Source organism: Mesorhizobium sp. WSM4817 (assembly GCF_055811135.1).
Genome location: NZ_JBVVQQ010000007.1, coordinates 1 through 55,648 on the forward strand (window position 1 = coordinate 1; position 55,648 = coordinate 55,648).

57 protein-coding genes and 1 tRNA gene (1 of these 58 cut by a window edge) are annotated in these 55,648 nt (G+C 62.6%); 29 read left to right on the plus strand and 29 right to left on the minus strand.

Translation table 11 applies throughout. The features are described from left to right. The first annotated feature begins 324 nt into the window (after positions 1-324). Positions 325-1,407, plus strand: a complete 1,083-nt coding sequence (locus AC0L2K_RS11990; protein WP_473531434.1) for a hypothetical protein — start codon at positions 325-327, stop codon at positions 1,405-1,407. A gap of 258 nt (positions 1,408-1,665) precedes the next feature. Here the strand turns inward: AC0L2K_RS11990 and AC0L2K_RS11995 are convergent. Continuing rightward, positions 1,666-1,742, minus strand: a tRNA-Pro gene (locus tag AC0L2K_RS11995). 203 nt (positions 1,743-1,945) lie between these two features. Between AC0L2K_RS11995 and AC0L2K_RS12000 the strand changes: the two genes are divergently transcribed. Then, positions 1,946-3,466, plus strand: coding sequence for a phosphomannomutase/phosphoglucomutase (locus AC0L2K_RS12000; RefSeq protein WP_128168021.1), 1,521 nt, complete (start codon positions 1,946-1,948; stop codon positions 3,464-3,466). A 270-nt stretch (positions 3,467-3,736) separates the two neighbouring features. Here the strand turns inward: AC0L2K_RS12000 and betB are convergent, their stop codons facing one another. The 5 genes from betB to betI form a co-directional block, all read right to left on the minus strand. Then, positions 3,737-5,200: a betaine-aldehyde dehydrogenase gene (gene betB / locus AC0L2K_RS12005; protein WP_473531435.1), complete on the minus strand. Its 1,464-nt coding sequence runs from the start codon at positions 5,198-5,200 to the stop codon at positions 3,737-3,739. A gap of 162 nt (positions 5,201-5,362) precedes the next feature. Next, complete coding sequence (betA, locus tag AC0L2K_RS12010) at positions 5,363-7,015, minus strand: choline dehydrogenase (protein WP_473531436.1); 1,653 nt, start codon at positions 7,013-7,015, stop codon at positions 5,363-5,365. A 3-nt stretch (positions 7,016-7,018) separates the two neighbouring features. Next, positions 7,019-8,026 carry a threonine/serine dehydratase gene (locus AC0L2K_RS12015; RefSeq protein ID WP_473531437.1) on the minus strand — a complete coding sequence of 336 codons (1,008 nt, stop codon included), beginning with the start codon at positions 8,024-8,026 and terminating at the stop codon, positions 7,019-7,021. Then, positions 8,023-9,552 carry a choline-sulfatase gene (betC, locus tag AC0L2K_RS12020; protein ID WP_287173937.1) on the minus strand — a complete coding sequence of 510 codons (1,530 nt, stop codon included), beginning with the start codon at positions 9,550-9,552 and terminating at the stop codon, positions 8,023-8,025. Before betC ends, AC0L2K_RS12015 begins: the two co-directional genes overlap by 4 nt. Then, positions 9,549-10,139, minus strand: coding sequence for a choline-binding transcriptional repressor BetI (betI, locus tag AC0L2K_RS12025; RefSeq protein ID WP_287289196.1), 591 nt, complete (start codon positions 10,137-10,139; stop codon positions 9,549-9,551). The genes betC and betI overlap by 4 nt, the downstream gene beginning before the upstream one ends. Before the next feature lie 225 nt (positions 10,140-10,364). Here betI and AC0L2K_RS12030 point away from each other — a divergent pair, with 225 nt between their 5' ends. From AC0L2K_RS12030 to greA, 3 genes are all read left to right on the plus strand, one after another. Next, entirely contained in the window at positions 10,365-11,531 is a 1,167-nt protein-coding gene (locus tag AC0L2K_RS12030) for an acetyl-CoA acetyltransferase (protein ID WP_473531438.1), read from the plus strand. A 126-nt stretch (positions 11,532-11,657) separates the two neighbouring features. Beyond that, positions 11,658-12,662, plus strand: coding sequence for an asparaginase (locus AC0L2K_RS12035; protein ID WP_473531439.1), 1,005 nt, complete (start codon positions 11,658-11,660; stop codon positions 12,660-12,662). A gap of 167 nt (positions 12,663-12,829) precedes the next feature. Next, positions 12,830-13,303: a transcription elongation factor GreA gene (gene greA / locus AC0L2K_RS12040; protein ID WP_287244318.1), complete on the plus strand. Its 474-nt coding sequence runs from the start codon at positions 12,830-12,832 to the stop codon at positions 13,301-13,303. Positions 13,304-13,422: 119 nt separating this feature from the next. Here the strand turns inward: greA and AC0L2K_RS12045 are convergent, their stop codons facing one another. From AC0L2K_RS12045 to AC0L2K_RS12060, 4 genes are all read right to left on the minus strand, one after another. Beyond that, on the minus strand, positions 13,423-13,812 hold the full coding sequence (locus AC0L2K_RS12045; protein ID WP_287239333.1) for a type II toxin-antitoxin system death-on-curing family toxin: 390 nt from the start codon (positions 13,810-13,812) through the stop codon (positions 13,423-13,425). After that, the gene (locus AC0L2K_RS12050) at positions 13,809-14,030 is read right to left on the minus strand and encodes an AbrB/MazE/SpoVT family DNA-binding domain-containing protein (protein WP_128168029.1); all 222 of its coding nucleotides are present in this window, start codon (positions 14,028-14,030) and stop codon (positions 13,809-13,811) included. Before AC0L2K_RS12050 ends, AC0L2K_RS12045 begins: the two co-directional genes overlap by 4 nt. Positions 14,031-14,101: 71 nt before the next feature. Continuing rightward, entirely contained in the window at positions 14,102-16,225 is a 2,124-nt protein-coding gene (gene scpA / locus AC0L2K_RS12055) for a methylmalonyl-CoA mutase (RefSeq protein WP_473531440.1), read from the minus strand. Further along, positions 16,222-17,661, minus strand: coding sequence for a methylmalonyl-CoA mutase subunit beta (locus AC0L2K_RS12060; RefSeq protein WP_473531441.1), 1,440 nt, complete (start codon positions 17,659-17,661; stop codon positions 16,222-16,224). The genes scpA and AC0L2K_RS12060 overlap by 4 nt, the downstream gene beginning before the upstream one ends. 257 nt (positions 17,662-17,918) lie before the next feature. On the opposite strand from AC0L2K_RS12060, the gene AC0L2K_RS12065 reads away from it, so the two are divergent. Beyond that, a complete protein-coding gene (locus AC0L2K_RS12065; protein ID WP_473531442.1) occupies positions 17,919-19,466 on the plus strand; it encodes a helicase HerA-like C-terminal domain-containing protein in 1,548 nt (515 codons plus the stop codon). Positions 19,467-19,586: 120 nt separating this feature from the next. On the opposite strand, the gene AC0L2K_RS12070 is transcribed toward AC0L2K_RS12065, so the two are convergent. Beyond that, positions 19,587-20,411: a L,D-transpeptidase gene (locus tag AC0L2K_RS12070; protein ID WP_287140533.1), complete on the minus strand. Its 825-nt coding sequence runs from the start codon at positions 20,409-20,411 to the stop codon at positions 19,587-19,589. On the opposite strand from AC0L2K_RS12070, the gene AC0L2K_RS12075 reads away from it, so the two are divergent. After that, complete coding sequence (locus AC0L2K_RS12075; protein WP_473531443.1) at positions 20,404-20,664, plus strand: hypothetical protein; 261 nt, start codon at positions 20,404-20,406, stop codon at positions 20,662-20,664. The genes AC0L2K_RS12070 and AC0L2K_RS12075 overlap by 8 nt on opposite strands. Before the next feature lie 9 nt (positions 20,665-20,673). Here the strand turns inward: AC0L2K_RS12075 and AC0L2K_RS12080 are convergent, their stop codons facing one another. Continuing rightward, complete coding sequence (locus tag AC0L2K_RS12080; RefSeq protein WP_023800845.1) at positions 20,674-21,336, minus strand: haloacid dehalogenase type II; 663 nt, start codon at positions 21,334-21,336, stop codon at positions 20,674-20,676. Between the two features lie 157 nt (positions 21,337-21,493). Here AC0L2K_RS12080 and AC0L2K_RS12085 point away from each other — a divergent pair, with 157 nt between their 5' ends. From AC0L2K_RS12085 to AC0L2K_RS12100, 4 genes are all read left to right on the plus strand, one after another. Beyond that, positions 21,494-22,372, plus strand: a complete 879-nt coding sequence (locus AC0L2K_RS12085; RefSeq protein ID WP_128168036.1) for a branched-chain amino acid aminotransferase — start codon at positions 21,494-21,496, stop codon at positions 22,370-22,372. A 107-nt stretch (positions 22,373-22,479) separates the two neighbouring features. Continuing rightward, on the plus strand, positions 22,480-23,076 hold the full coding sequence (locus tag AC0L2K_RS12090) for a superoxide dismutase (RefSeq protein WP_128168037.1): 597 nt from the start codon (positions 22,480-22,482) through the stop codon (positions 23,074-23,076). Positions 23,077-23,274: 198 nt separating this feature from the next. Then, positions 23,275-23,718, plus strand: a complete 444-nt coding sequence (locus tag AC0L2K_RS12095; RefSeq protein ID WP_091590353.1) for a c-type cytochrome — start codon at positions 23,275-23,277, stop codon at positions 23,716-23,718. A gap of 9 nt (positions 23,719-23,727) precedes the next feature. Then, entirely contained in the window at positions 23,728-24,675 is a 948-nt protein-coding gene (locus AC0L2K_RS12100) for a cytochrome c (protein WP_128172656.1), read from the plus strand. A gap of 6 nt (positions 24,676-24,681) precedes the next feature. Here AC0L2K_RS12100 and AC0L2K_RS12105 read toward each other — a convergent pair whose 3' ends face one another. From AC0L2K_RS12105 to AC0L2K_RS12115, 3 genes are all read right to left on the minus strand, one after another. Continuing rightward, positions 24,682-25,194, minus strand: a complete 513-nt coding sequence (locus AC0L2K_RS12105; protein WP_473531444.1) for an LON peptidase substrate-binding domain-containing protein — start codon at positions 25,192-25,194, stop codon at positions 24,682-24,684. Positions 25,195-25,398: 204 nt separating this feature from the next. Then, positions 25,399-25,788 (minus strand): SET domain-containing protein, encoded by a 390-nt coding sequence (locus AC0L2K_RS12110; RefSeq protein ID WP_027152788.1) that lies wholly within the window; start codon positions 25,786-25,788, stop codon positions 25,399-25,401. Positions 25,789-25,947: 159 nt separating this feature from the next. Further along, complete coding sequence (locus tag AC0L2K_RS12115) at positions 25,948-28,098, minus strand: S9 family peptidase (RefSeq protein ID WP_128172658.1); 2,151 nt, start codon at positions 28,096-28,098, stop codon at positions 25,948-25,950. 118 nt (positions 28,099-28,216) lie between these two features. Here AC0L2K_RS12115 and AC0L2K_RS12120 point away from each other — a divergent pair, with 118 nt between their 5' ends. Together AC0L2K_RS12120 and AC0L2K_RS12125 are read left to right on the plus strand one after the other, a co-directional pair. Then, positions 28,217-28,585, plus strand: a complete 369-nt coding sequence (locus AC0L2K_RS12120; RefSeq protein WP_023800838.1) for an SH3 domain-containing protein — start codon at positions 28,217-28,219, stop codon at positions 28,583-28,585. Between the two features lie 427 nt (positions 28,586-29,012). Further along, positions 29,013-29,438, plus strand: coding sequence for a Ros/MucR family transcriptional regulator (locus AC0L2K_RS12125; RefSeq protein WP_023800837.1), 426 nt, complete (start codon positions 29,013-29,015; stop codon positions 29,436-29,438). Between the two features lie 145 nt (positions 29,439-29,583). Here AC0L2K_RS12125 and AC0L2K_RS12130 read toward each other — a convergent pair whose 3' ends face one another. Continuing rightward, entirely contained in the window at positions 29,584-30,012 is a 429-nt protein-coding gene (locus AC0L2K_RS12130; protein WP_023800835.1) for a SufE family protein, read from the minus strand. Between the two features lie 128 nt (positions 30,013-30,140). Next, a complete protein-coding gene (locus AC0L2K_RS12135) occupies positions 30,141-30,491 on the minus strand; it encodes a DUF5330 domain-containing protein (RefSeq protein ID WP_473531445.1) in 351 nt (116 codons plus the stop codon). A 533-nt stretch (positions 30,492-31,024) separates the two neighbouring features. Here AC0L2K_RS12135 and AC0L2K_RS12140 point away from each other — a divergent pair. From AC0L2K_RS12140 to AC0L2K_RS12150, 3 genes are all read left to right on the plus strand, one after another. Continuing rightward, positions 31,025-32,764: a PAS domain-containing sensor histidine kinase gene (locus AC0L2K_RS12140; protein ID WP_473531446.1), complete on the plus strand. Its 1,740-nt coding sequence runs from the start codon at positions 31,025-31,027 to the stop codon at positions 32,762-32,764. Continuing rightward, a complete protein-coding gene (locus AC0L2K_RS12145) occupies positions 32,739-33,503 on the plus strand; it encodes a peptidoglycan-binding domain-containing protein (RefSeq protein ID WP_473531447.1) in 765 nt (254 codons plus the stop codon). The genes AC0L2K_RS12140 and AC0L2K_RS12145 overlap by 26 nt, the downstream gene beginning before the upstream one ends. A 79-nt stretch (positions 33,504-33,582) precedes the next feature. Beyond that, a complete protein-coding gene (locus tag AC0L2K_RS12150; RefSeq protein WP_128172662.1) occupies positions 33,583-33,930 on the plus strand; it encodes a DUF1491 family protein in 348 nt (115 codons plus the stop codon). Between the two features lie 168 nt (positions 33,931-34,098). Here AC0L2K_RS12150 and AC0L2K_RS12155 read toward each other — a convergent pair whose 3' ends face one another. From AC0L2K_RS12155 to AC0L2K_RS12175, 5 genes are all read right to left on the minus strand, one after another. After that, positions 34,099-35,109, minus strand: coding sequence for a hypothetical protein (locus AC0L2K_RS12155; RefSeq protein ID WP_473531448.1), 1,011 nt, complete (start codon positions 35,107-35,109; stop codon positions 34,099-34,101). A 552-nt stretch (positions 35,110-35,661) separates the two neighbouring features. Then, positions 35,662-36,210, minus strand: coding sequence for a DUF1254 domain-containing protein (locus AC0L2K_RS12160; protein WP_473531449.1), 549 nt, complete (start codon positions 36,208-36,210; stop codon positions 35,662-35,664). Beyond that, complete coding sequence (locus tag AC0L2K_RS12165) at positions 36,203-36,787, minus strand: DUF1214 domain-containing protein (protein ID WP_473531450.1); 585 nt, start codon at positions 36,785-36,787, stop codon at positions 36,203-36,205. The genes AC0L2K_RS12160 and AC0L2K_RS12165 overlap by 8 nt, the downstream gene beginning before the upstream one ends. 115 nt (positions 36,788-36,902) lie before the next feature. Further along, a complete protein-coding gene (locus tag AC0L2K_RS12170) occupies positions 36,903-39,062 on the minus strand; it encodes a transglycosylase domain-containing protein (RefSeq protein ID WP_027152779.1) in 2,160 nt (719 codons plus the stop codon). 158 nt (positions 39,063-39,220) lie between these two features. Next, positions 39,221-39,859: a TetR/AcrR family transcriptional regulator gene (locus AC0L2K_RS12175; RefSeq protein WP_473531451.1), complete on the minus strand. Its 639-nt coding sequence runs from the start codon at positions 39,857-39,859 to the stop codon at positions 39,221-39,223. A 171-nt stretch (positions 39,860-40,030) separates the two neighbouring features. On the opposite strand from AC0L2K_RS12175, the gene AC0L2K_RS12180 reads away from it, so the two are divergent. Beyond that, entirely contained in the window at positions 40,031-41,584 is a 1,554-nt protein-coding gene (locus AC0L2K_RS12180; protein ID WP_473531452.1) for a trimethylamine methyltransferase family protein, read from the plus strand. Between the two features lie 20 nt (positions 41,585-41,604). Here the strand turns inward: AC0L2K_RS12180 and AC0L2K_RS12185 are convergent, their stop codons facing one another. The 4 genes from AC0L2K_RS12185 to AC0L2K_RS12200 all read right to left on the minus strand — a co-directional run bounded on the left by AC0L2K_RS12185 (position 41,605) and on the right by AC0L2K_RS12200 (position 44,452). Next, positions 41,605-41,769 carry a hypothetical protein gene (locus tag AC0L2K_RS12185; protein WP_167366301.1) on the minus strand — a complete coding sequence of 55 codons (165 nt, stop codon included), beginning with the start codon at positions 41,767-41,769 and terminating at the stop codon, positions 41,605-41,607. 100 nt (positions 41,770-41,869) lie between these two features. Then, complete coding sequence (locus AC0L2K_RS12190) at positions 41,870-42,259, minus strand: hypothetical protein (RefSeq protein WP_128184590.1); 390 nt, start codon at positions 42,257-42,259, stop codon at positions 41,870-41,872. Positions 42,260-42,345: 86 nt separating this feature from the next. Then, complete coding sequence (groL, locus tag AC0L2K_RS12195; protein WP_473531453.1) at positions 42,346-43,965, minus strand: chaperonin GroEL; 1,620 nt, start codon at positions 43,963-43,965, stop codon at positions 42,346-42,348. 100 nt (positions 43,966-44,065) lie between these two features. Next, positions 44,066-44,452 carry a co-chaperone GroES gene (locus tag AC0L2K_RS12200; RefSeq protein ID WP_473531454.1) on the minus strand — a complete coding sequence of 129 codons (387 nt, stop codon included), beginning with the start codon at positions 44,450-44,452 and terminating at the stop codon, positions 44,066-44,068. A gap of 246 nt (positions 44,453-44,698) precedes the next feature. Here AC0L2K_RS12200 and AC0L2K_RS12205 point away from each other — a divergent pair, with 246 nt between their 5' ends. Together AC0L2K_RS12205 and AC0L2K_RS12210 are read left to right on the plus strand one after the other, a co-directional pair. Beyond that, positions 44,699-44,971, plus strand: a complete 273-nt coding sequence (locus AC0L2K_RS12205) for a hypothetical protein (RefSeq protein WP_027152776.1) — start codon at positions 44,699-44,701, stop codon at positions 44,969-44,971. Continuing rightward, the gene (locus AC0L2K_RS12210) at positions 44,968-45,234 is read left to right on the plus strand and encodes a DUF1488 family protein (protein WP_091590381.1); all 267 of its coding nucleotides are present in this window, start codon (positions 44,968-44,970) and stop codon (positions 45,232-45,234) included. Before AC0L2K_RS12205 ends, AC0L2K_RS12210 begins: the two co-directional genes overlap by 4 nt. Positions 45,235-45,317: 83 nt before the next feature. On the opposite strand, the gene AC0L2K_RS12215 is transcribed toward AC0L2K_RS12210, so the two are convergent. Together AC0L2K_RS12215 and AC0L2K_RS12220 are read right to left on the minus strand one after the other, a co-directional pair. Then, entirely contained in the window at positions 45,318-45,509 is a 192-nt protein-coding gene (locus AC0L2K_RS12215) for a hypothetical protein (protein ID WP_473531455.1), read from the minus strand. Between the two features lie 46 nt (positions 45,510-45,555). Then, complete coding sequence (locus AC0L2K_RS12220) at positions 45,556-45,825, minus strand: hypothetical protein (RefSeq protein ID WP_245268524.1); 270 nt, start codon at positions 45,823-45,825, stop codon at positions 45,556-45,558. A gap of 145 nt (positions 45,826-45,970) precedes the next feature. Here AC0L2K_RS12220 and AC0L2K_RS12225 point away from each other — a divergent pair, with 145 nt between their 5' ends. The 9 genes from AC0L2K_RS12225 to AC0L2K_RS12265 all read left to right on the plus strand — a co-directional run bounded on the left by AC0L2K_RS12225 (position 45,971) and on the right by AC0L2K_RS12265 (position 54,112). Then, a complete protein-coding gene (locus AC0L2K_RS12225; RefSeq protein WP_091590384.1) occupies positions 45,971-46,381 on the plus strand; it encodes a DUF3168 domain-containing protein in 411 nt (136 codons plus the stop codon). A 168-nt stretch (positions 46,382-46,549) separates the two neighbouring features. Next, complete coding sequence (locus AC0L2K_RS12230) at positions 46,550-46,849, plus strand: hypothetical protein (protein ID WP_023800821.1); 300 nt, start codon at positions 46,550-46,552, stop codon at positions 46,847-46,849. Between the two features lie 105 nt (positions 46,850-46,954). Further along, positions 46,955-47,620, plus strand: coding sequence for a response regulator transcription factor (locus tag AC0L2K_RS12235; protein WP_473531456.1), 666 nt, complete (start codon positions 46,955-46,957; stop codon positions 47,618-47,620). Then, positions 47,604-49,055, plus strand: coding sequence for an ATP-binding protein (locus AC0L2K_RS12240; protein ID WP_473531457.1), 1,452 nt, complete (start codon positions 47,604-47,606; stop codon positions 49,053-49,055). Before AC0L2K_RS12235 ends, AC0L2K_RS12240 begins: the two co-directional genes overlap by 17 nt. Before the next feature lie 179 nt (positions 49,056-49,234). Continuing rightward, positions 49,235-49,675: a hypothetical protein gene (locus AC0L2K_RS12245; RefSeq protein WP_091590387.1), complete on the plus strand. Its 441-nt coding sequence runs from the start codon at positions 49,235-49,237 to the stop codon at positions 49,673-49,675. Positions 49,676-49,973: 298 nt separating this feature from the next. Beyond that, entirely contained in the window at positions 49,974-51,107 is a 1,134-nt protein-coding gene (gene ccmI, locus AC0L2K_RS12250; protein ID WP_473531458.1) for a c-type cytochrome biogenesis protein CcmI, read from the plus strand. A gap of 3 nt (positions 51,108-51,110) precedes the next feature. Further along, positions 51,111-51,551, plus strand: a complete 441-nt coding sequence (ccmE, locus tag AC0L2K_RS12255) for a cytochrome c maturation protein CcmE (RefSeq protein ID WP_023800816.1) — start codon at positions 51,111-51,113, stop codon at positions 51,549-51,551. A gap of 105 nt (positions 51,552-51,656) precedes the next feature. Then, positions 51,657-53,648 carry a heme lyase CcmF/NrfE family subunit gene (locus AC0L2K_RS12260; protein WP_128172671.1) on the plus strand — a complete coding sequence of 664 codons (1,992 nt, stop codon included), beginning with the start codon at positions 51,657-51,659 and terminating at the stop codon, positions 53,646-53,648. Further along, positions 53,645-54,112, plus strand: coding sequence for a cytochrome c-type biogenesis protein (locus AC0L2K_RS12265; protein WP_473516799.1), 468 nt, complete (start codon positions 53,645-53,647; stop codon positions 54,110-54,112). The genes AC0L2K_RS12260 and AC0L2K_RS12265 overlap by 4 nt, the downstream gene beginning before the upstream one ends. A gap of 71 nt (positions 54,113-54,183) precedes the next feature. Here the strand turns inward: AC0L2K_RS12265 and AC0L2K_RS12270 are convergent, their stop codons facing one another. Continuing rightward, a complete protein-coding gene (locus tag AC0L2K_RS12270; protein WP_091590846.1) occupies positions 54,184-54,453 on the minus strand; it encodes a CopG family ribbon-helix-helix protein in 270 nt (89 codons plus the stop codon). 185 nt (positions 54,454-54,638) lie between these two features. Here AC0L2K_RS12270 and AC0L2K_RS12275 point away from each other — a divergent pair, with 185 nt between their 5' ends. Continuing rightward, a protein-coding gene (locus AC0L2K_RS12275; RefSeq protein WP_473531459.1) for a Do family serine endopeptidase crosses the window boundary here: on the plus strand, positions 54,639-55,648 show its 5' portion. The gene runs 520 nt beyond the window's last position; only the first 1,010 of its 1,530 coding nucleotides appear in the window; its start codon is at positions 54,639-54,641; its stop codon lies off the right edge, out of view.

Consider the following 55,648-nt stretch of genomic DNA (forward strand, 5'->3'; position numbering starts at 1 on the left):
GCTCGGATATGATCCCTCCCATCGGCAGAGCCATTAGAAGCTACGACACGTACGGGCGAAATGACAGCTTTGGGTCAGGTCACGACGATGCCCACACCAACTTGAATGTCCGCTGTTGAATATTCGCAGCCCGAAGCTGCCAGTCCGCTGTCGGCCAAAAATGACCATGAACGCCGAGGTTTGGTGGAAAACGGAACGTCCGCTGTCGGCCACCCTCCAGCAAATTTCCACCACATCCCAGAACTAACGATCGCTTCATCGGGATTGGCTGATAGCTTCGGCACGTCTTGGCATGCATGACTGCGGGAGGATGCCCCCTTGAGAATGAGATATCTGCTAGCAGCCTCACTCGTTGTGGCGATCGTCCTGACGCTCAGATGGGAATGGCTGGAGCCCCATCACTTCGAGGATGACGTCATGCGAGCCGCGCTGGCGGAGGAAGTTCGCCGGGACGACACCCGCTGCCCGCTCAGCAGCAAAGCTGTTGAGCAGGCTCGGCCATGGGTTCTTGCAGCCTGCGCGGCAGGCGGGCTCGGCTGGCATGAGGCAGCGGCGAAATATGGCGACGATGCAGCCAGAGTGCTCCTCGTCTATGGCGAGGATGCGGATTTCGTGGAGGTTTTCGACCGTCTCGGCCATCCGGTCGTGCCGGTGATTGCTTACTTCGTGAAGAATGGATCGTCGCAGTACTTGTTGCAGGAAACCATCGGTCAGGGCCTCTCGAGCCTGTGGGACGACCGGCAGGTGGGATTCGGCCTCGCCCAGATTTCGCCGGAGCAATATGGGCTTATTGCCATTCGCGAGCTCAAGGATCGCGGGCATGAGATGCTGTCGGAGTTCGAGATCGTTGACGGAACAGCAGTCCGCAGACAGCTCACCCGCACGCTGCTTGGTGCGAAGAACATAGTCCTGGGCGGCGTTTCCGACCTGGAAGGGGTGATCACCCGCGGCGAGCGGCTTCCGACCTGGGACGAGATGGGTTGGGCGGCCTTCGATGCGGCAATCGTCGTCGGGGGCATGGGCGCCGCAGCCAAGGCATTGCGGGTTGCGAGGGCACCGGTGGCCGCAGCTGGTCGCGGAACTGTGCGGATCTCACATCTGAGGGCTGCAGGCAAAGGTGCGTTCCAATCGCTTTCCGCCGTCGGTACCGCAGCCGGTGTCGCCGCCGTCGTCGCACTTCCCTATGTGGCGATCACGCGACCTCACCTTCTGACAAACGCGGCCGGTTGGATAGCCGAACAAGCAGGTCTCCCGGCCTGGCTCGGCGCCTTTGCGGCCTACCTTATACTCTGTCTTGTCCTGGCTTCTCTGCTGAGGATGGTTCTGGCGCCGCTGGCCTGGACGCTGCGAACGCTGGGCAAGATCGTTGGACGATTCGCCGGTGCCGGCGGTGTCCGATCCGCCTAAGTCCCGGGCACAGCGCCAATGGTGCGCGAAGCAGACATAGTTTAGATGGCGCGGCCTCAGATTCTGCAAAATCGCGAGTGGGTATGTGCCGGAACAGCCGACCTGGGGTTGGCGGGTGAAATGGCAGCAATAGCGTGTCGCAGTTAAATAGTTATGCGTCTGCCAGCTCCATCGAGCGGCCTAGATGCTTTTCCATCTTTTCAGTGGGGATATCTGTGGGGCAGGCAGAATTCGGGATGCCTAACCCATTGTTTTTTCTGGTCGGAGTGGCAGGATTTGAACCTGCGACCCCATCGTCCCGAACGATGTGCGCTACCAGGCTGCGCTACACTCCGTGACCAGACCGCGGGCTTATAGCCGCCGTACTTCGTTCCTGCAAGCACCAATGGCAGCGCTTCTGTCGCATTTCTTGCCGTTTCGCTCTAACGTCATACAGGTTTCAGTTCCCTGCGGGATAAACACCGCTTAACGGCTCGTGTTATAGGCATGGCCACCTGCGTTGAAACCACTCTGAATCCAGCCGCTTGGAGTTGCTGTCTTGTCCCTGAAGATCGTTAGTGAAGCCCTTCCCAACACCTTCGAGTTTGAAACCTCGGCGCTGATCAAGGCGTCCGGCTTTCGTGAGTATGATGCGCGCTGGTGGTTCGGCCATCCGGGCTCTGCCGAGCCGCCGGAGCTCAACCTGATCGGTGTCCAGGCGCTTGGCATGGGGCTCGGCACGCTGATCCGGCGCCTGGGCGCCGGACCAGATATCGTGACCGGGCATGATTTCCGCTCCTATTCGCTGGCGATCAAGCTGGCGCTGGTTTCCGGGCTGATGGCGGCCGGCGCGCGGGTTAGGGATATCGGGTTGGCGCTATCGCCGATGGCTTATTTCGCCCAGTTCGCGCTCGACACGCCGTCTGTCGCCATGGTCACCGCCTCGCACAACGAGAACGGCTGGAGCGGCGTCAAGATGGGGGCGGCGCGTCCGCTGACTTTCGGTCCGGAGGAAATGAGCGCATTGAAGGCGATCGTGCTTGCCGGCGACTTCGACCTGGTCGGCGGCGGCTCCTATGACTTCGTTGCGGATTTCCGCAAGATCTATCTCGACGACCTGACCCGCGACAAGCGCATAGCGAGAAAGCTCAAGGTGGTCGCCGCCTGCGGCAACGGCACTGCCGGCGCTTTTGCACCTGAAGCGCTGGAACGGATCGGCTGCGAGGTGATCCCGCTCGATGTCGAGCTCGATCATAGGTTTCCGAACTACAACCCCAATCCCGAAGACATGAAGATGCTGCACGCGATCCGCGACAAGGTGCTGGAGACAGGAGCAGATGTCGGGCTTGGCTTCGACGGCGATGGCGACCGCTGCGGCGTGGTCGACAATGAAGGCAACGAGATCTTCGCCGACAAGGTCGGCGTCATGCTCGCGCGCGACATTGCGCGCCTGCATCCAGGCTCGACCTTCGTCGTCGACGTCAAGTCGACCGGATTGTTCAATACCGACGCCGCGCTGCGCGCCGATGGCGCCGTCACCGATTATTGGAAGACCGGCCACTCCTATATAAAGCGGCGCGTGGCCGAGCTTGGCGCCATCGCCGGTTTCGAGAAATCCGGTCATTTCTTCTTCAACCCGCCGATCGGGCGCGGCTATGATGATGGTCTGATCACAGCCATCGCCATCTGCGAGATGCTGGATCGCAGCCCGACAAGCAGCATGGCCGATCTCTATCGCGACCTGCCGCTGACTTTCGGCACGCCGACCATGTCGCCGCACTGCGCCGACGAGCTGAAATATGGCGTGGTCGAGCGGGTCGTTTCCGACTTTCAAGCCATGAAGCATGACGGCGCCATCTTCGCCGGCCAGAAGATCGCCGAGCTGATCACCGTCAATGGCGTTCGCGTCGTTGCCGAGGACGGCACCTGGGGCCTGGTGCGGGCGTCGTCGAACAAGCCGGAGCTTGTCGTCGTGGTGGAGAGCCCGGTGTCGTCCGAACGGCGCCGGCAGATGTTCGAAGCCGTCGATGCGGTGCTGCGCCGCAGCCCTGAGGTCGGCGCCTACAACCAGACCTTCTAAGAGACTGTTTGGAAATTCTACTCTGGCGGCCATCTGATGGCGTTTTCTGCGCTTCCGGCGCTCACGGACCAGCGCATGACCCGGAAACCGATTTCGGTTTCCGGAAAGGATCATGCGCCAACCAAAGTGTTAGAGCGTCCTTTGCGCGTCAAATGGACGCGCGGCACTCTAATGTCCGCTGCGCGCCGGTTCTCGAAACCACCACCATATGACTCGCCAGAGCGAATTTCGAACAGTCTCTAAGGTCTCCGGACGGCGGCGCGGTGAGCCTCAATAGGGGCTCGCAACGTCGCCGGTCTCGACATAGACCGACTTCAACTGCGAATAGAGTGCCAACGCGGCAAGCGAGTTTTCTCGCCCGATTCCTGACTGCTTGAAGCCGCCGAAGGGAATTTCGACCGGCGTCAGGTTGTAGGCGTTGATCCAGCAGGTGCCGGCCTGCAGCTCGGCGATGACGCGGTGGGCGCGCGGCAGGTCGCGCGTGAACACGCCGGCGGCAAGGCCGAATTCGGTATCGTTGGCGCGGTCGATCACCTCGTCCTCACCGTCGAATTTCAGCACGCTCATGACAGGCCCGAAAATCTCCTCGCGCGCGATGCGCATCGTGTCGGTGACGCCGGTGAAGACCGTCGGCTCGACGAAGAAGCCGCCTTGGAAACCTTGCAGCGAAGGTACATTGCCGCCGCAGGCGAGCACAGCGCCATCTTGCTTGCCGGCCTCGATATAGCCGATGACCTTTTCATGCTGCGCCTTGGAGACCAGCGGCCCCATCTGCGTTTCCTGGTCAAGCGGATCGCCGATACGGATTTTCTTGGTCCGCTCGACCAGCCGTTCGACGAAACGGTCGTGGATGCCCTTCTGCACGAACACCCGCGTGCCGTTGGAGCAGATCTGGCCGGCCGAATAGAAATTGCCGAGCATGGCGCCGCCGATGGCATTTTCGAGATCGGCATCGTCGAAGACGATCAGCGGCGACTTGCCGCCAAGCTCCATGGTGGCATGCTTCATCTTCGAGCCGGCGAGCGACAGCACCTTGCGGCCGGTCGGCACCGAGCCGGTCACCGAAACCTTGGCGACGACATCGTGGCCGACGAGGCCGGCGCCGACATCGCCATAGCCCTGCACGACGTTGAACAGCCCATCGGGCAGGCCGGCCTCGGTGTAGATTTCGGCGAGCGCCAGCGCCGACAGCGGCGTGTTCTCCGACGGCTTGAACACCATGGCGTTGCCCATGGCGAGTGCCGGCGCCGATTTCCAGCCGGCGATCTGGATCGGGTAGTTCCAGGCGCCGATGCCGACGCAGACGCCCAGCGCCTCGCGCCTTGTATAGGCAAAGGCGCCGCCGAGATCAACGGACTCGCCATTATAGGCAGCGACCGCGCCGCCGAAATATTCGAGGCAGTCGGCTGCCGATGGCGCGTCCGCCACCAGCGTCTCCTGGATCGCCTTGCCGGTATCCAGCGTCTCGATGCGCGCCAGGTCGGCGTTGCGCACGCGCAATATGTCGGCGGCGCGGCGCAGGATGCGCCCGCGCTCGACCGGCTTCAGCCGCGCCCAGGCCGGTTGTGCTGCACGCGCTGCTTCGATCGCCAGTTCCAGCACGTTCGGCGTCGCCGAACGCAGCATCGCGATGGTCTCGCCGGTTGCCGGATAGATGACCGCCAGCGGCGCACCTTGCTCATCGTCGATGTAGCGTCCGTTGACATAGTGCGATGCCTTTGGCTGGGCGCGCATGGGACCTTCTCCAAATTGTCTTTCGATGCGACCGGCGGGCAGACACCGCCGGATCATCGCTTATCGCATCGGCCCGAAAATCGGAATCGATTTTCGGAAAGCACGATGCGAGGACTAAAAAAGCGATAGAGCGCTTGTGCGTCCGAATGGACGAACGTCGTTCTATCGATCCGACACCTGCCAGCGCGGATTGATCCATGGTTCCTGGTTGGACGGCGCCAGCGGCGTGCGGCCGAGAATGTGGTCGGCGGCCTTTTCGCCGGTCATGATTGACGGCGCGTTGAGATTGCCGTTGGTGACGCGCGGGAAGATCGAAGAATCGGCGATCCGCAGCCCGTCGACGCCGATGACACGGCATTGCGGATCGACGACGCTCATCGGATCATCCTTGCGGCCCATCTTGCAAGTGCCGCAAGGGTGGTAGGCGCTTTCGGCGTGATCGCGGATGAAGGCATCGAGATCGTCGTCCGACTGCACGTGCGAGCCCGGCGAGATCTCCTTGCCGCGATAGGCATCGAAGGCCGACTGGCCGAAGATCTCGCGCGTCAGCCGGATGCAGTGGCGGAACTCGATCCAGTCGTCCGGATGCGACATGTAGTTGAAACGGATCACCGGCTTCGAGCCGGGATCGGGCGAGCGCAGCGTGACGGAACCGCGCGACTTTGATCGCATCGGCCCGACATGCGCCTGGAAACCATGCGCTTTCGCCGCCGCCTTGCCGTCATAGCGGACCGCCGCCGGGATGAAATGATACTGGATGTCGGGATAGTCGACGCCGGCGCGCGAGCGCACGAAGGCGGCCGCCTCGAAATGGTTGGTTGCGCCGAGGCCCGATTTGAAGAACAGCCATTGCGCGCCGATCAGCGCCTTGGAGAACGGGTTCAGCACCGAATTCAGCGTGATCGGCTGCGTCGATTCCTGCTGGATGTAGAGTTCCATATGGTCCTGCAGGTTGCGGCCGACGCCGGGCCGTTCGGCGACCACCGGAATGCCGTATTCCCTCAGATGTTGGGCCGGGCCGATGCCGGACAGCATCAGGATCTTGGGCGAATTGATCGAGGAGGCGGCAACGATCACTTCACGCCGCGCCTTGATCACCTGAATCCGTCTGCGCACTTCGATCTCGACACCGGTGGCGCGTTGATTCTCGATGATCACCCGTCGGGCGAAGCCCTTGACCAGGCTTACATTTTTCCGCCTCAGCGCCGGCCTGAGATAGGCACTCGCCGCCGACCAGCGGCGGCCGCCGCGAATGGTCTGCTCCATCGGACCAAAGCCTTCCTGCTTCGCGCCGTTGTAGTCGTCGGTCAGCTCGAAGCCGGCCTGACGGCCTGCCTCGACGAAGGCGCCGTAGAGTGGATTCGTCCTTGAGCCGCGCTGCACGGTCAGCGGGCCGCCGTGGCCGCGCCAGCCATTCTCGCCGCCGTTGGCGTCCTCCATGCGCTTGAAGTAGGGGAGCACGTCGGCAAACCCCCAGCCAGCCGCGCCCTGTTCGGCCCAATGGTCGAAATCGCGGGCGTGACCGCGTACATAGACCATGCCGTTGATCGAGGACGAGCCGCCGATGACCTTGCCGCGCGGCGTCGCCAGCACACGGCCGCCGAGATGCGGCTCCGGCTCGCTGGCAAAACCCCAGTCGTAGAGGCTCATATTGAGCGGGATCGACAGCGCCGACGGCATCTGGATCAGCGGCCCGATGTCGCTGCCGCCAAATTCGATGACGATCACCGAATATTTGCCATCCTCCGACAGCCGGTAGGCCATGGCCGAGCCGGCCGAGCCGGCGCCGATGATGACGAAATCCGCCTCAAGCATGGTTCATATGCGCCCATCGTTCATATGCGTCATGAAATCGGCGAGCGAGACATTGCCGCCGGTTGCCACCACGAGCACGCTCTTGCCGCTCACATCCACCTTGCCGCCGAGCAGCGCCGCCAGCGATGCAGCGCCCGAAGGTTCCAGCACCAGCTTCAACCGTTCGAAGGCGACGCGCATCGCGCCGCGCACCGATTGATCGTCGACGGTGATGCCGCGAACGCCCGCGGTCCTGACCGCCGCGAACGGCGCGTCGCCGGGCCTGCGCGCCATCAGCCCGTCGCATATCGATTTCGGCCCGATCGGCATGGTTTCGATGACGCCATGCGCCAGCGACGCGCCCATTCCGTCGAAACCTTCCGGCTCGACGCCAATGATCTCGGTCGCCGCCGACAGATAGTGGAAAGCCAGCGAAACGCCGCCGATCAGCCCGCCGCCGCCGACCGCGCAGAACAGCAGATCGGCGCTGGCATTCCTGGCATCGAGTTGCTCGAGTGCCTCCAGCCCGGCACCAGCCTGGCCGGCGACGATCTCGGGGTCATCGAACGGATGCAGCAGCGCCAGCCCCTCGGTCTCGGCGATCTCTCGCGCCGTGGCGGCCGCAACCTCCTCACGCGCGCGCTCGCCATGGTCGGTCAGCACCACGCGCGCGCCATAGCCGGTCGTTGCGTCGCGCTTGGCGGCCGGCGCGTCGATCGGCATGACGATCGTCACTGGAATGCCCAGCGCCTGGCCGGCGGCGGCCAGCCCTTGCGCAAAATTGCCCGAGGAATAGGCGACGACGCCCTTCCTGGCTTCATCGGGCGAAAGCCGCTTCAGCCGCCAATAGGCGCCGCGCACCTTGAAGGAACCCGCCCATTGCAGCGACTCCGGCTTGACGAAGACGCGCAAGGCGCCGGTCTCTCTGGCCAAGGCCGCCGATTCCAGCAGCGGCGTGATCTGCGTCGCCTTGGCGGTGACGGCATAGGCCTGTTTGAGGTGATCGAGGGAGGGGACCTGGGTTGTCATCATTCGCCTCGTGGAAAGCGCTTCTGCTCTTCGAGCAGGTCGAGGTTCATGTGGTTGCGCATGTAACGTTCCGAGGCCTTCTGCAGCGGCTGGAATTCCCAGGGGTAATGCGTGCCGTTGCGCAGCGCCGGATAGACCACCCAGCGGCGCGCCTGGCTGGCGCGTACGGCGGCATCGAAGGCAGCCATGTCCCAGCGCGCCCGGACCTTATCGGTGAAAGAAGCCACCAAAGCCGCGTGCGCCGGGTCGGCGGCGAGGTTGGTCAATTCCCGCGGATCCGATTCAAGATCAAACAGTTGCGGCGGATCGATCTCGCAATGGATGAATTTGTAACGGCCCTCGCGGATCGCCACCATCGGTGCGTTGGAGCCTTCGGCCGCATATTCCATCAGCACAGGTTCAGTGCGCGTCTTGCCGTCGAGCAGCGGCAGCAGCGACTGGCCGTCGGTCCATGGCGCAATCCCGCTCATGTCGATGCCGGCGAGGTCGCAAAGCGTCGGCACGACGTCGAGATTGGAGACCGGTGCGTCGATCAGGATGGCCGAAATGTCTTTTCCGGCGATCATCAGCGGCACCCGCGCCGAGCCCTCGAAGAAGCACATCTTGAACCACAGGCCGCGCTCGCCGAGCATGTCGCCGTGATCGGAGCAGAACAGGATGATCGTGTCGTCGAGCATCCGCGTGCGCTCGAGCACCGACAGCAGTTCGCCGACCTTGTCGTCGAGATAGGAGATGCTGGCGAAATAGCCGCGCCGCGCGCGGCGGATCTGCTCGCCGGTGATGTCGAAACTGTCATAGTCGCTGGCGCGGTAAAGCCGCTGCGAATGCGGATCCTGTTCGTCATAGGGGATGAAGCCGACTTCCGGCTCGAGCGCCGGGCAATCCTCGTAGAGATCCCAATAGCGCCGGCGCGCGACATAGGGGTCGTGCGGATGGGTGAAGGAGACGGTCAGGCACCACGGCCGGCGCGCGGCATCGTCCGAGACGCGGGCGAAATCATAAAGCTTCTGCACCGCGTGAAAAGCGACTTCGTCGTCATATTCCATCTGGTTGGTGATCTCGGCGACGCCGGCGCCGGCCACCGAGCCGAGATTGTGATACCACCAGTCGATCCGCTCGCCGGGCTTGCGATAATCCGGCGTCCAACCGAAATCGGCCGGATAGATGTCGGTGGTCAGCCGCTCCTCGAAACCATGCAACTGATCCGGCCCGACGAAATGCATCTTGCCGGACAGGCAGGCGTGGTAGCCGGCGGCACGCAGATGATGCGCATAGGTCGGGATCGACGAGGCGAATTCGGCGGCATTGTCATAGACCTCGGTGCGCGACGGCAACTGGCCGCTCATGAACGCCGCACGGCCCGGCGCGCAGAGCGGCGAGGCGGTGTAATTGTTCTTGAAGCGCGCCGAACGAGCCGCCAGCGCCTTCAGATGCGGCGCATGCAGGAAGTCCGCCGGCCCATCCGGGAACAATGTGCCGTTGAGCTGATCGACCATGACGATCAGAAAATTGGGTCGCTTCGACGTCACTGCGCGCTCCGCCGGCCGAGTTTCGTTTCGAGATAGTCCTCGATCAGCGCGATCGCGGTCGCGGCATTGGGCACGCCGTCCTTCAGCGCGCGCCTGATGTAGAGCCCGTCGATCAGCGCCGCTGTCGCCTCGGCGACGCGGTCGGCTTCGCTTCTCGGCAGGATGCAGGTCAGCCCGCTCAACAGATTGGAATGCAGGCGTCGCGCATAGACCTTGAGCAGCCGGCGCAGCGCTGGCGATTTCTGCGCCTCGACATAGAAGGCGAGCCAGGCGGCTATCGTTTCCGGCTGGAACTGGGCGTCGGAGAAATTGACCGCGACCACCGCCGAAACGCGCTGGCGTGGCGTGCTGGCCGATCGAAGCGCGCGCCGCATGTCGGCGGTCAACTCGGCCAGGATGTGCCGCATCGTCGCCAGCAAAAGTTCGTCCTTGGCGCCGAAATAGTGATGGGCGAGCGCCGAGGACACCCCGGCTCGACCGGCGATTTCCGACATCGTCACATCAAGCGAACCGCGCTCGCCGATCGCCGAGATCGTCGCGTCGATCAGCGCCCTGCGGCGCAGCGGCTCCATTCCGATTTTCGGCATCTTTGCTCCGGTCCGTTGCGGCAAGATTATTTTTTATTGACGGATCAATCAACAAAAATCCGACGCGATTGTGTGGCAAATGTCGGCTGCCGTGACCAGATATCAAGATCAAGTGGTTGTGTGGTTCTGGCCCCTTTACGAAGTCGCTGGAACGGTTCATTCTTGAACAATGTTGATAGCGCGCCGCCACATCGCGTAGCCCGGCCCGCAGGGATGGAGATAACCATGACAGCATGCATCGTCGGCTGGGCGCATTCGCGCTTCGGCAAGCTCGAAGGCGAGACGCTGGAGGGTCTGATCACCAAGGTGGCTAGCGAGGCGCTCGAACATGCCGGCATCGGTCCGGACGAGGTCGACGAGATTGTGCTCGGCCACTTCAATGCCGGCTTTTCCGCACAGGATTTCACCGCAAGCTTGGTCCTGCAGGCCGACGACCGGCTGCGCTTCAAGCCGGCGACGCGGGTCGAGAACGCCTGCGCCACCGGCTCGGCGGCGGTCAGGCAAGGCATCCGTGCCATCGACGCCAATGCGGCGCGCATCGTGCTGGTGGTCGGCGCCGAGCAGATGACGACGACATCAGGTCCAGAAATCGGCAAGAATCTTCTCAAGGCCTCTTATCTGCCCGAAGAGGGCGACACGCCGGCAGGCTTCGCCGGCGTTTTCGGCCAGATCGCGCAAGCCTACTTCCAACGCTATGGCGACCAGTCGGACGCGCTGGCAATGATCGCCGCCAAGAACCACAGGAACGGCGTCGACAATCCCTATGCGCAGATGCGCAAGGATTTCGGCTATGAGTTCTGCCGGCACGAGAGCGAGAAGAACCCCTTCGTCGCCGGTCCCCTGAAGCGTACCGACTGCTCGCTGGTCTCGGACGGCGCCGCCGCCCTGGTGCTTGCCGACACGGCGACGGCATTGAAGATGCGCCGCGCCGTCGCTTTCCGCGCCAACGAGCATGTGCAGGATTTCCTGCCGATGTCGAAGCGTGACATCCTGGCATTCGAGGGTTGCGAGCAGGCGTGGAACCAGGCGCTGAACAAGGCCGGTGTGACGCTCGACGATTTGTCCTTCGTCGAGACGCATGACTGCTTCACCATCGCCGAGCTGATCGAATATGAGGCGATGGGCCTGGCGAAATCGGGCGAGGGCGCAAAACTGGCGATGGACGGCGAGACGGCGAAGGACGGTCGGCTGCCGATCAATCCGTCAGGCGGGCTGAAGGCCAAGGGCCATCCAATCGGCGCCACCGGCGTCTCGATGCATGTGCTGAGCGCGATGCAGCTCGTCGGCGAGGCCGGCGGCATCCAGGTGCCCGGAGCAAAGCTCGGCGGCATCTTCAATATGGGCGGCGCCGCCGTCGCCAACTACGTTTCCATTCTCGATCGGATCAGATAAAAGCGGCCCGCATTACAGCGCCGCGCGTCCTTCCGGACGCGCAAAGGACGCTGTAACATTTTGATTTGACGCATGATCCTCGAAATCGAATCCGATTTTTCGAGGTCATGCGTTAGCGGGGAACTCATGACGAATCCGGTTCTGGTCGAAGTTTTGCGCGGCACCGTGGTCGAGAGCGCGCATCGTGGCGCCATTGCGGTCTTCGATGCCGACGGCACGCCGGTCTGGGAAATCGGCGATACGACCCGTCCGGTGTTCCCGCGCTCGGCGGTCAAGGCGATCCAGGCGCTGCCGCTGGTCGAAAGCGGCGCCGCCGATGCGTACGGTTTCGGCGACCGCGAACTGGCGCTGGCCTGCGCTTCGCATTCCGGCGAGCCGGCGCATGTCGAACTGGCGCGGGCGATGCTGGCCAAAGCCGGGCTGGACGACACGGCGCTGGAATGCGGCGCGCATTGGCCGTCAAGCCATGACGCGACAGTTGCGCTCGCCCGTGCCGGCACCTCGCCAAACGCGCTGCACAACAATTGTTCTGGCAAGCATGCGGGCTTTCTCTGCACCTGCGTCCACGCCGGCGTCGCTCATCGCGGCTATGTCAAATCAGGCCATGCCTCGCAGGACATGGTGCGAGATGCAATGCAAGCGGTGACCGGTGCTGCCCATGATGTCGATCATTGCGGCACTGACGGCTGCTCGATCCCGACCTATGCCGTGCCGCTACGCAGCTTCGCGCTCGGCTTTGCCCGCATGGCGACAGGTATTGGCTTTGAACCCATTCGCGCCAAAGCCGCAAAGCGGCTGCTTTCCGCCTGCATGGCCGAGCCATTTTTCGTCGCTGGGACGGGCAGGGCTGATGTTGCGCTGATGCAGGCCGCGTCAGGCCGGATTTTTGTGAAGGGAGGGGCCGAAGGCGTCTATTGCGCGGCACTTCCCGAGCTTGGCCTTGGCATTGCGCTGAAATGCGATGATGGCGCCGGCCGCGCCGCTGAAGTCATGGTCGCGGCCTGCATGGCCAAGGTTTTGCACGCCGACAAGGCGCTGGCGGCGATACTGGTCGAACAGGCACATCCGCCCGTGGAAAACCGGATCGGCGCCAAGGTCGGCTCACTCCGCCCCACTGCTGCGCTGGGCTGAGAACGGGCTTCGGCTCCCAGGATTGCGTCCGATGGTCAGATGCGCATATCCGCACAGAGTCCGAGTGTCCGGCCGTCGCGCCGCAGGAATCGTGTCACGCCGGATCGGCAGATCCGGTTTGCCGGCAATAGCTTGTGGAGTCGCCACGCGAGGCATAAGCTCGACTGATGAGCAGAGCCTTCACGCGCGAAGAAGATAGCGAAAACGCCATCGCCGGCATCGGCGAGCGGCCGATCAGCCACCATCGCAATCTGGTGACGCAACGCGGCCTGGCGCTGATCGATGCCGAACTGGCTGCCCTGCGCGACGATCTGGGCAGAGCGGAAAAGAGGGCCGACCGCGAGCGCATCGCGCTCATCTCGCGCGACCTGCGCTACTGGACCGCGCGGCGTGAAAGCGCCGAGCTTTCCGTGCCGGATCCGGGCAGCGACCTGGTTCGCTTCGGCATGGGCGTCACGCTGGAAGGCGATGACGGCAGGAAGGTGCACTGGAGGATTGTCGGCGAGGATGAGGCCGATCCGGCCAAGGGGACGATTTCCCATGTTTCACCGATGGCCTTGGCCTTGTTCGGCAAGAGGATCGGCGAAATTGCCGTGGTGAACGGCAGGGAGTGGGAGATTGTGAAGCTCTCCGACAGCTAATGCATGTCGCCCAAGCATGCGGGCCTGACCGGAGGGTGCGCAGCGGTTTTGCGATAGCGACTGCATAAAAACGAGAACTTAAAGCGCGTCGCGGGAATCCATCCCGAACGCGACGCACATTAGCCCTCGACCTTGACGACATGGTCGCGGAAGAACGCCGCAGCACCCGCCTCGTCGATTTCGCCGGCGGCGACGCCCATGACGAACTCATAGATCGTGCCGTTGTCGGCCGTCAGCATATAGCCGTTGACAATCAGGAATGCGCCGGCGGCGACGATGGCCGTGCGCTTGTTGCCGTCGACAAAGGCGTGATTTCTGGCGATGCCGAAGATATAGGCCGCCGCCAGATCCTCGATCGATGGATCACCATAGTTCGCCTTATTCTCGGCTCGGGCGAGCGCCGATTCGAGGGCATTCTCATCCCTCAAACCGTGCGCTCCGCCGTGCCGACGCAACTGCTCGGCGTGCATGGCTTCGACCGCACGCCGGCTCAGGAACTCCCAGCTCATTCGGCGAGCTTCTGAAGCGCGACTTTGTATTTGTCCATGACTTGGCGAGCAGCTTCCATCTGCCGCTCGAAGCTGTCGTCCACTGGCCGAAGGGCGATGCCCTTGCTCGTTTCGACGATCTCAAGCTGATCGCCGGCCTTCAGATTCAGGCGATCGAGAATTTCCTTGGGCAGGATCACGCCTTCGGAATTGCCGATTTTGCGAATGGTCGTGTTCATGGATTCAACCCTTGTTGCAACGCCAATTATAACTCAAATTGTCGGTCGTTGCAACATGGATTATAACAAGTTCAGCCGGCCTGCAGCAGCCTATCCATCAGCCGCTCCGCCGCTTCCGGGATGACGGTGCCTGGCGGGAAGATCTCCACAGCACCCGCCTGCCGTACCGCCTCATGATCTTGCGGCGGGATGACGCCGCCGGCAACGATCAGCATATCGTCGCGGCCAAGCTTCTTCAGCGCGTCCCTGAGTTCGGGAATGAGCGTCAAATGACCCGCGGCCAGCGACGAGGCGCCAATGATATGCACGTCGTGCTCGACGCCAAGCCTGGCGATCTCGTCCGGCGTCTGGAACATCGGCCCGACGGTGACGTCGAAGCCGAGATCGGCAAAGGCGGTGGCGATGACTTTCTGGCCGCGATCGTGGCCATCCTGTCCCATCTTGGCGACGAGAATGCGTGGCTTGCCGCCGGACTTCTCCTCGTACGCGACGATCTTGTCTTGCAGCCGATCGACCGCCGGATTGTCGCCGAGCGCCTTGCGATAGACGCCGGAGATCGTCTGGACGGAGGCGACATGGCGGCCAAAAACCTTTTCCAGCGCCAGTGAAATCTCGCCGACCGTGGCGTTGGCGCGTGCGGCGCGAATGGCGAACTCCAGCAGATTTTCGCCGCTCTCCGCAGCCCGGCTCAGCGCACTCAGTGCGCTCTCGACGGCGCCGACGTCGCGCGTGCCTTTCAGCCGCTGCAGTTTCGACAATTGCCGGGCCCTGACTTCGGCGTTGTCGATCTTCAGCACGTCGACTTTGATATCCGTCTCGGGGCGATAGGCGTTGACGCCGACCAGGATCCGTTCGCCGGAATCGATCCGCGCCTGCGTGCGCGCGGCGGCCTCTTCGATGCGCAGCTTCGGTATGTTTTTTTCGGTTGCGGCGGCCATGCCGCCCAGGCTCTCGACCTCTTCGATATGGGCAAGCGCGCGCGCCGCCAGGTCATGCGTCAGCCGTTCGAGATAGGCAGAGCCGCCCCACGGGTCGATGATGCGGGTGGTGCCGGATTCCTTTTGCAGGATGAGCTGCGTGTTGCGGGCGATGCGGGCCGAATGGTCGGTCGGCAGCGCCATCGCCTCGTCGAAGGCGTTGGTGTGCAGCGATTGTGTATGACCCTGCGTCGCCGCCATCGCCTCGATCATGGTGCGAATGATGTTGTTGTAAGGGTCCTGCGCCGTTAGCGACCAGCCCGAAGTCTGGCAATGGGTGCGCAGCGACAGCGAGCGCTCGTCCTTCGGCGAGAAGTTCTTCAGCATCAGGGTCGACCACAAAAGGCGGGCTGCCCTCAGCTTGGCGACCTCCATGAAGAAGTTCATGCCGATCGCCCAGAAGAAGGACAGGCGCGGCGCAAAACGGTCGATATCGAGACCCGCCGCGATACCGGCGCGGGCATATTCGATTCCATCGGCGATCGTGTAGGCGAGCTCGAGGTCGGCGGTCGCCCCTGCCTCCTGCATGTGATAGCCGGAGATCGAAATCGAATTGAACTTCGGCATGTGCTGCGACGTATAGGAGAAGATGTCCGACACGATCCGCATCGAAGGTTTTGGCGGATAGATGTAGGTGTTGCGCACCATGAACTCTTTCAGAATGTCGTTCTGAATGGTCCCGGCGAGGTCCTTTTGCGCAACGCCCTGTTCTTCCGCGGCGACGATGTAGAGCGCCATGATTGGCAGCACCGCGCCGTTCATGGTCATCGACACCGTCATCTCGTCAAGCGGGATGCCGTCGAAGAGCTGGCGCATGTCGAGGATGGAATCGATGGCGACGCCTGCCATGCCGACATCACCGGCAACGCGCGGATGATCACTGTCGTAGCCGCGATGCGTGGCAAGGTCGAAAGCGACCGACAGTCCCTTCTGGCCGGCCGCGAGGTTGCGCCGGTAAAAGGCGTTCGACTCTTCCGCCGTCGAGAAGCCGGCATATTGCCTGATCGTCCACGGCTGCTGGACATACATGGTCGGGTAGGGGCCGCGCACGAATGGCAGCAGGCCCGGATAAGTGTCGAGATGCGGCAACCCCTTGAGGTCGCCCTGGTTGTACAGATGCTTGATGGCCAGTCCTTCCGGGGTCATCCGCTGGCCCTTGACCTCAATCGGCGCCCGGCGCGGCGCCGACCAGCCGATCTGGCTGAAATCCGGAATCATGATGCTGCTCCGATCGATTGATCGATACGGATCGGAAACAGCGGCTCGCACACCGCGACGCCCTCGGTGACCGAGGGCCGCCGCTCCGCCGCCAAGGTTTCGACCGGACGTTCGATCTTCGACGGGTGAAGCGTCGTGCCGATGATGGCCCGGTCGCCCGCCTGATAGGCGGCATTGCGGCGGGCGGCGGCCGCCTGAACCCGTTTTTGGATGTGTCCTTGCTGCAGGCTGGACAGCACGCCGCCTTCCGCCTCGATCCGCTGGAATTCTTCCCACGCAGCTTCACAGAGTTCGCCAGTCAGCGCTTCAACGGCGCCCGAACCGCAAGCAGGGTCTGCGACATGATCGATATGGCTTTCGTTGGCCATGATCAGTTGCGTATTGCGGGCAACACGGCGGCCAAAGCCCGCCGGCAGGCCATGCGCGATCGTATGAGGCAGGATGGAGACCGAGTCCGCCCCGCCGGCTGCCGCGGCAAAAGCGGCGATCGTGGTGCGCAGGATGTTCGTCTCCGGATCCGCCGAGGTCATCATGCGGAACGATGTCTCGGCATGGATGTTGGCGGTGGCGGCGGAGATCGAGCATGCGTCCTGGACCCGCGCCCACAGCCTGCGCAGGGCCCTGACCTTGGCCATCGATACGAACTGGTCCTGGTCGACGCTCAGCGCAAAGCCGATATGGGGCGCCGCATAGACAAGCGGCTGGCGCGCCTCCTCGAACATCCGGAGATAGGAGACCGCCGAAGCCATCATGGTGCCCAGCTCCTGCGCTTCGGTGGCACCGGCATTGTGGAAGACGCGTCCGTCTGCCTCCAGCAGGACCCCGGGCACGCCCATCGAGAAAAAGTGCGCCAGGGACTGCGGCATCGACGCCTGCAAGGCCTCGATCGACATCCGCAACCGGCCGGTTCCGGCAAAGATCGCCGCCGGGTCGATGCCGAAGGACAGGTTGAGCTTTGCCGGGTCTGACCGGCGCTTGCTCAAGAACGCAACCAGCCAGTCGGCCACGGCGCGGCTCCAGGGATGCGCGTCGATGCGGACCTGGATGCGGTTGAGCGGCACGCCGTCCAGCACGGTCTCCAGCGCCTCGGCAGTCCTCGGCAGGCCGTAGCCGAACGCATTCGGCGCGCCTTCGAAGACAAGCGACAATCCGGTGGCGCCCTGTGCGACGTCCTCCAGGGCCTGGGCTTTGGCGCGGCCGACATCCGGATCGTCGATACGCTGGCTGACGATCCACGGCGATCCGGGGTTTGCCCGTGGGAGAGGCTCTGCGGTGACCGAACGATCATAAAGCGGTTCGATGCGGATGCCATCGTCCGTATGGGATACGAGTTTTTCCTCGAAGGATCCGCCGGCCAGGGCTTTTTCCGCAAGGGCCAGCCACCGCTGCCGGTCAGGGTTCGGAAGTTCGGCATCGTGGTTCAAGGCACCGGCCATCCTCTCTCCTCGTCTTCTCGGCCGATAGGCCTGGAACGTCAGTCTACGGTTCCCCGTCGCATATCACAATGCAACACGCGCCCTGCGACGGTGAACCGTCAACCGATTGCCAAACATGCGCAAAATCCGCAAGCTCCAAAAGCCAATTTCGACCATGGCCATTGTCGCTGCGCAATGGCGTCATTATACCTGCGGCGAGCCCCGCTACTTTCAATAGATCAGGGCATTCAACACTTCAGGTTGCGGAGACCCGACACATGGCTGACGACACCAGTATTTTCATCGGAGCCAGCCGAAAGCCTGATGACAGCTACCAGCGCGCCGAAAACCTGCTGCTTCAGTATGGCAATCGTCATGGCCTGGTCACCGGCGCGACCGGCACCGGCAAGACCGTGAGCTTGCAGATTTTGGCGGAAGGTTTCTCCAATGCCGGCGTGCCGGTCTTCTGCGCCGACATCAAGGGCGACCTGTCCGGTATCGCCATGATGGGCGCGGCACAGGATTTTCTGGTCAAGCGCGCCGAGCAGGTCAAGCTCGATCCCTATGATGTCCAGGAATTTCCGGTCATATTCTGGGATCTTTTCGGCGAGCAGGGCCATCCGATCCGCGCCACCGTCTCGGAAATGGGGCCGCTGCTGCTGTCGCGGCTTATGAACCTGTCCGAGGCGCAGGAAGGCATCATGAACATCGCCTTCCGCATCGCCGACGAGGAAGGCTTGTTGCTGCTGGACCTGAAGGACCTGCAAGCGCTTCTTGCCAACATCGCCGAACGCGCCGAAGAAATCGGCGCTCGCTACGGCAATGTGACGAAACCTTCGGTTGGCGCAATCCAGCGCACGCTGCTGGTTCTGGAGCAGCAGGGCGCGACGAATTTCTTCGGCGAGCCGGCATTGCGGATCGCCGACATCATGCGCACCACCCGCGACGGGCGCGGCGCGATCAGCGTGCTGGCCGCCGACAAGCTGATGATGAATCCCCGGCTCTATGCGACATTCCTGTTGTGGCTGATGTCGGAACTGTTCGAGGAGCTGCCCGAAGTCGGCGATCCCGACAAGCCAAAGCTGGTCTTCTTCTTCGACGAGGCGCACCTTCTGTTCGACGACGCGCCGAAGGTGCTGATCGACCGCGTCGAGCAGGTGGTCCGCCTGATCCGTTCGAAGGGCGTCGGCGTCTACTTCGTCACCCAGAATCCGCTGGATATCCCCGAAACCGTTCTGGCCCAGCTCGGCAACCGGGTGCAGCACGCCCTGCGCGCCTACACGCCACGGGAGCAGAAGGCCGTGAGGACCGCCGCCGAGACGTTCAGGCCCAATCCCGACTTCGACTGTGCTACCGTGATCACGCAGCTCGGCACCGGCGAGGCGCTGGTCTCGACGCTGGAAGCCAAAGGTGTTCCGTCCATGGTCCAGCGGACGCTGGTTCGCCCGCCGTCGTCGCGACTTGGCCCGATCACGCCTGACGAGCGCCGCACGCTGATCACCGAGAGCCCGGTTGTGGGACAGTACGACCAGACCGTCGATCGTGAATCGGCTTTCGAGATGCTGCAGAAAAAAGCCAAGGACGCTCTGGACGCGGAGGCGCAGCAGCAGGAGAGCGGCGGCTCGCGCTGGACCATTCCAGGCTTCGGCAATGACGATCCCGCGCCCCAGCCCACCGGCGGCAGGCGGGCACCGGCGCCACGAGCGTCCAATCGCCAAACGGTGGCGGAGGCGGCGATCAAATCGGTGGTTCGCTCGGTCGGCACGTCGGTTGGACGGGCGATCGTGCGCGGCATCCTCGGCAGCCTGGCCAGGGGGCGGCGCTGAAAGCACCGCATCGGACCCAAAACCGGGCACCGGTTTGGCGAGAATCCGATGCTCGGGGAAAAGCATCGGACCGGAAATTCGCGGCGCCGAAAGTCCGCCGCTCCAGCGCCTTCGACCAGCTCAGAAGATCGGGTCCGAGATCGCCCTTGCCGGGCCGAGCAGGATCGATCCTTCCGGGACGCCCGCATCGATTGGAATGGCTTTGCGGTCTGCCGTGGCAACCAGTTCCTGACCGACACCGGAGGTAACGATCACCGGCGTCTTGTTGGGCACACGGTCATAAAGGTCGATAATGTCCTGATTTATCAAGCGAACGCAGCCAGATGACACTGATTTGCCTATGGAAAACCACTCCGGCGAGCCGTGCAGGCGGTACAGCGTGTCCTCGTTGCCCTCGAAGAGATACAGCGCCCGCGCTCCGAGCGGATTGGTGAGCCCGCCGGGCATGCCGCCATTCTCGGCGCTGTATTTTGCGTACTCGGGCTGGCGGGCGATCATTTCGGCCGGCGGCGTCCATTTCGGCCACTTCTGCTTCCACTGGACGACGGCATCTCCAGACCATTCGAAACCGGCGCGACCCAGCCCGACCCCATAACGAATGGCTTGTCCGCCCGGACGCACGAAATAGAGGTGGTGGCCGGCCGTATCGACGACGATGGTGCCGGGCGCTTGGCCGGTCGGATCGGGAACGATCTGACGCAGAAATTGCTCGTCGATTTTCTCGTAGGGTATGCCCGGCAGCTCGAACCCATTGTCGCTGACCGGACCGTACATTGTTGCATAGTCCATGAGCGGCGGCTCGACGTTGGCAGGCGGCGGCGGCTCGACAGGCCGGCCTGCCGTCGTGGTGCAGGCGGAAACCGCAATCGAGGCGGCACCGAGCGCAGCGGCGTTGAGAAAGCCGCGACGGCTTAGGCGATAGGAGTCGATTTCGGTTGTGAACATCGTTGCCTTTTTTAAGTCTCATATCGAAACAGAACATGAATACGCCAATCAGTACGGCGCGCCAGCCCTACCAATGCCTGGCGCGATAGGCGGTTCCGATTCTGGCCTGAGGGTGAACAAACAAAGGCAAAGCTGTGACGGTTCAGCCCCTGTTGCGCCGAGGCGACAGGCCCGCAGCGCCGCGCGTCAGCAAAGGACGCTGTCGCAGTTTTATTTTGCCTATGATCCTTTCCAAGAATCGATTCCGATTTAGGGTCATGTGTCAGCCTGCGGCGAGCAGGCCTTCGAGCGAGGGCAGGATCAGGGCCGGCGGAAAGTCCCGGTATTCCTCGGGCTGGTCGGAGCGGTTGATCCAGACTGTTCGGAACCCGAATTTGGTGGCGCCGGCGACGTCCCAGCGGTTGGATGACTGAAACGACACCGCACCCGGATAGAGACGCCAGCCTGTCGTGACCATGTCGTAGACCGACGGATCGGCCTTGAAGCGCTTGACGGCCTCGACGGAATAGATGTCGTCCAGAACCTGGTCGAGCGCGGCCGATTTGACCGCCGCTTCCAGCATTTCAGGCGAGCCGTTGGATAGGATCGCCAGCTTGGCGCCAGATGCTTTGAGCGCCTTGAGCACGGCCGGCACCTCCGGATAGCAGTCCAGCCGCCAATAGGCGTCGAGCAGCTTGGCCCTCAGTCCCTTGTCCGCGGAGGGAACCTTGCGCAAGGCGAAATCCAGCGCCTGTTCGGTGAGTTGCCAGAAATCGGCGTAGGCGCCCATCAGCGTCCTCACCCAGGAATATTCCAATTGTTTGGCGCGCCAGATCTCCGACAGGAGCTGGCCGTCCGGTCCGATCTGGTCGGCATGACGGCGGACGGCTGCGTGCACGTCGAACAGCGTTCCGTAAGCGTCGAAAACGTAAGCCGCATGTTGCATGGTGACAGTTTTGCGGCGAGGCAAGGCCAGGCGCAAGCACGGATTGCAATTTCGCATGCCGCTGGCCTTAACAAATCTCAGCCATATCAGTTGACGGCAGACGCCAAAGCATCTTCCAATGGCGAGACAAGACAGCTCTGAAACGCGGAATCAAGCGATGACACTGGCGGCTGCGGCGCAATCCGCGACATGGACCTTCGTGGATGGCGACTGGTATGACGGCAACGTCGCCATTCTGGGGCCGCGCAGCCATGCCATGTGGCTCGGCACCAGCGTGTTCGACGGCGCCCGCTGGTTCGAGGGCGTCGCCCCCGACCTCGACCGCCACGCCGCCAGGGTGAACGCCTCGGCGATCGCGCTTGGTCTCAAACCATCCATGAGCGCCGAAAAGATCGTCGGGCTGACCTGGGACGGGCTGAAGAAGTTCGACGGCAAGACGGCGGTCTACATAAGGCCGATGTACTGGGCCGAACATGGTGGCTATATGGGCGTGCCGGCAGATCCGGCCTCGACCCGGTTCTGCCTTTGCCTCTATGAATCGCCGATGATCTCGCCGGCAGGCTTTTCTGTCACCGTCTCGCCGTTCCGGCGCCCGACCATCGAGACCATGCCGACCAACGCCAAGGCCGGCTGCCTTTATCCCAACAATGGTCGTGCCATCCTCGAAGCCAAGATGCGCGGCTTCGACAACGCGCTGGTGCTCGACATGCTGGGCAATGTCGCCGAGACCGGAACCTCGAACATTTTCCTGGTCAAGGATGGCCATGTCCTGACGCCGGCGCCGAACGGCACGTTCCTGTCCGGCATCACCCGTTCGCGGACGATGACGCTGCTTGACGAATATGGCTTCAAGACCATCGAAAAGGCGCTGTCGGTGCGCGAATTCCTCGAAGCCGACGAGATATTCTCGACCGGAAACCACTCGAAAGTCGTGCCGGTCACCCGCATCGAGGATCGCAATCTCCAGCCCGGGCCTGTAGCGAAAAAGGCGCGCGAACTCTATTGGGAGTGGGCGCATTCGACTTCGGCCGGCTGACTGGCTAAAAAGCGAACCGGCGCTTCGTTCCGGAGTTGCTCCACACCAATCCAGACCTATGTTAGTCCCGTATCGACACCGGATTTTTTCCACGAGGAGTACGACCGATGGCTTTTGAATTGCCCGCCTTGCCCTATGACTATGAGGCATTGCAGCCTTACATGTCGAAGGAGACGCTGGAGTATCACCACGACAAGCACCACAAGGCCTATGTCGACAACGGCAACAAGCTGGCTGCCGAAGCCGGGCTCGGCGATTTGTCGGTCGAAGAGATTGTGAAACAATCCTTCGGCAAGAACCCCGGGCTCTTCAACAATGCCGGCCAGCACTACAATCACATCCACTTCTGGCAGTGGATGAAGAAGGGCGGCGGCGGCAACAAATTGCCCGGCGCGCTGCAAAAGGCGTTTGACAGCGATCTTGGCGGTTACGACAAGTTCAAGGCCGATTTCATCGCCGCCGGCACCACCCAGTTCGGTTCGGGCTGGGCCTGGGTTTCGGTCAAGGACGGCAAGCTGGCGATCTCGAAAACCCCGAACGGCGAGAACCCGCTGGTCCATGGCGCGACCCCGATCCTGGGCGTCGATGTCTGGGAGCACTCCTATTACATCGACTATCGCAACGCCCGGCCGAAATATCTCGAAGCCTTCGTCGACAATCTCATCAACTGGGACCATGTCCTCGAGCTCTACGAAAAGGCGTAGGCCTGACTGAGTTGCAGAAGAGCCCCGGCAAAACCGGGGCTTTTCTCTATGTGCCAAATGATCGGCCGCCCTTTTCCAACGACCGTCGCGAAAAATTCACACAAGCGTGAGGCGAATTTCCGGAATTTTCAAGCCAGTTTTGCCGTTATGGATCAGTCGGACCTTCACCCGAAACATCTTCACCATGGAGCCAGTTGAATGAGAAAGCTTATCCTCGCCATCTCGATGCTCGCCTTCGCCGGTTCGGCGGCGTTTGCCGATCCGATCCAGGAGCGGCAGGCCATTATGAAGGAACGTGGAAAGATCGCCGGCCAATTGTCGAAAGTCGTCAAGGGCGAGACCCCTTACGACGCTGCGGCCGTGCTGGCGGCGTTGAAGGCGCTGGAGGCGAACGCCGAGAAGTTCCATGCAAACGTCGACACTCTTTTCCCGGCTGGCAGCGACACCGGCGACACCACAGCTGCCCCAAAAATCTGGGACGATATGGCCGGCTTCAAGGCGGTGGAAGAAAAATATCTCGCCGACGTCAAGGCTGCGGCGGCCGCCGCTCCTGCCGACGTCGATGCCTTCAAGGCGGGGTTCAACACCATAGGCGGCGATTGCGGCACCTGCCACAAGACATACAGGATTAAGAAGGGCTGATAGCGGGCGATGCGCCTGCTGAAAAAACTCGTCGGCGCCGCCCTCGTTCTGGGCGTCGCCGGCGCGGTTGCCGGCTGGTTCCTGTCGGCGCCGGTCAGGCTCGACAGCGAGGCTCTGGCGCAGCTCGGCCCCGGCGATGCCGCCAGGGGCAAGCGCATTTTTTATGCCGGCGGCTGCACGTCCTGTCATGCGAAGCCAGGCTCGCAAGGCGACGCCCGCCTTCAACTGGCCGGCGGTCTCGAACTCAAGACGCCGTTCGGCATCTTCGTGCCACCGAACATCTCGCAGGATGCCACGGACGGTATCGGCGGCTGGTCGGTCGAAGACCTCGCCAACGCCATGCTGAAGGGCGTGTCGCCGAGCGGCGAGCACTTCTATCCGGCGTTTCCCTATGCGTCCTACGCACGCATGAAGCCGGCCGACATTGCCGATCTCCATGCCTTCCTGAAAACGCTTCCGGCGGTGGCGGGCAAGGCGCCGCCCAATTCGCTGGGGTTCCCATTCAACATCCGTCGCGGCATCGGGCTGTGGAAACGTCTCTATTTGAGTGACCAGCCGGTGGTTTCCTTCCCCGATGGCACGCCGGATCCGGTGATGGCCGGCCGTTACCTGGTCGAAGGGCCCGGCCATTGCGGCGAATGCCACACGCCGCGCGATTTTGCTGGCGGCACCAGGAAGAGCGAGTGGCTGGCCGGAGCCACCGCTGCCGAAGGCAGCGGCATCGTGCCGAACATCACTTCGGGCGAAGGCGGGCTCGGTGACTGGTCGGAGGCCGACATGGCCTACTTTCTGGAGACCGGCTTCACCCCGGATTTCGATTCCGTCAGTGGCGCCATGGTCGACGTGCAGAGAAACATGGCCGAGTTGGCACCGAACGACCGTGCGGCGATCGCGGCCTATCTGAAGGCCATCCCGCCGCACCCCAACGGCTATCCCCCACGCAAGCCGGCGAATTAGCACCCGTCAGCCGGCTGGCTCTGGCCCATTCTCAGGCCGGCCAGCCTTCATCAGGTCGAGGATCTTTTCAAGCCGGGCGACGACATCGCTGGTTTCCAGAAGCTGCTGCTTCTGTTCGATACTGATCGACAGCAGCGGCGCGAGCGTATCGGCTAGGACACCGGGATCGCCGATGGAGGGCAGGCCGAGTCGCGCCTTGGCCACTGCGCGCCGCGTTTTGTCGCGGCTCACGAAGACCGGAACAGTCATTTGCGGAAAGAGCACGAAATCCCGCATTGGAAAAATCGGCAGATCCGCGCCGGAGGACGGGGGCGTGCTGGCCTCGGGCGCCGGATTTCTGGGCCCAGCACCGACTGGTTGGCTCGCCTGAATCCTTGCAGCCAATACGTTCCAGTCGCGCAAGCCGAGGACCCTAGCAATGAGCTCGAGGCTTTCGCTGTGGGACAGGGAAACGGATTTGGCGCTCAGCGCTTCGGACAGCGTTTGCGCCATGGCTTTTGCATCGCGGAAATCGCGCATGGAATCATCCTTTGCTTCGAAGAACGGAAGACGTCAGAGCTTGCGTTACTGACCCGTTCGTTCGGGCAAAGGGAGCCTGAAGTGGCTCGATACATTCACCTTACCCCGGAGGGCGCAAGCAGCAGGTTGTATCCACCTGTTTGGAAGGTGCGCTGAAGGTCCGGTGTTGTCAATCCTGCCCGCGATGCATTCCACGTTCCCGATTTACGGGTGGCGATCGCCGAGGAAATCGAAGCCGGTCTCGAAGAAATGATTGTAGTTGCAGGTCATTTCCTCGCCGGGCGCGATGTCGCGCAGTGCATAAGTCTCCTCGGGCGAGGCGACGTCGCAATTCGGGTCGTCGGCATGGTTCATGTAGCGGGCGTCGTCGGCTTCGAAGACGACAAAGTTTGGATCGCGCCGGTCGGGATAGGAATAGCGATCGAGATAGGCTCTGACCGGCCCGGTTTCGCGTTCATAGACCTCGACTGGGATGCGCCGGTCGTAATTGGGATGGAGCTTCCAGACCAGTGTGCCGCGGGGAATGTGGTTCTTGGCAAAGACACCGATGCCCTGGATGGGCGATTTGTCGAGATAGACGTCGACGAGCAACATGGCGGACCCTTGGCGTGACGGGATGATTTTTGGGTGGCGCGGCTGCGAAAAGCCGCGCATTGGGTAGCGCGCAGCTATGGCAATCGCGAGCGGAAAATCGACCTGACCTGACCCGGAATCGATTTTCCGCTGGTGGGGATGGTGCGCAAGATCAAGCTCCTACAGCGCCGTCTGTGCGTCCAACAGGGTCGGCGGCGCTGTGGTGGCAAGGTCGGCCTTGCCCGCCACCTTCAGCGCAAACGCATAGGTGAAGGCGATTTCCTCGAGCCGGGAAAACCGGCCGGATGCACCGGCATGACCGGAATCCATGTTGATCTTGAACAGCACCGGATTGTCGCCGATCTTGCGGTCGCGCAGCCGCGCCACCCACTTGGCCGGCTCCCAATAGGTGACACGCGGGTCAGTGAGGCCGGCAAGCGCCAGGATCGGCGGATAGTCGAGCGCGGCGACATTGTCATAGGGCGAGTAGGCGGCGATCGTTCGGTAGTCCTCCTCCGAGGCGATCGGATTGCCCCATTCGGGCCATTCCGGTGGCGTCAGCGGCAGGGTCGCGTCGAGCATGGTGGTGAGCACGTCGACGAACGGAACCTCGGCGACAATACCGCCGAAGCATTCCGGCGCCATATTCGCGACGGCGCCCATCAGCAGGCCGCCGGCCGAGCCGCCCTGACCGACGATGCGGTCATGTTGCGTATAGCGTTCGGCGACGAGATGGTGGGCGGCTGCGATGAAATCGGTGAACGTGTTCATTTTGTGCGCCCGCTTGCCGTCGTCGTACCAGCCATAGCCCTTGTCCTTGCCGCCGCGGACATGGGCAATCGCGTAGACGAAGCCGCGATCGACCAGCGATAACAAATTGGTGTTAAAGGCGGCCGGGACCGTGATGCCGTAGGAGCCGTAGCCGTAAAGCAGGCAAGGCGCTGATCCGTCGAGCGGCGTGTCGCGATGGTGAATGAGCGAGACCGGCACCAGTTCGCCGTCGGCTGCGGGCGCCATCAGCCGCCGCGTCACGTAGTGGTCCGGGTCGTGACCGGACGGAACTTCCTGGGTCTTCAGCAGCACGCGCTCGCGGGTCCGCATGTTGTAGTCGAAGACCTGCGCCGGCGTTGTCATGGATGAGTAGGAAAAGCGCATGATCTCGGTATCGTATTCATAGGATCCCGACAGGCCGAGCGAGAAGGCTTCCTCGTCGAAGGAGATGAGATGTTCCTCGCCGCTGTTGCGGTCATGCACGACGATGCGCGGCAGGCCTTCCTTGCGTTCAAGCCTGACCATGTGGTCCTTGAAACCGATCACCGAAAGGATCAGCCGGCCCGCTTCGTGCGGCACCAACGCCTGCCAGTTGGCGCGCACCGGGTCGCTCGCCGGCGCAGTCATGATCTTGAAATCCTTGGCGCCGTCGGCGTTGGTGAGAATGAAGAAGATATCGCCGCCTTCTTCGAGGTCGTATTGCAGGCCGGTCTCGCGCGGGGCAACCAGCTTCGGTTCGGCGAACGGCTCGCTGGCGCTCATGATGCGATATTCCGAGGTCTCGTGGTCGTTGATGCCAAGCATGATCCACTCGTTGGAGCGTGTGCCGCCGACATTCATGAAGAAGCCTGGATCGGTTTCTTCGTAGATCAGCCGGTCGTTCTCAGGACTGTCGCCAAGGGCATGGAACAGCACCTTGGAAGGACGGTGGTTGGGATCGAGGCGGGTGTAGAAAAATCCGTCATTTCCGGCATCCCACACGCCGCCGCCACCGGTATCCGGAATCCTGTCGGCCAGATCGTTGCCGTCGGCGAGATCGCGGACGCGAAGCGTGTAGAATTCGGAACCCTTATCATCGAAGGCCCACAGAAGCTTGCGGTGGTCGGTCGAATGGTCGACACCGCCGAGGCGGAAATAGGCCTTGCCTTCGGCCTCGAGATCGCCGTCGAGCAGGATCTCTTGGTCGCCGCCGTCGCGCGGCGTGCGGAAATAACGCGGCTGCTCGCCGCCAAGCTTGAAAGATGACCCATAAGCGTACGGTCCATCCTTCATCGGCACGGACGAATCGTCTTCCTTGATGCGGCCCCTCATCTCCTTGAAGAGCTGCTTCCGCACCTGGGCGGTGTCGGCCATGAGCGCTGCCTGATAGGCGTTCTCGGCTTCGAGATGGGCGCGGATCTGGGCGTCGAGCAGCGACGGATTCCTGAACATCTCTTGCCAATTGCCGGCTCTCAGCCAGGCATAGTCGTCCGTCCGGGTCACTCCATGATGCACATCGAAGACCTGTCGCTTCTCTGGTTGCGGCGGGCTGGCAGTCGGAAATGCTGGGGTTCGGGTCATTGCGTCTCGCTGTGGAAGTTATTTGAATGAAGAATGAACACGCCGATCAGCGCAGGTTCAAGAGCCGGAGTATATGTTTGCGTCGGGCTCCAAAAGATGAGCCGGAGGAGAGGGAAAAATGAAGTTCCGTTTTCACGCTGCTGCGGCTTTCGCCGTCGCTTCGACAGTCTTGGCCTTTATCGGCCAATCTCATGCAACCGTGTTCGCAGCTTGGCAAGTGACCAACCTTCCGTTTGGCGACACGCTCAACGTGCGCAAGTATCCGGCGGGATCGTCCCAGAGGCAGGCCGCCTATCCCAACGGTGCTGTTTTGCAGATGACCGGGAGATGCACCGGCGGCATAAACCTGCTCGACATCGGCAAACAGCCGGTTTGGAAGCAGGAACAGAAGATCCGCTATCGCTGGTGCGAAGTCTGGCACGATCCGGCCCAGAACGGCAATTTCGTCACCGGCTGGGTCTACGGAAAATACATCACCCCACATTGATGGATCGGTGCCGGTCCGCGGTGCTGATTTCCGGCTTGCTTGCAACAGCAAATCGCAACCTATGGTTTTGTAGATTCTAAAAACAACCAGATAGCCTACGCCACAACCAAGCATAGCCAAGCATTGAGATTTTTTTACTGCTCTCATGGGATGTAACGGCAGCTTGACTGGGCGTCCGCCGCTGCTGGTCTGCCCAGAAAATATCGCAAAGTCACAGAGTGCACGAAAGGTTGAAGCTGATCGTCGAATATTTTATTGCCATCGATGAATACAGCGCAAGAAGCGAATTGACTTACTTGGTTTAGTGGCTCATTAGGATGCTGCGACGCGAATCGCAGAGGCTCTTTCCTGCAAAAATTTCGCGCGATGCCCGACCTATCAAAAATAGGGCGCAGGTAGAAACAACTCACGTTGGGGCCAGGAAGCCATGGATATTATCGAAACACCTTCCAGAAATAGTGATGCGCTGATCGAATTGACGGCCGATGTCGTGGCCGCCTATGTCAGCAACAATCCGGTGCCGGTCGGCGAGCTGCCTAGCCTCATCGCCGATGTCCATGCCGCCCTCGGGCGCGTGGGCGGGGCCAGTGAACAGCCTCCTGCCGACAAGCAGAAGCCGGCAGTAAACCCGAAACGCTCCGTCCATGACGACTACATCGTCTGTCTTGAAGACGGCAAGAAGTTCAAGTCGCTGAAGCGTCACTTGATGACCCACTACGGTCTGACGCCCGACGAGTATCGTGAAAAATGGGGCCTGGACGCCAGCTACCCGATGGTTGCTCCCAACTATGCTGCCGCCCGCTCACAGCTCGCCAAGAAGATGGGTCTCGGCCGCAAGCGCAAGGGGCGCTGATACCGGCTCCCTTCCCAACCTGGGTTAGATGATCAACGGCGCCTCCGGGCGCCGTTTTGATCTTGGGGCGATGCTGGAGCAATCGATATGCGTCGCAACATGTGCGGCTCCGATCATGTCGGGCCATCGCGCGCTGTTCGTCTGATCAGGCGGTCTGCTTCAAGGCCGCCTCTGCGTCGCGCTTGATGCGCTTGACCATTGAACGAAGACCATTGGCGCGTTGCGGCGACAGGTGCTCGTCGAGGCCAAGTGCCTTCAGCGTGGCTTCCGCGTCGGTTTTCTGGATCTCGCTGGCGGGTCGTCTGGAAAACAGCGCCAGCATGATAGCGACGAGGCCGCGCACGATATGGGCGTCCGAATCGCCGGCGAAGGTGACGACTGGGTCGGGCCCCGGACCATACTCGGTGGTCAGCCAGACCTGGCTGACGCAGCCGGGCACCTTGTTGGCAGGGTTGCGTTCCTCATCGGGGAATGGCGGCAGGGCCTCGCCCAGTTCGATCACATAGCGATAGCGGTCTTCCCACTCGTCAAGCAGAGAGAAGTCGTCGCGGATCGTTTGGATCGTCGTGGTCATAACCCCGGATATAATCATCCGGCGGCGCCGCGTCACGGAAAAAGAGGAAAAGCGCGTCGCGTGAGGCCGGCCAAAGCGCTTTAGGGCGGACGGGCTGCGGTGCTGTGACAGATGCGCTGAAAAATATCTCAGTTTTTCGCCGGCAATTCGACTTTCGCCGGCAAGACGATGTCTTCGGGCACGCTGCCGGTCGTTGTCGCCGTGTAGGGTTCGGCGGTCTTGTCGTCCAACATGGCGGCCGCGATCTTGGCTGTCTCCCTGGCCCGGGCGGTGATCGTGTGCATTGCGGACTTGCCGGTCTCGCAGACGTCGGGCTTGCGCTCGCATATGCCGGCAATGTCGCCGACGGCTTCGCGTGCCGCAAACAACGCCTGGATCGGCCCGACGCTTTGGTGGCCGGTCTCGTCGGAGCCGACATTCAGCGGCAGCGCCAGAAGCACCAGCGAAAACCAGAAAGCCATTCTGATCAGAAAGCCCATCTGTATGCCCTCATTCGTGACCGGATCATGCGTTCATGCGACATGACGTCTTTATGGATACGATAGTGGCATGGACGCGCAAAGGACGGCTTGCCCGGTCAGCGAAAATTTTCCTCAAATTTTAGGCAAATTCGAAACGAAGCATTTTGCAATGGATTTGTCTCAAATCCAGCCGATTTTCTTCACTTAAGCTTAACCATCTATCCAGCTGTTTTCCTTATGTATTTCCCAGAAGCACGGCTTACCGGGGGCGACTCTCAAAGGCGGGAGGGCGGTTCGCCCGGATAACCCTCCATTTACTATGGCCGCAATTGCCAAGGTTTGCCCCGTGCCGGCCTCCCAATATCTGCCTCAGGCCGGGCATTGATCGGTCCTGCCTTATCCATTCCTTAAACGCTGGATGCGAGTTTCAGATCGACAAAAGCAACTGCGAAGCAGGGCTGTTCACGACCAGGTGCGAGTGCGTTGAGTTGAGTTCGATAAGGGCCAGATACGTTGAGTTGCCCGGCGCGATGGCAGCCGGTTGCGAACGTATGGTTCATCCGTCGATCCTCGGACAGAACGACCGCCGGTGCCAGAGGCGGTTTATCGGTGTCATGCTGGCCGCTCCGTTCTTTGCCGCAGGCGCAGCAGTCACGCTGGTCACCTCGGGCATGGGCGTGGCCGTGACCATGGCTGCGATCTTTGCGACGTTCGGCCTCTGCTGGTTTGCTGCCTTGCTGGTGGCAGCATCGGGCAAGATGGCGTTCGCCGGCCAGGTCGCCCTGGTGATGGGCAGTCTTGCTCTTGCCGGTATCATTGCCGCGGCGGGCGGGATGGCCTCGCCGGTCGCCATGCTTGTCGTGGCGCTGCCGTTCGAAGCCTGGTGGATCGGCGCGTCTCGTCGCGCTGCATTCTGGGGTGCCCTATCCGCATGTGTCGCTATCCTGCTGCAGGCTTTTGCCGGTTCTGTCTTTCCGTTCGGCCTGGCGGAAATCGCCGCTTGGCATTGGCTGCTGCCGCTGGCCTGGGCGCTCACTCTCATTCCCCGGGTCGCAGCGCTTGGCAGCCCGGCCGGCGCGCAGCTTGATCCGGCGACCGACGACCGGCTCGAGAACATCATCGACGCCGTTGTCCTGCGGGCCGGCAGGCATGGCGAGGTTCTGGATGCGTCGGCAAAGGCGCGCACGATCCTCAAGCTGCAGCCGGAACTGCTGTTCGGTACCGGCCTGTTCGACCGCATCCACCTTTCCGATCGCGTCGCATACCTCAGCGCGCTGGCCGACATGCGCGATGGCGCGCCGGCGCGCCGGCTGGATCTTCGCGTCCGGCTGCCGCAAAACGGCAATGGCCCGACGGCGGACAATTACCGGCCGTTTTCGCTTGAATTGGCGCGGGGGGAAGAGCAGCAGGACGTCCTCACGTTCGTCCTGCGCGACAACTACGAACTCGCCGGCTTGCGCGAAGAGCTAGCCGCTGCGAAAGAGGCGGCCGCGTCTGCCGAAGTGGCAAAGGGACGGTTTCTGGCGGTCGTCAGCCACGAGCTGCGCACGCCGTTGAACGCCATAATCGGTTTTTCCGACATGCTGCTGCATGAGATGTTCGGCACCTTCAAGGACCCGCGCCAGAAGGAATATGTCGGCCTGGTCAAGGAGTCCGGCCAGCATCTGCTTGCCGTCGTCACCTCGATACTCGACGTGTCGAGGATCGAAGCCGGCGCCTACGCGACCGAGCCAGAACCCTTCCGTTTCGTCGAAGCGGTCGAAATGTGCCAGTCGATGATGCGCTTGCAGGCCGAGGCAAAGAACATCGATCTTCAGGCCCAGATCGCACCGGATGCAGGCGAGATTAACGCCGACCGTCGTGCCGTGCAGCAGATACTCATCAACCTCGTCTCCAACGCTATCAAGTTCACGCCCGATGGCGGCGATGTCGTCGTCGGCGCCAAGCGGATCGGCTCGCGACTGCATTTCTGGGTCAGGGACACCGGCATCGGCATCGCCGAGGAAGACTTTGCCAATCTCGGCAAGCCATTCATGCAGATCCAGAACGACTATACGCGCCGCTTCGAGGGGACCGGGCTCGGCCTGTCGCTGGTGAAGGGTCTGGTGGCGCTGCACGAGGGCACGATGTCGATCGAAAGCATGCCGGGGGAGGGCACCACGGTCACGATCAGCTTGCCGGTGAACGGACCGAACGGGCGTTCGAACGACAAGCCCGGCGTACTGCCGATGCCTGCAGCCAAGGCGGAGACGAAAGGGGACAGGCATGGCTCGCTCCGCAAAACAGCCTAGGGCGGTCAAGCGCCGCGGCAATGCCTTCCAGCGCAGCGCGGTCGCCCTCGGCAGCCAGATTTCACGCAATCCGGTTCTGGTTGGCGGTTCGACCGCCTTCCTGGTGACGCTGTTCTACGTCTCGGCGAACGCTTTGTGGTATCAGCCTTTTCCTCATGCCGGCGCGTTTTTTGCGACCAGGAGCATGGAGGGCTTTCCTCGAGCCGGCGCCGACGAGCCTGAAACCACCATCAACATCGTGCGGCCGGAGCCGGCCCCGATCAAGAGCGATCCGATCGTCGAGCAGGTCCAGGGCATATTGAAGGATCTCGATTTCTATTCCGGCACCGTCGACGGGATTTCCGGCCCCAACACGCGTAAGGCCATCCAAGCCTATCAGCAGAAGGTCGGGCTCAACGCTTCCGGCGAGATCGACAGCATTCTGCTCGATCAACTGGGCGCCATGCCAACCGCCTCGACGGTCGTGCCACATCCGGCACCCCGTCCGGACGACATGGCCGCGATTCCCGTCTCGGCTTCGCCGGCAGATGCGTCGGCGCAGGCACCCGACGCCCGCATCATCAAGATCCAGGCCGGGTTGAAGGCATTCGGCAATGACGACATGCAGCTCGATGGCGTGGTCGGGGCCCGCACCAAGGCAGCGATCAGGGAGTTTCAGTCGCTGTTCGGGCTGCCCGAGACCGGCGAGCCCGACGAGGTCGTCTACGTCAAAATGCGCGAGATCGGCCTGACCAACTGATGGGCGCAGGCGGGCGGTTTTGGTTTCACCCAAACGCAAAGCGCTCTAAGTACCGTCCGATGTCGTCCGGAATCCTGCCATGCGCGTAACCACCGATCTGTGGGTGTCGGCCCTGCTGCGCCGGGTTTTCGGCGCCGGCGGCTTTGCGGCCGTGGTCAAGCGCGGCGCAACCGAGGCCGGCGCCGTCTTCGTGCTGGCGCGTGGCCGCATGGGCGAGATTGCCTTGTTTGGCCCGGCGCCGCAGACGAGCTACGATTCAGCCAAACCCGACGACCGTTACTTCAGTCTGCTCGGCGCCGGCGACGATGCCGCCGTCTTTGACGCGCGACTGGAAAGGGAGAAGAAATTCGATCCCGACATCTGGGTGGTCGAGATCGAGGCCGGCTCTGTTCCCGTCGAGGAGCTTCTTTCCGTCAAGTCGCAATAGCGATATGCAGACAAAGGCTTAGAGCGTTCGCTTGAATCTCTTTTCAGGCGCGACGCGCCTAAAGCATGTCGCGCAAAAGCATGCCCTCGGGCTGACCCGAGGGTCTGCAGCGGTTTTGCGATAACGACATGCTTAAAAACAACAGCCTAAAGCGTCGCATGAGGCGGGTCAAACGCGACGCGCTTTAGGGCTGGCGGCAGCATTGTCGCTGTCCGCTTTGCGGACGTCGGCGTTTGCCGCGATCGGTCCGGCATTGCGAATGGACTTCGACAGTGTCTCGGCTTTCCAGCCGCGTAGGCTGTCCAGCGCTGCGTCGCGATGCAGCAGCCGGTAGCGGTCGAGAAAGATGCGGATGGCCTGCGGATGCGAGAACTCTGTGGGATAGACGGCGGCGGTGATCAGGAACGCCCTCTCTTCGCCGAGATCGAGCGCGCGCAGGGCGGCCAGCAGCGACGTGTAGCTCCGGTGCGCGGTGAGCGACCGTGCCGTTGAAAAATCGATCTCGAGCGCGTCGGCCAGTGCTGTCTGGAAGAATGCGGCATTGCCGGTCAGCGCCGTCTCGCGCAGTTTGACATAGGTGTTAGCGCCGGCGAACGGATTGATCGTCGCGCCGCCGCTTTCGGCATCACGCATCATCGACCGCAGCCGGCGCCGTGCAGCCTCGGCGGCGCCGCCGGGCACCTGCTGGCTGCTATCGGCGACGGCTTCGGCGCTTTCGGGCACCGCCTTGGCGTTTGCCTCAGGCTGCCGCACGCTCGCCAGCGTCGGCTTTTCAAGCGCCCTGATCAGGTGGGCGATGGTCGGGTTCAGATCCTTGCGGCGCGCAATGGCGCGCGCATGCGGCAGGCCATGGCGGCCGATCAGCGCGATGAGGTCGATATCGCTGAGCGCGCGCGAGCGGATGAGCAGCGGCGCGGCAACGTCGACCGGCTCCTCGCAAAGCCGCCGGACCAGCGCAGCGGGCGCATATTCGCATTCGGAAAGGGCGGCGGCGACGTAGCGGCGCGATTCGACCGACACATCGGCGAAAAGCGGCAGCGTCAGATCCTCAAGTTGCGCGATCTCCCGGCGCGAAGGGCGGGTGAGCGAACAGAACGCCGACACCGTGGCGCGGAACAGCCTTTCGGCCTTTCCCGATTCAGCCCGTATAGCGATTTGCCTGAAATCCGCAGATGACACGAAGGATACGCCTGACACTCGACACAATCTTGACCATGCTCGACCGGGACTGTGTCGGTTTCGCATTTGCCACGGGTCAGGACTTCCTGACCTCAGAACAAAGATCAAATTAGCGGCGATCCGTTAGCGTTCCGTTAACCTACTGGCTCCTTAATCAGATTGGAGGCGTTGCGTTGTGCTCCGGGGCAACCGAGAGGAATGCACGAACCATGGGCATGGTACTGTCTTTCGTGCCGCGAACGGCGGCAACCAATCGAGCAGACCGAAACACCGGAGCGCCGGCGGCGGTGATCATTTTCCCCGGCGTCCGCTACGAGCAACCGCCACTGACGGGCGAGACGAGGCCAGGCGCCGGTCCGGACAAGCCGGGTTCGTCAAGGACGATGCCGGGGACGTCGGGGACGTTGCCTGTTCCGCATCATTAAAGCGCGTCGCGGCTGAATGGATTCGCCGCGCCCTGTTGGGCGCGCAAAGGACGCTCTATCTCCTTGAATGAGCGCCGCGGCGGCTCGCAAGGCTTGGGCCGGAACCGGCGGCATGTTTCGGTTGACGTCAGTAGTCCTGCAGCTCGCAGGAACTCTGCTCGAGAAACCGCGACACGGTCGGCTTCCAGCTGTCGTCGGGCACGAAGGAGCGGATGACGAACATGCCTTCGTCGATCGGCGCTTCGACGAAGATTGCCCCTTGCAATTCCTCCGGGAGATCCTTGCGGATCTCGATCATCTGCGCCGGCGTCAGTACGATACTGTCCAGCACCCTTCCGGTCGCGCTGTGGTCGTTGAAGGAGTAGATGTTATGGCCGCTGCGGTCATAGACCGATACGGACCAGAACGGGACGTTTCCCGGTGCCTTCACCCGAATCATCCCATCGGACAGATCGAAGCGGCAAGCCGCAGCATAAAACAGCGGATCGACCGATTTCACCACGGGCGTACCGCCGGCCTCAGCGTCCAGCCTGGTCATCCGATAAAGGTTGGAGGCCATGGCCAGCCGCGACCAGGCATTGCGTTCGGAAAATTCCGGGGCGAGCAGCAGCACGATGATGTGTACGATGCCGGCGCCAAGCAGGCCGAGCAGGATCGCGTGCAGCAGTCTACGCATTGCAGCCGACCTTCACGATCTGCGGCAGCGTGACATCCGAAAGGCCCGTGCTGCTGGCGATCGGCGTGTCGTAGAATGTCAGCACGAGATACATCCGGCCGAAGCCGTCGGAAAGCAGCCAGTTGCCGGGCGCGGGGCCGTTGCTGACGGAAATAAGCACGGAATTGTCGGGCTGGCGCAGCACCTGGTAGGACTGAAGTGCCGCAAGCCTTGGCTTGCCGGTCTCGACCGCGCCGAGCGACCGATCGGCGGCATAGAGGGTCCAGAACCGGGCTGTGGGAAACCCGCCTTCGATTTCATAGGCGCATTGGCGTTTCAATAGTTCGCCATCGGAATCGCGTTCGGCGATAAACGACAGGCCTTCTGCCTGCCCGAGTGCAAGGACACCCTCGCGCGCCACGCGGGCTTTCGAATAAGGATCCGCCGTCTGCGTGCCGATATCGGGAAACGCCGTCCATTGGCCGATCCTGATCGCGCCAATGCCATCCTGCGTCTTGAGAGCGTACCAGACGCTGCCGCCGCCGCCGCCGATGGCTATGGCAAGCGCGAGGAGCGTCAGGAATGCGTTCTTGAGCATGAAGAGCCGCGGGCAAGAGGAGTGCCGCTCGGGGATATCGCGGGGCAGGGGGCCATGGCAAGCGGACCTCTGTGGAATTGCGGCGCGAGGGATGGCCTGGCCCGTCGTGCCAGCATCAAAGCGCCGACAGGGTCTCCGGTGTCGCAGGCGCCTGGAGGACGGGCGCCGACTGGAACAGCCTGGTGATGTCCCTGAGCGCCCGCGTCGTCTGGCTGGACAGCACCGGCGGCCGCTCGGCGGCGGTGTCGGCCGCTGCCTGCTCGGCATTCTTCTTTTCCGCTTCCTCGGCCTTGGCGGCGATCTCTTCGTCGACGAAGGGATGATCGAGGCCGGGGATCGGCTTGAGGTCGATATTCTGGTGCGCATAGACCATCAGCCGCTGCCAAACCATCGCCGGCAGCGAGCCGCCGGTCATGTTGTTGGTCGGGGTGAAGTCGTCATTGCCGAGCCACACGGCAGCCGTGTAGTTGCCGGTGAATCCGACATACCAGGCGTCGCGGTAAGACTGCGTTGTGCCGGTCTTGCCGGCCGAAACGATATTGGGAAGCGCAGCGCGCCGCGCCGTGCCCATCACCGGCACCGCCGCCAGCATGGTGTTCATGGATTTCAGCGCCTGCTCCGAGAGCACACGGCGCGGCGGCGGCGCATCCTTGGCGAAATCGTAAACCACCTCGCCAGTACGGGTGACGAGCTGGGTGACGCCATGCCGGGAGCCGACAAAGCCGTTCTGGGCGAACACGCTAAAGCCTGTCGCCTGGTCCATCACGGTCATGCCCGATGTGCCGAGCACCATCGTCTTGTGCGATTCGAGCGGCGATTCGACGCCCATGGCTTCCGCCATCGCCTTGATCGGCTTGATGCCGAGATGATTCTTGGCCAGCCGCACCGGCACGGTGTTGACCGATTTGGCCATCGCCGTGATCAGCGTGACCTTGCCGGCCCGTCCGTCATTGTAATTGTGCGGCGACCAGGCACCCCAGGAGATCGGCGCGCCGGAAACGACGGAGTCCGGCGTGAAGCCGTGCTCCATCGCCGTTGCGTATACGTAGGGTTTAAACGATGAGCCGCTCTGGCGCAGCGCCTTGGTGGCGCGGTTGAACTGGCTGGCACCGTAGTCGCGGCCGCCGACGATCGCCCTGACTGCGCCATTGGTTTCGATGACGACCATGGCGCCTTCGGTGACGTTGTATTCCTTGCCGAACTGGCGGAGATGGAACTCCATCGATTCTTCCGCCGCCTTCTGGATGTTGGCGTCGAAAGTTGTGTGGGCGACCAGCGAATGCTGGCCGGACTTCGCGGCGATCTTCTTGACCTCTTCGAATGCCCAGTCGAGGTAGTAATCCGGGCTCTTCTGCTCGCCGCGGTCGACGATTTCAGCCGGATGCAGCCGCGCCTGCAGCACCTGACCCTCGCTCATGAAGCCGCCTTCGACGAGATTCGACAGCACCACATTGGCCCGCGCCCTGGCAGCAGGCAGGTTGATGTGCGGCGCGTATTTGGTCGGTGCCTTGAACAGGCCGGCCAGCATCGCCGCTTCGGCGAGGTTCACATCCTTGACGCTTTTGCCGAAATAGAAATCGGCGGCCGCTTCGATGCCGAACGTGCCGCCGCCCATATAGACGCGGTCGAGATAGAGCTGCAGGATCTCCTTCTTTGACAGATTGGCCTCGAGCCACAGCGCCAGGAAGGCTTCCTTGACCTTCCGCTCCAACGTCCGTTCATTGGTCAGGAACAGGTTCTTGGCCAACTGCTGGGTGATGCTCGAGCCGCCCTGCACCACGGAATTCGCCCGCACATTCGCGAAGATCGCGCGCGAAAGGCCGAGCGCGTCGATGCCGTAGTGATCGAAGAAACGCCGATCCTCGGTGGCCAGCACCGCCTTGATGACTTGGTCGGGCATCTCGTCGACCGGCACCGAATCGCGCTGGATGATGCCGCGCTGGCCGATCTCATTGCCGTAGCGGTCGAGGAAGGTGATGGCGAAATCGCCCTGGGCGCGCCAGTCGCCGGCGGTTTCCTGGAAGGCCGGCAAGGCGAGCGCCAGCATGACGACGATGCCGCCGGCGCCGAGCGTGAAACCTTCGCTCAACAGTTCGATGATGCCGCGGCGCCAGCCGGAGACGCGGAAGCGCCGGAAAAAAATGGTGGCCGCTTCCCAGAACCGGCGCGCCTTGAAGCCGGTCTCGTAGAGCGAGGAATCGAACCACGCATCCGCCGCCAGCAGTCTTGCGGCAATCGGACCCCTTCTCCTGCGTGTTTTCAAAGGACTGGCCATTCCAAGATCCGGCTGCGGCTACGCCTCCCACTGAGAAGCGGCACTCATACCAGACTATTTGTCCATTTTGGCCTCGCTCACAAGGGTGAGGGGGGCTTTCGCGGTACAGTTTGTTGATACCAGGGTCGGGCCTGCCACCTCTGCCACCTCGCACTCACTTAACGCGCCGCGATAAAGCGCATGAAATGCGCCACGTCGGCATCGCTTGGCTCCTGGCCGGTGAAACTGCGCAGATAGGCGGCGAGATGACTGACCCTCGCCTCGACCGGTTCCTTGAGGTCGAGCACATAATAGCCGATCTGCATGTAGTAGAGCACACGGGCGCGGATGAAGGCATCCTCTTCGCCGTAGCCATGCCGGCGATACATGTCGCGGATCGCACCCAGTCGGTCATTGTCGGCCTGGTCGATGGCCCGGCGCACGTCCTCGGAGCGACGCGCCCATTCCCGGATGGCGAAGTCGAGCCTGGGATCGAACAGGCGCTCGTCCGCCCAGCATTCGAACACGTTCATGACCCCCATGATGATGCTTTCGGCCGGCCGCTGCGCGCGTTCGATGATCGACTTGGTGTTGGTGTCCCGCCAATGGGCAAGCAACTGGTCGAGCAGGTCCTGACGGCTCTCGAAATACCAGTAGAAGCTTGAGCGCGATACGCCGAGTTTCTGGCCAAGCGGCAGCACGCGCACGCTTGCGATGCCGTCTGAAATCAGTGTCTGGAGCGCAAGATTGATCCAGTCCTGGCGCGTCACCTTGGTGTTGCCGGACGCCGGCTCGTCCTGCGGAGAAATCATGATCATGGCCGCACAATAGGCATGAGGGCGAACTGCATACAACCGTACTAGACACATATGTACAGTGCAAGTATCCTGTCTGCCTCAACGAACTGGGCCGAGCGGCCGACGCGCGTCATCGCGGCTCCTGCCTACGATCCGCAATGCAGGGCAATACGGCAATGAGGAGTATCCGCCATGGTCGATGACGCCGCACGCAACCTCAGGCGCGAACGCAGGCGCGGACGAACCGGCGAGGCCGGCAGCGAGACCAGCCGCCGGCCGGACTATCGTTCGCTGAAGAACCCGTTCCTGCCGCAGCCGATCTTTTCGGCCGACCAGGTCGCCGCGATCCACGACACGGCGCTGCGCGTGCTCGAGCAACTCGGCGCCAAGGTGCTGCTGCCGGAGGCGCGCGCCATTCTTGCTCGTGCCGGCGCGCTGGTCGACGAGGACAGCCAGATGGTGCGCATCGGCCGCGACATCGTCTCGGCGGCGCTGGGCTCGGCGCCGAAATCGATCCGCGTCTATGCCGGTGACCGTGCCCGCGACCTGACGCTCGAACTCGGCTCGATGACGTTCCTGGCAGGATCCGGGGCGCCGAACGTCACCGATCTGGGGCACGGCCGGCGGCCGGGAACGCTTGCCGCTTTCGAGGATCTCATCCGGCTGGTGCAGCATTTCGACGTGCTGCACATGCTGGGACCTTGCATCGAGCCGCAGGACATCGACAACCGCTTCCGCCATTATGCCGTCAACCGCGCGCAGTTGACGCTCTCCGACAAACTGCCGTTCGTCTTCGCGCGCGGCACGCCGCAGGTCGAGGACGGCTTCGAGATGCTGCGGCTGGCGCGCGGCTTGTCCGAGGACGAATTCCGTTCGGGCGCTCATTGCTACACCGTCATCAACACCAACTCGCCGCGTCAACTCGACATTCCGATGGCGCAAGGCATCATCGACTTTGCCAAGGCGGGGCAGGTGCTGATCATCACGCCCTTCTGCCTGGCCGGCGCCATGGCGCCGATCACCGTGGCCGGCGCGCTGACGCTGCAGCACGCCGAAGCGCTGGCCGGGCTGACGCTGGCCCAGATCGTGCGGCCGGGCGCGCCGGTCGTCTATGGCTCCTTCTCCTCCAATGTCGACATGAAGTCCGGGGCGCCGGCCTTCGGCACGCCGGAGCACGTCAAGGCGACGCTCGGCGCCGGTCAGCTTGCACGCTTCACCGGCCTTCCCTGGCGGTCCGGCGGCGGCAGTGCCGCCAACATTTCGGACACGCAGGCAGCCCACGAAACGCAGTTCGCGCTGTGGGGCTCGGTGCTCGCCGGCGCGACGGTCTGCATCCATGCTGCCGGCTGGCTCGAAGGCGGGTTGAGCGTCTCGTTCGAGAAGCTGATCACCGATATCGAGGCGCTGCAGACCATCGCGGAACTCTGCGCGGCGACGCCCGGCGACGAGGCCGCGATCGGCTTCGAGGCTATCGCCGAAGTGCAGCCGGGCGGGCATTTCTTCTCGGCCGGGCACACAATGGCGCGCTACCGCACCGCATTCTACGAGCCGCTGGTCGCCGACTGGTCGAATTTCGGCAACTGGACGCAGGCCGGGTCAAGAACCGCCACGGAGCGCGCCACCGGCATCTGGAAACGGCTGCTGGCCGATTTTCGGCCGCCGGCTTGCGCCGCTGCCACATCAGGTGTTCTCGACGAATTCATTGCGCGGCGCACGGAAGAGGGTGGCGCAGCACCGGTCTCGTGATGTAGTTCAGCAAGCGCGCGTTACATGGGGCGCTTGTCGCCTGCCTTCTGCGGGTCGCGGCGGATCGTGCCGGCATCGGCTTTCCTGTGCTTGTCGGCGGCGAGTCTGCGAATGCGATCGAAGCGGCTTTCCTCGGCCACTTTGGTCTTTACTACAGCATTTGGCTTCGGGACGAATGCAATCATGGATCGATCTCCTTGCCGACGGCTGCGCGCCGGAGGATGCCCCGGCGGCTGTCTTTCGGGCTCTCGTCAAGAGCACGTTCTCTCCGAGAGGTCGAAGATGTTAGGTGGCGAGAGCGACCGCGCAGCTTTGCGCACCCAGCCTGTCGGGCGAGGTTTTCCCGGGCATGGTCGCCCAGCCGCCCGTCTCGATGAACTGCCGCTTCTTGTAGCTGTCGGTTATGGCCTTGAACTCGACAAGTTTGGCGGCCGCGTCGGGCGCCGTATTGAAGCGATCGACGCAGACCGCCGAGGCCAGCTCGCCGCGCGCCGTATCGCCGGCGGTGGCCGCCAGCGCGCGCGAGGTGCCGCCGGTCACCCAGCCGCCCCAGTTGAAACCGATGATCAGCGTGGCGACGAAGGTTGCAGCGCATGCCCACAAAAGCGTGGATTTGGCCGGCTGGTAATCTTCCCATCGACGCGCGAGAGATGGCTTGCTGCTTTGTGTGGCCACGGACAGTTCCTTCCTGGTTGATGTTGGGATCGGTCGCCCGGCCTTGCTGGGGCCAGGCCTTGCAGGGCCTATTTACGGGAGGGTGGTCAGTAGCCGCCCATGCCGGCCGAAGGCGCAGCGTCTTTTGCTGGAATGTCGGTGATCATGGCTTCCGCGGTGATCAGCAGCGCCGCGATCGACCCGGCATCCTGCAACGCGGTCCGCACCACCTTTGCGGGATCGACGATGCCAGCCTTGATCATGTCGACATAGGTCTCGTTCTGGGCGTCGAAGCCCTGATTGTGATCCTTGCTGTCCGTGAACCTGCCGACAACGATCGAACCTTCGACGCCGGAGTTCTCGGCGATCTGGCGGATCGGCGCTTCGAGCGCTCTCGACACGATCGAAATGCCCGCCGTCACATCGGCATTGGCTCCGGTCAGCCCGTTCAGCACGGCCTTGGCGCGCAGCAGCGCGACACCGCCGCCGGGAACGATGCCTTCTTCCACTGCCGCGCGCGTGGCGTTCAGCGCATCGTCGATGCGGTCCTTCTTTTCCTTGACCTCGGACTCGGTCGCGCCGCCGACGCGAATGACCGCGACGCCGCCGGCGAGCTTAGCCAGCCGCTCCTGCAGCTTCTCCTTGTCGTAGTCGGAAGTGGTTTCCTCGATCTGCCCCTTGATCTGCTGGACACGCGCCTGGATCGTGGCCTTCTCGCCGGCGCCGTCGATGATCGTCGTCGTGTCCTTCTCGATCAGCACGCGCTTCGCGCGGCCTAGCATGTCGATGGTGATGTTTTCGAGCTTGATGCCGAGGTCCTCCGAAATCACCTGGCCGGCGGTGAGCACCGCGATGTCTTCCAGCATCGACTTGCGGCGGTCACCGAAGCCCGGCGCCTTGACGGCCGCAACCTTGAGGCCGCCTCGCAATTTGTTGACGACCAGCGTCGCCAGCGCTTCGCCTTCGACGTCCTCGGAGATGATCAGCAGCGGCTTGCCGCTTTGCACCACGGCTTCGAGGATCGGCAGCATCGCCTGCAGATTGCCGAGCTTCTTTTCATGGATGAGGACGTAAGGGTCCTCCAGCTCGGCGCGCATCTTCTCGGCATTGGTGACGAAATAGGGCGAGAGATAGCCGCGGTCGAACTGCATGCCCTCGACGACGTCGAGTTCGGTGTCGGCGGTCTTGGCTTCCTCGACGGTGATGACCCCGTCATTGCCGACCTTGTCCATCGCCTTGGCGATCATGGCGCCAACGGTGGTGTCGCCATTGGCGGCAATGGTGCCGACCTGCGCGATTTCACCGGAAGATTTGACCTTCTTGGCGCGTGCCTGGATTTCCTTGACGACAGCGGTAACGGCAAGGTCGATGCCGCGCTTGAGGTCCATCGGGTTCATGCCGGCGGCAACGAATTTGGCGCCCTCGCGCAAGATGGAAGCGGCAAGCACCGTGGCGGTGGTGGTGCCGTCGCCGGCAAGGTCGTTGGTCTTCGACGCCACTTCGCGCACCATCTGCGCGCCCATGTTCTCGAACTTGTCGGAAAGCTCGATTTCCTTGGCTACCGCCACCCCGTCCTTGGTGATGCGCGGTGCGCCATAGGCCTTGTCAATGACGACGTTGCGGCCCTTGGGGCCGAGCGTCACCTTGACGGCGTTGTTGAGGATTTCGACACCACGCAGCATGCGGTCACGCGCATCGGTGGAGAATTTGATTTCCTTGGCAGACATCTTTTTTCCAGTTCGGTTGGTTGCGGCAGGGCGCTGTCAGCACCGCCTGAATCAAAAATTTGGAGCGTCCTTTGCGCGTCCAAGACGCGCGGCGCTCCAATCAGGCGGCCTTCTTGGCAGCCCCGGTCTTCTCGATGATGCCCATCTCGCTCTTGTCGATGATGCCCATCTCGCTCGTGTCGATGATGCCCATCTCGCTCTTGTCGATGATGCCCATGATGTCGGCCTCCTTCATGATCAGAAGGTCCTCTCCGTCAATCTTGACCTCGGTGCCGGACCATTTGCCGAACAGGATGAGGTCGCCGGCCTTGACATCGAGCGCGATCAGCGCGCCGCTTTCGTCACGCGCGCCCGGCCCGACGGCGATCACTTCGCCTTCCTGCGGCTTTTCCTTGGCATTGTCGGGGATGATGATGCCGCCCTTGGATTTGGTGTCGCTTTCGGCGCGCCGAATGACGACGCGATCGTGGAGTGGCCGGAATTTCATGGAAACTTCTTTCTGGGGCCGGCTTAGGCGGCCGCTCCCTTCTATAGGCGCGTTGGCACTCGATAGATAGGAGTGCCAAAAAATATTCGTTGGCCGCCGTAAAACATTGAATAGTATTATTTTGCCTTTTCGCTTCAGAAATTTGCTCGATCAAAAATAGGTCAGAATTTGATTTTTCCACATCGAGTGACTATTTTAAGGGAGAAAATCATTTTCATCATTGCAGCCAAAAGGAGGTTTTGATCGATGGCGGAAGTTAGCCAGAACATCATGGAAAAAGCCGAAGCGCGCTTCATGGAGAAGCAGAAGAAAACCGCGGAACGCAATCAGGCAACGGCCGAATATGTTTCCGAGGCCAAGGCCAGGACCATCAAGACGGCAAGATTGCGGGCGTTGCGGCTGGCCAAGGAAGAGGCCGACCGCGCCGCGGAGGCCCTCAATCCCGTCGCCCCCAAGAAAAAGCGGGCGTCGCGGGCGATCAAGAAAGCAGACGTTGCATCAACGGAGGTCAAGTCATGAGCCTGACATTTCCCAATCGAAGCCGGAGCTACGACGAGGCGGGCAAACGCATCCGCTTCGTCGGCCATGACGGCATGTTCCAGATTTCCTTCTCCGTCGCCACGGATGCCATCTCGAAGGCAGAGTCAGGGACACCAACTGCAGAAGCCACCTATCTCGCCGCCTTCGATACGGCTTCCAACTCCATCCACGACGTCGCCAGGAATGCCTATGACCGGACCCGCAAGAGCATATATGTGCTGACGGCGGCCGATTTTCGTTAAATCCCGAACGTCATCGCGTTCAGGGCCAACGCGCCAGATCCGATCCAGGCGCACGAATGTGCCGAGTGAACCTAGCGGCAGGATCAGGGCTTGCTCTCCGCCTTTGCCCGTCGCTTGACATCTCGCTGTCCAGCCGATCCGACCATCGCGTCTGCATCGCGCGTGTTCATGCCAACCAAGACTTGGTGCTTAAGCTCGACGGGCTGGCCGGTGAAGCCATCGAAGACGGTCCAGCTGTGCGGATGCTCCATGCGCAGTGCGTAGCGGTTTGCCATTCCGGCATCCGTTTCGTTTCCGCCCCCGATCGATGAATGCGATTGGTCAGGCCTGTGTGATGTAGAACACTGCCGCCACGACAAGGACCGTCCAAACGACGACGAACAGCTTCAAGGCTAGGCCTCCGTATGAAGACAGAACCTCCCGCATGCGGGACACAATGTTCTTAATGCTTTTCGACATGGTCGGCGCCGCCGCAACGACGACTGGCGTCTTGATCCCAAGCTTTCCGAAAACAGGCAGCAGCGATGGCTCGCGCACGAAAACAACCTCGAAGGTCTGGAGAAACAAACACTCCATAGCACCGTTTTTCAAACGCCTTGCATGTCAAATGAAAGGTGTGGGTAGCCACCTGAGATCCCCCTGATCTGGCGCAGCCACCTCAACGCGGCTACGCTGCAAGCACGAATCGTTGACGGCACAAAGGCCTGTTCAGCCGCGACGGGCGAGGGAGAATACAATGAACGCGCCGGCTGCCGCGTTGCAGAAGGCCTTGTTCCAGGCGCTGGACGCTGACGGTTCCCTGTCAGCGGCGCTGGGCGGCGCAAAACTATTCGACCATGTCCCGGAAAACATCCCGTTTCCCTATGTGACGTTCGGCCGGACCAGCGTCTATGATTGGGTAACAGGCAGGGAGAAAGACGCCGAGCAGCTTTTCACTCTGCATTTCTGGTCGAAATCCGAGGCCAGGAAAGAAATGCTCGACGTGATGGACATGGTCAGCGCCCGCCTCCAGGATGCGGCGCTCGCGCTCGACGAGCATCACCGCGTCAATCTCAGGCTCGAATTCACCGAGGTCCGTTACGACCAGGATCTTTCAGCCTGTCACGGGCTGCTGCGCTTTCTTGCCGTGACGGAAGAAAACGCCTGACGCGCTTTCAATAAGGCTGCAACACAGTCTAGACTGGCGCCTGGATTTGCCGGGTTGGGGCGGCCAAATCACCGGGGTTGGTTGTGTCGCATTTCAGGGGGTGAGACAGGCATGTGTTGCAGGCAATGTTCATATCACGTTCAGCACCGATGCGTTAGGACGCTGATCATGAAAACGCTTCGCTCCCACTTCCCAACCGCGACACTTGCTCTCTGCGCTGCCGGTCTGTTTGCGTCGCAGGCGACGGCGCTGCCGGTCGTCGTGCCCGAGCAGAACCGGCCGATCGTCCTGGCCGCCTCCGACTGCTACGCGATCGGTCAGCAGGTCGCCGAGCAGAATGGCGGCACGCTGGCCAAGGCGTCGCAGTCGACGCGCGGTGGCCAGCCGGTCTGCGTCATCGTCGTGCTGGTTCCGGGCAAGGATGGGCAGCGTCCGCGCCGCACGGAGATCGTCGTTCCGCTGAACTGATGCCTGCCGTATCCCAGGCGCTGGAATCGGCCTATATCTGACGTCCAGCTCCTCAACCGGCCGATTTTTCAACAGGCCGATTCTTCAACTGGGTATGATTCCCGCATGCGCGTACTCGTCGTCGAAGATGACAAGGATCTGAACCGGCAGATATCAGACGCGCTGGTCGATGCCGGCTATGTTGTCGACCGGGCTTTCGACGGTGAGGAAGGGCATTTCCTCGGCGACACCGAGCCCTATGACGCCGTGGTGCTCGACATCGGCTTGCCGCAGATGGACGGCATCAGCGTGGTCGAACGCTGGCGGCGCGGCGGCCGCAAGATGCCGGTCCTGATTTTGACGGCGCGCGATCGCTGGAGCGACAAGGTCTCCGGCATCGACGCCGGCGCCGACGATTATGTCACCAAGCCGTTCCACATCGAAGAGGTGCTGGCCAGGGTCCGAGCGCTCATCCGGCGCGCGGCCGGCCATGCGTCGTCCGAGCTGACCTGCGGACCGCTGCGGCTCGACACCAAAGCCTCCAAGGCCAATGTCGACGGCGTGCCGTTGAAGCTGACGTCGCACGAATTTCGCCTGCTTGCCTATTTGATGCACCATATGGGCGAGGTCGTGTCCCGAACCGAGTTGGTCGAGCACCTTTACGATCAGGATTTCGACCGCGATTCCAACACAATCGAGGTCTTTGTCGGGCGGCTTCGCAAGAAGATGGGCATCGACATGATAGAAACCGTTCGCGGCATGGGCTATCGAATGCGTGAGCCGGAGGCCTAAGGCGGAACCGCTTAGACAGACTGCAAGGACGCCGCTTTCACTGCGGTTCGGGCCGCGTTCGCTGGCGTTCCGGGTGATCGCCTTTTCCACGGTCTGGGCGATACTCACCCTGATTGTCATCTTCACGCTGATCACCACCCTTTATCGCCAGGCGAACGAGCGCGGTTTCGACAGCCTGCTGTCGGCGCATCTGTTCAATCTGATCGGCTCGGTCGGGGTGTCCGAAGGCGGTTCGCTGACCGGCGCTCCCGACCTGGGCGACCTTCGATTCTCGGAGCCGAAGTCCGGCTGGTACTGGTCGGTGGAGCCTGCGTCGGAAGGCGTGAGTGGTGAGTTGCACTCCTCCTCGATGACCACGGCGATCCTGTCGCCAAGCGTCGCCGAGGTTCCGTTCAATGCCAGCTTCCAGCGCAGCTATACGACAGAAGGCATCGATGGCGAGGAACTGGAAGTGTTCGAGAGCGAATTCGTTCTCGACGCGAAAAATCGCGCAGCGCGCTTCCGCGTCATGGGCAACCGGACCGAGCTCGAGCAGGAGATAAGCGCCTTTCAGCGTCGCCTGCTGACCTATCTTTCGCTGTTCGGCGTCGGCATGATCGCCATCAACGCCATCGCCATCCTGCTGGGCCTGCAGCCATTGCGCCGGGTCAGGGACGCTCTCGCCATGGTGCGCGAAGGAACCGCGCAAAAGCTCGACGGTCGCTTCCCTGCCGAGATCGAGCCGCTCGCCGACGAGACCAACGCGTTGATCGAAAACAACAAGCGTATCGTCGAGCGCTCGCGGACGCAGGTCGGCAACCTCGCCCATTCGCTGAAGACGCCGCTGGCGGTGCTGATCAACGAGGGACGGGCGCTCGGCGGCGCCAAGGGCCAGCTCATAGCCGAACAGGCCGCCTCGATGCAGAAGCAGATTGACCATTATCTGCAGCGCGCCCGCGTTGCGGCGCAACGTGACAGCGTTGTCTACCGCACGCCGGTGGCGCCGCTGGTCCAGCGCATGGTGCGCGTGCTGCAAAAACTCAATCCGCAGACCGCTCTCTCACTTTCGCTGCCGGCAGTCGATATCGTCTTTGCCGGCGAACGCGAGGATCTGGAAGAATTGCTTGGCAATTTGCTCGACAACGCCATGAAATGGGCAAAGAGCGCGGTCGCGGTATCGGTGGCGCCAATCTCCGGCAAGAAGACTGGCTCCGGCAAGGAGGGTGCTGTCAATCTGTTCGAGATCAGCATCGAGGATGACGGCCCGGGCATTCCGGAAGACAAGTCACGCGAGGCGCTGAAGCGCGGACGGCGTCTCGACGAGACAAAGCCGGGCACCGGGCTTGGACTTGCCATTGTCGCCGACCTCGTCAACGAATACGGAGGCGTTCTGGCTCTGGAAGGGTCCAGCATGGGCGGGTTGAAGGCGGTGGTTCGATTGCGGAGCCTTCACTAGGCCTATGGTTTTTGCTGGGCCAGTCGACATTGATCGACGGTGCGTGATATGGCGGCATGTCGACTGGTCCCGGAGCCGTCGGCCGCGGCCAAATTTCCGACAAACATCGACACTATGGCCACGCCGACTTCCCCCGATGGCGCGGCCCCCAGCTTTAACTCAAGAGACCGGTTTTTGGCATGAAGATTCGCGTCGCGCTCGTCTCCGCACTGCTGGCCGTTTCCGGCTGCACGACACTGGGCAGGAACCCTGGCCCCACGGTGGCGCCGCAGCCGGCCGCAACGCCGCCAAGTGAAGGCAAGATCGCGACGACGGTCATTTCCGCCATGGGCGGCGGCCTCGTCAGCGGATCGATCGGTACCGGCTTGAGCGGCCCCGAAAAGCGCAAGGCGCTGGAGGCGGAATACAGGGCGCTCGAGTACACGGCGAGCAGCCAGAAGGTGACGTGGAAGAGCGATCGGTCGGCGCATTACGGTGAAGTCGTGCCCGCCCAGCCCTATCGCGTCGGCTCGCAGGACTGCCGACAATACACCCATACGGTGTTTACCGGCGCCGCCGGCGCCACCGCGCGCGGAACCGCTTGCCGCAACGCCGATGGCAGCTGGACGCCGCTGACGTAACGACCGGCCGGATAATGCATGTCGCGCAAAGTGTGCAGCGGTTTTGCGATAACGACATGCATAAAAACAATAATTCGCGCAAAAGCATGCCCTCGGGCCTGACTCGAGGGTGTGCAGCGATCTTGCGATGACGATATGCATGAAAACAACTATCTAAGGCGCGTCGCAGGACGCCGGTCGAACGCGACGCGCTTTGGGTCCGGTTGACATCAATCAAGGACATGCGACGCATCTGCCGTCAAAGCGTCGCAGGACGCCTGTGTTGGCAGGGCAGGGCTCTGCCGTTATTGGAAGAAACATGCTGTTCTGGGTCATAGCCGCCATTCTCACGCTGGGTGCAAGCCTGGCGGTGCTGCTGCCGCTGGCCGCCGGCCCGAAGGGTGATTCGACGAGCAGCGATCATGACCTTGAAGTCTATCGCGACCAACTGTCCGAGCTTGACCGCGACGTGGCGCGTGGCCTGATTCAGCCGGCGGAGGCCGAAGAGGCGCGTGCGGAGATCGCCCGCCGCATCCTTCGCCTCGACAATGCCGCCGACAAGGCAGCGGCGCGGCAGCCGTCGATGGCGACCAGGCTGGTCGCGACGGCTGCGCTCCTGGCGGTTCCGCTGGTCAGTTGGGGCTTGTACAGCCAACTCGGCTCGCCCGATCTGCCGTCGCAGCCGCTCAGCGAGCGACTGGCCAAGAATCCCGCCGACAGTTCGGTCGACGAACTGGTGGCACGCGCCGAGGCCCACCTTGCCGCCAACCCGTCCGATGGCAGGGGTTGGGACGTCCTGGCGCCAATCTATCTGCGCATGCAGCGGTTCTCCGACGCAGTGACGGCGTACCGCAACGCCATTCGCCTCGACGGCGACAGCGCAGCCCGCCAGGCCGGCCTCGGCGAGGCGATCGCCAGCGAAGCGGGCGGCATTGTCTCGGCCGATGCCCAGGCAGCCTTCGAGGCGGCGCTGAAGCTCGATCCGGCGACTCCGAAGGCCAGCTTTTATCTGGCGATGGGCATGGCGCAGGAAGGCCGCATCGAGGAGGCGACGGCCGGCTGGCAGAAAATGCTCGCGGCCTTGCCGCAGGACTCGCCCTGGCGCGGCGCCGTCGCGCAGGCACTGGCCGAAACCGCCAGGCGCAGCGTCGCTTCGGGAGTGCCTGCAAAAGGCCCGAACGCCGGGGATGTCGACGCCGCCTCGTCGATGTCGCCGCAGGATAGGGAAGCGATGATCAACACCATGGTTGCGGGGCTTGACGAAAAACTGCGGCAAAACCCGCGCGATGTGGAAGGATGGATGCAGCTTATTCGTTCCTATGTCGTGCTGGGCAAGGCCGATCAGGCGCGCGACGCGCTCAATCGCGGTATCGCCGTTTTTGGCTCCGATAGTGACGAAGCGAAGAAATTCACCGCCTTTGCCGCCTCGCTTGGCCTGACGGCGACGGAGTAAGAAATGACGCGCAAGCAGAAAAGACTGTCGGTGATCGCCGGAGGGTTGGCCTTCCTCGGTGCCGCCACCGGCCTGACCTTCTATGCGCTCGGCCAGAAGGCCTCCTACTTCTACATGCCCGCCGATCTGACCACCGCCAGCCTGCAGCCCGGGCAGCGTATCAGGCTCGGCGGCCTCGTCGAAAAAGGCACGATCGAGCGCGGTCAGGGGACCACCGTCGCCTTTTCGGTGACCGACAACCAGAAGCAGGTCAAGGTCACCTACACCGGGATTCTTCCCGACCTTTTCCGCGAGGAGCAGGGCGTCATCACTGAAGGCATTTTTCGCCCGGACGGCGTCTTCGTCGCCGACAGCGTCCTGGCCAAGCACGACGAGAACTACATGCCCAAGGAGGTGGCCGACGGCCTCAAGTCCAGGGGCGTGTGGCAGGAGAGCAAAAAGTGACTAAGCAGGTTCCGCAAAAGCCTGCCCTCGGGCTTGACCCGAGGGTTCCCACGATTTTGCGGCAAGACCCTGCGGCAAGACAAAAACCTGGCGGGCTTGGCCACAATGGTTGAAACCGGACATTTCGCGCTGGTCCTGGCGTTCGCGCTGTCTTTGGTGCAGGCGCTGGTGCCGCTGTTCGGCGCGCGTATCAACAGCCAGAAGATGATGGCCGTCGGCGGTCCGGTCGCGGTGACCGGCTTTGCCTTGACCGCTCTGTCCTTCGCGGCGCTGGCGACGGCCTATGCGACGTCCGACTTTTCGGTGGCCAACGTCTGGGACAACTCGCATTCGCTGCAGCCGCTGATCTACAAGATCACCGGCACCTGGGGCAATCACGAGGGCTCGATGCTGCTCTGGGTGCTGATCCTGAGCTTCTTCGGGGCGCTCGTCGCTGCTTTCGGCAGCAATCTTCCAGCGACCCTTCGAGCCAACGTGCTGGCCGTGCAAGGCGCGATCGGCGCCACCTTCTTGCTGTTCATCCTGGCGACGTCCAACCCGTTCGCCAGGCTCAATCCGGCGCCGATCGAGGGCCGCGATCTCAACCCGATCCTGCAGGATCTCGGCCTCGCCATCCATCCGCCGCTGCTCTATCTCGGCTATGTCGGCTTCTCGATCTGCTTTTCCTTCTCGGTCGCCGCCCTCATCGAAGGCCGCATCGACGCGTCCTGGGCGCGCTGGGTGCGGCCATGGACGCTGGTCGCCTGGATGTTCCTGACCGGCGGCATCGCCATGGGCTCCTACTGGGCCTATTACGAACTTGGCTGGGGCGGTTTCTGGTTCTGGGATCCGGTCGAGAACGCCTCGTTCATGCCTTGGCTGGCCGGCACGGCGCTGCTCCATTCGGCGATCGTCATGGAAAAGCGCTCAGCCCTGAAGATCTGGACGCTGTTGCTGGCGATCCTGACCTTCTCGCTGTCGCTGCTCGGCACCTTCCTGGTGCGCTCCGGCGTGCTCACCTCCGTCCACGCCTTCGCCACCGATCCAACGCGCGGCGTGTTCATTCTCTGCATCCTGACACTGTTCATCGGCGGATCACTGGCGTTGTTCGCCTTTCGCGCCTCGAGGTTGACGGCCGGCGGCCTGTTTCATCCGATCTCGCGCGAAGGGGCGCTGGTCCTCAACAATCTGTTCCTGACCACGGCCACCGCCACCGTGCTGATCGGCACGCTCTATCCGCTGGTCGTCGAGGCCGTTTCGGCCGACAAGATTTCGGTCGGCGCGCCGTTCTTCAACCTGACGTTCGGCCCGCTGATGGTGCCGCTCCTGGTCGCGGTTCCGTTCGGGCCGCTGCTGGCCTGGAAGCGCGGCGACATTTTCGCCGTCGCCCAGCGGCTGATGGCGGCCTTCGCCGCCGGGCTTCTGGCCGTGCTGGTGACGGCCTTGTTCATCGACGGCTCGTCGGTGTTCGCTGCACTTGGCGTCGGCCTGGCCTTCTGGCTGATCTGCGGCGCGCTCACCGATATTGCCGTCAAGTCCGGCTTTGGCAGTGTCGCGCCCGGCATCATGTTCAGGCGCTTCGCCGGCCTGCCGCGTTCGGTCTTCGGCACCGCGCTCGCCCATCTCGGTCTTGGGCTGACGACGCTGGGCATTGTCGGCACGCTTTGCTTCGGCACCGAGAAGATCCTGTCGATGCGTGCCGGCGAGACCGTGCAACTGTCCGGCCACACACTGCGCTTCGAAGGGCTCTATCCGGCCCAGGGGCCTAACTACAGCGAGGATCGCGGCCGCTTCGCCCTGCTCGGCGCTGATGGAAGCACCACCGCCGTGATCACCTCGTCCAAGCGCTCCTATCCGGTCCGGCAGATGACGACGACCGAGTCCGGTATCAAGACGATCGGTTTCAGCCAGCTCTACCTCTCGCTTGGCGATGAGGCGACCGACGGCTCCGTCGTGGTGCGGCTGTGGTGGAAGCCGCTGGTGACGCTGATCTGGGGCGGCGCCCTTGTCATGATGGCAGGCGCTGCGATGTCGCTGATGGACCGGCGGCTGCGCGTCGGCGCACCGTCCCGCCGCCGCAAGTCGGCGGGCGCCATGCCTTCGGCGAGCCTGCCATGACCGCAAGAAAAACTTCACTGGCCTCCCTGATCCTGCTGCTGACGCTGTTGTTTGCCGGCGCCGCACTTGCGGTGAAGCCGGACGAGGTTCTGGCCGACCCGGCGCTCGAGGCGCGGGCGCGGACGCTTTCGGAAGAGCTGCGCTGCATGGTTTGCCAGAACCAGTCGATCGACGAATCCGATGCCGACCTTGCCCGCGACCTGCGCGTGCTGGTGCGCCAGCGCCTGGTCGCCGGCGATACCGACCGGCAGGTGATCGATTACATCGTTTCCCGCTACGGCGAGTTCGTGCTGTTGAAGCCGCGCTTCAGCCTGCGCAACGCGCTGTTGTGGGGCACGCCGGTCCTTCTGCTGCTTGCCGGCGGGATTTTCATCGTGCTGACCGCCCGGTCGCGCCGATCGGCGCCTGCGGCCATGCTCACAGCCGAGGAGAAGGCAGCGTTGGACAAGGTGCTGGGTAACTAATTCGGCCCGGCCGCCCCGCCGCCAAGACCACGGCCGTGTCACGATGTCTCGCGACCAGGTGACGAACCGCTTCAAGCCTTGTCTGCGCGCCTGGCTTCCGATGCTTCGATGATGGCGTCGATTTCCGCCATGGCTTCGTCGTGCGGCACGACACGGCCAGCTGCCGCATCGGCCATGCCGCGTTTGATGCCTTCGATGATCTCAAGCTCGCGATCGACATAGGCCGATATCGCCTCGGCCGCGAGGAAGGATTTGCTGCGCCGCGTGTCGGCGGCGATCCGCTCCAGCTTCAGCTTGGTTTCGGACGAAACCCGAATCGTCATGGTGGCGCTTGCGGTCATGGTGAAAGCCTTGTGCTGAACTGTGTACAACATAGGGCAACGGGAGGGCGCAACCAAAGGGTTGGTGCCTGCAAACATTACCAAAGTTTCATGCACTGGAAATGGCGCCGTAATGTGCGCGCCTCTATTTCTCTTGCCCGAGGATGCCGACCGAAGCGCATCCCTTGAAAGAGGATACGAGACCCATGAATATTGCCCCCAATTCAAATTCCCGCACCCGCAAACGCCTGATGGCTGCCGCCGCATCAGTGGCCATTGCCGGCGCGATCGGCTTCGGCGCGGTTGCCACCGGGACAGCCCCCGTCCTGGCCGAGGCCGTGCGTGTCGAGGCGCCTCAGGTCCCGAGCTTCGCCGACGTGGTCGAGCGCGTTTCGCCGGCGGTCGTCAGTGTCCGCGTCAAAGCCAAGATAGAATCGACCGCTGACGACGGCTCCGACCTTCCCGACGCCTTCGGCAATCTCCCCGACGATCCGCAATTGCGCCGCTTCTTCAGGGAGTTCCGTGGCTTTGGCGATCAGGATAGCCGGGATGGAATGCGACGTTTCGGACGCGGTGACCGCCAGCCACGGCCGGTCGCTCAAGGGTCCGGCTTCTTCATCTCCGAGGATGGCTACCTCGTCACCAACAACCATGTCGTCGGAGAGGGCTCGTCCTTCACGGTGGTGATGCATGACGGCAAGGAACTCGACGCCAGGTTGGTCGGCACAGATCCGCGCACCGATCTCGCAGTGCTCAAGGTCGAAGGCGACGGCAAGTTCACCTATGTCGACTTCGCCGATGATTCAAAGGTTCGCGTTGGCGACTGGGTGGTGGCCGTCGGCAATCCGTTCGGCCTCGGCGGCACAGTCACTGCCGGCATTGTCTCGGCCCGTGGTCGCGACATCGGCGCCGGTCCTTATGATGACTTCATCCAGATCGATGCCTCGGTGAACCGCGGCAATTCGGGTGGCCCGACCTTCAACCTCAACGGCCAGGTCGTCGGCATCAACACCGCGATCTTCTCGCCGTCCGGTGGCAGCGTCGGCATTGCCTTCGACATTCCCGCCTCGACCGCAAAACAGGTCGTGCAGGATCTGATGAAGGACGGCACCGTCCAGCGCGGCTGGCTTGGCGTCGAGATCCAGCCGGTCACCTCCGAAATCGCCGAATCGCTCGGGCTGAAGTCCGACAAGGGTGCGCTCGTTTCCAGCGCCCA

Coding starts and splice junctions, on each gene's coding strand:
- AC0L2K_RS11990 (WP_473531434.1), top strand. CDS start 325: ATGAGATATCTGCTAGCAGCCTCACTCGTTGTGGCGATCGTCCTGACG.
- betB (WP_473531435.1), bottom strand. CDS start 5,200: ATGCGCGCCCAGCCAAAGGCATCGCACTATGTCAACGGACGCTACATC.
- betA (WP_473531436.1), bottom strand. CDS start 7,015: ATGCTTGAGGCGGATTTCGTCATCATCGGCGCCGGCTCGGCCGGCTCG.
- AC0L2K_RS12015 (WP_473531437.1), bottom strand. CDS start 8,026: ATGATGACAACCCAGGTCCCCTCCCTCGATCACCTCAAACAGGCCTAT.
- betI (WP_287289196.1), bottom strand. CDS start 10,139: ATGCCGAAAATCGGAATGGAGCCGCTGCGCCGCAGGGCGCTGATCGAC.
- AC0L2K_RS12030 (WP_473531438.1), top strand. CDS start 10,365: ATGACAGCATGCATCGTCGGCTGGGCGCATTCGCGCTTCGGCAAGCTC.
- AC0L2K_RS12035 (WP_473531439.1), top strand. CDS start 11,658: ATGACGAATCCGGTTCTGGTCGAAGTTTTGCGCGGCACCGTGGTCGAG.
- greA (WP_287244318.1), top strand. CDS start 12,830: ATGAGCAGAGCCTTCACGCGCGAAGAAGATAGCGAAAACGCCATCGCC.
- AC0L2K_RS12045 (WP_287239333.1), bottom strand. CDS start 13,812: ATGAGCTGGGAGTTCCTGAGCCGGCGTGCGGTCGAAGCCATGCACGCC.
- AC0L2K_RS12050 (WP_128168029.1), bottom strand. CDS start 14,030: ATGAACACGACCATTCGCAAAATCGGCAATTCCGAAGGCGTGATCCTG.
- scpA (WP_473531440.1), bottom strand. CDS start 16,225: ATGATTCCGGATTTCAGCCAGATCGGCTGGTCGGCGCCGCGCCGGGCG.
- AC0L2K_RS12060 (WP_473531441.1), bottom strand. CDS start 17,661: ATGGCCGGTGCCTTGAACCACGATGCCGAACTTCCGAACCCTGACCGG.
- AC0L2K_RS12065 (WP_473531442.1), top strand. CDS start 17,919: ATGGCTGACGACACCAGTATTTTCATCGGAGCCAGCCGAAAGCCTGAT.
- AC0L2K_RS12070 (WP_287140533.1), bottom strand. CDS start 20,411: ATGTTCACAACCGAAATCGACTCCTATCGCCTAAGCCGTCGCGGCTTT.
- AC0L2K_RS12080 (WP_023800845.1), bottom strand. CDS start 21,336: ATGCAACATGCGGCTTACGTTTTCGACGCTTACGGAACGCTGTTCGAC.
- AC0L2K_RS12085 (WP_128168036.1), top strand. CDS start 21,494: ATGACACTGGCGGCTGCGGCGCAATCCGCGACATGGACCTTCGTGGAT.
- AC0L2K_RS12090 (WP_128168037.1), top strand. CDS start 22,480: ATGGCTTTTGAATTGCCCGCCTTGCCCTATGACTATGAGGCATTGCAG.
- AC0L2K_RS12095 (WP_091590353.1), top strand. CDS start 23,275: ATGAGAAAGCTTATCCTCGCCATCTCGATGCTCGCCTTCGCCGGTTCG.
- AC0L2K_RS12100 (WP_128172656.1), top strand. CDS start 23,728: ATGCGCCTGCTGAAAAAACTCGTCGGCGCCGCCCTCGTTCTGGGCGTC.
- AC0L2K_RS12105 (WP_473531444.1), bottom strand. CDS start 25,194: ATGCGCGATTTCCGCGATGCAAAAGCCATGGCGCAAACGCTGTCCGAA.
- AC0L2K_RS12110 (WP_027152788.1), bottom strand. CDS start 25,788: ATGTTGCTCGTCGACGTCTATCTCGACAAATCGCCCATCCAGGGCATC.
- AC0L2K_RS12115 (WP_128172658.1), bottom strand. CDS start 28,098: ATGACCCGAACCCCAGCATTTCCGACTGCCAGCCCGCCGCAACCAGAG.
- AC0L2K_RS12120 (WP_023800838.1), top strand. CDS start 28,217: ATGAAGTTCCGTTTTCACGCTGCTGCGGCTTTCGCCGTCGCTTCGACA.
- AC0L2K_RS12125 (WP_023800837.1), top strand. CDS start 29,013: ATGGATATTATCGAAACACCTTCCAGAAATAGTGATGCGCTGATCGAA.
- AC0L2K_RS12130 (WP_023800835.1), bottom strand. CDS start 30,012: ATGACCACGACGATCCAAACGATCCGCGACGACTTCTCTCTGCTTGAC.
- AC0L2K_RS12135 (WP_473531445.1), bottom strand. CDS start 30,491: ATGGGCTTTCTGATCAGAATGGCTTTCTGGTTTTCGCTGGTGCTTCTG.
- AC0L2K_RS12140 (WP_473531446.1), top strand. CDS start 31,025: ATGGTTCATCCGTCGATCCTCGGACAGAACGACCGCCGGTGCCAGAGG.
- AC0L2K_RS12145 (WP_473531447.1), top strand. CDS start 32,739: ATGGCTCGCTCCGCAAAACAGCCTAGGGCGGTCAAGCGCCGCGGCAAT.
- AC0L2K_RS12150 (WP_128172662.1), top strand. CDS start 33,583: ATGCGCGTAACCACCGATCTGTGGGTGTCGGCCCTGCTGCGCCGGGTT.
- AC0L2K_RS12160 (WP_473531449.1), bottom strand. CDS start 36,210: ATGCGTAGACTGCTGCACGCGATCCTGCTCGGCCTGCTTGGCGCCGGC.
- AC0L2K_RS12165 (WP_473531450.1), bottom strand. CDS start 36,787: ATGCTCAAGAACGCATTCCTGACGCTCCTCGCGCTTGCCATAGCCATC.
- AC0L2K_RS12170 (WP_027152779.1), bottom strand. CDS start 39,062: ATGGCCAGTCCTTTGAAAACACGCAGGAGAAGGGGTCCGATTGCCGCA.
- AC0L2K_RS12175 (WP_473531451.1), bottom strand. CDS start 39,859: ATGATCATGATTTCTCCGCAGGACGAGCCGGCGTCCGGCAACACCAAG.
- AC0L2K_RS12180 (WP_473531452.1), top strand. CDS start 40,031: ATGGTCGATGACGCCGCACGCAACCTCAGGCGCGAACGCAGGCGCGGA.
- AC0L2K_RS12185 (WP_167366301.1), bottom strand. CDS start 41,769: ATGATTGCATTCGTCCCGAAGCCAAATGCTGTAGTAAAGACCAAAGTG.
- groL (WP_473531453.1), bottom strand. CDS start 43,965: ATGTCTGCCAAGGAAATCAAATTCTCCACCGATGCGCGTGACCGCATG.
- AC0L2K_RS12200 (WP_473531454.1), bottom strand. CDS start 44,452: ATGAAATTCCGGCCACTCCACGATCGCGTCGTCATTCGGCGCGCCGAA.
- AC0L2K_RS12205 (WP_027152776.1), top strand. CDS start 44,699: ATGGCGGAAGTTAGCCAGAACATCATGGAAAAAGCCGAAGCGCGCTTC.
- AC0L2K_RS12210 (WP_091590381.1), top strand. CDS start 44,968: ATGAGCCTGACATTTCCCAATCGAAGCCGGAGCTACGACGAGGCGGGC.
- AC0L2K_RS12215 (WP_473531455.1), bottom strand. CDS start 45,509: ATGGCAAACCGCTACGCACTGCGCATGGAGCATCCGCACAGCTGGACC.
- AC0L2K_RS12225 (WP_091590384.1), top strand. CDS start 45,971: ATGAACGCGCCGGCTGCCGCGTTGCAGAAGGCCTTGTTCCAGGCGCTG.
- AC0L2K_RS12230 (WP_023800821.1), top strand. CDS start 46,550: ATGAAAACGCTTCGCTCCCACTTCCCAACCGCGACACTTGCTCTCTGC.
- AC0L2K_RS12235 (WP_473531456.1), top strand. CDS start 46,955: ATGCGCGTACTCGTCGTCGAAGATGACAAGGATCTGAACCGGCAGATA.
- AC0L2K_RS12245 (WP_091590387.1), top strand. CDS start 49,235: ATGAAGATTCGCGTCGCGCTCGTCTCCGCACTGCTGGCCGTTTCCGGC.
- ccmI (WP_473531458.1), top strand. CDS start 49,974: ATGCTGTTCTGGGTCATAGCCGCCATTCTCACGCTGGGTGCAAGCCTG.
- ccmE (WP_023800816.1), top strand. CDS start 51,111: ATGACGCGCAAGCAGAAAAGACTGTCGGTGATCGCCGGAGGGTTGGCC.
- AC0L2K_RS12260 (WP_128172671.1), top strand. CDS start 51,657: ATGGTTGAAACCGGACATTTCGCGCTGGTCCTGGCGTTCGCGCTGTCT.
- AC0L2K_RS12265 (WP_473516799.1), top strand. CDS start 53,645: ATGACCGCAAGAAAAACTTCACTGGCCTCCCTGATCCTGCTGCTGACG.
- AC0L2K_RS12270 (WP_091590846.1), bottom strand. CDS start 54,453: ATGACCGCAAGCGCCACCATGACGATTCGGGTTTCGTCCGAAACCAAG.